The organism is Pseudomonas sp. NPDC089530, assembly GCF_050280705.1.
Lineage (GTDB): Bacteria > Pseudomonadota > Gammaproteobacteria > Pseudomonadales > Pseudomonadaceae > Aquipseudomonas.
In genome coordinates, this window is record NZ_JBNNVU010000018.1 from 1 (window position 1) to 57,388 (window position 57,388).

Here is a 57,388-nt window from a genome sequence, read left to right on the forward strand (position 1 = left end):
GGTGAGCAAGATGCTCAGCCTGATGAAGACCAACGTGCGCCGCGCCGGGCTGGGGTGGCACGATGCGCGGGCCGATTTCCTTGTCCTTGACCAACTGCGCGAGGATCCGCACGAAGGCCATGGTGGTGGAGATTTCACGATCGCCGGAACCGTCCAGGATCGCCTTGAGGGTATCCAGTGACGGAGTCGGGACGCTGAAGCTCTGGGCGCGGCGCTGAGGTACGAAGCCGCCCAGTGCGGTGCGACGCTCGCTCAGGTAGCGCGCTTCGGCGCTGTTCGGCTCAGGCTTGAAGAACGGCAGGCTTTCCAGCTCGTCGTCCTTGACCGGGATGTCGAAGCGGTCGCGGAACAACTTCAGGCTGTCGACATCGACTTTCTTGGTGTTGTGCGCGGTGTTCTTCGCTTCGCCGGCGCCGGTGCCATAACCCTTGATGGTCTTGGCCAGGATGACGGTCGGTTGTTCCTTGTGGTTGACCGCCTGGTGGTAGGCCGCGTAGACCTTGTACGGGTCGTGGCCGCCACGGTTGAGTTTCCAGATTTCGTCGTCGGACAGGTCTTCGACCATCGCCTTGAGTTCAGGCGTGTTGAAGAAGTGCTCACGCACGAATGCGCCGTCTTTGGCCTTGTAGTTCTGGTACTCGCCGTCGATGACTTCGTCCATGCGGCGTTGCAGGATGCCGTGGGTGTCCTTGGCCAGCAGTGGGTCCCAGAAACGGCCCCAGATGACTTTGGTGACGTTCCACTGTGCACCGCGGAACACGCCTTCGAGTTCCTGGATGATCTTGCCGTTGCCGCGAACCGGGCCGTCGAGGCGCTGCAGGTTGCAGTTGATGACGAAGATCAGGTTGTCCAGCTTCTCGCGGCCGGCCAGGGAGATCGCGCCCAGGGATTCCGGCTCGTCGCACTCGCCGTCGCCCAGGAAGCACCAGACTTTCTGTTTGCCTGGCTGGATGAAGCCACGGGCTTCCAGGTACTTCATGAAGCGCGCCTGGTAGATCGCCTGGATCGGGCCCAGACCCATGGATACGGTCGGGAACTGCCAGAAGTCAGGCATCAGCCATGGGTGCGGATAGGAGGACAGGCCGTTGCCGTCCACTTCCTGGCGGAAGTTGTTCATCTGCTCTTCGGTGATGCGGCCTTCCATGAACGCACGGGCGTAGACGCCTGGCGAGGTGTGACCCTGGAAGTAGATCAGGTCGCCGCCGTGTTCGTCGGTTGGCGCCTGGAAGAAGTAGTTGAAGCCGATGTCATACAGGGTCGCACTGGAGGCGAAGCTGGAGATGTGACCGCCCAGGTCAGAATCTTTCAGGTTCGTGCGCATTACCATGGCCATCGCGTTCCAGCGCACCAGCGAGCGAATGCGGCGTTCCATGAACAGGTCGCCAGGCATGCGTGCTTCGTGGGTGACGGGAATCGTGTTGCGGTATGGCGTGGTGATGGCGTAGGGCAGTTGCGAGCCGCTGCGGGTCGCGAGTTCGCCCATACGGGTCATCAGATAGTGAGCACGGTCTTCGCCTTCTTTGTCGAGAACCGATTCCAGGGCGTCCAGCCATTCCTGGGTTTCGACGGGATCGAGGTCTTGCATGGCTTGCTCCAGGGCGGAAAGGCTTCCAGAATCGGTTGCCTGAGTTTGCGACTGGCCTTGTGGGCAGACGATAAAATTCTTGGATTGCCGGAGGTTGATACGGCGACGTGTAGTTTTACTACAAATCATCGGCCATTTCAGCTTTTCGAATGTATAGACGAGTAGTAAAACTACAGAAGATTGGCTTGTGGCCTCCTGCTGTGTTGTGAGAATAATCGTTACTGTTGGTCGATTTACAACGCCAATGGGTAAGAAATTGATGCTGGCTGCCAAAATAATAAAAACTTCAGCTATTTCTAACTTTTGTTCGACAGTCCTTCAGGGGCTGCGCCCGCAGTATTTGCCCTGGCCACCCCTTTCCACGCCGATCAAGGATAGCCCATGAGCCTGCCCGCGCTTGTCGAAGTCCCAGCGATTCTCCTGCCTTTTGTCAGTCGTGCGGAGCAGTCGTTCCGTAGCGCCGTGGCGGCTCTCGAGGACGATCACGGGCTCGCTGCCTGGACCGCCGAGCGCTGGGCCGAATTTGCCCGGGTGAGTGCCGCCAGCGACTTTTTCATTGAACAGAGCCTGCGTGACCCTTTGATGTTGCTGGCGCTAGTGCGCGGCGGCGAACTCGACCGCGGCTTCGGGCCGGGCGAGCTATGCGCGCAGATCGCCGCGGCCGTGCAGCAGGCCGCCAGCGACGACGAACTGGCCCGAGTGCTGCGCCGCCAGCGCAATCGTCATCAGGTGCGGATCATCTGGCGCGACCTGACGCGCCAGGCGGACCTGATGCAGACCTGTCGCGACCTGTCGGACCTGGCCGACGCCTGCATCGACCAGGCTTACCAATGGTTGTACCAGCGCCACTGCGAGCAGTTCGGCGTCCCCACCGGGCGGCGCAGCGGCGAGCCGCAACCCATGGTCATCCTCGGCATGGGCAAGCTGGGGGCCATCGAACTCAACCTGTCGTCCGACATCGACCTGATCTTCGCCTACCCCGAGGGCGGGGAGACGGTGGGCGTGAAGCGGGCGCTGGATAACCAGGAGTTCTTCATTCGCTTGGGGCAGCGCCTGATCAAGGCCCTGGACCCGATGACCGTCGACGGTTTCGTGTTCCGCGTCGACATGCGCCTGCGGCCCTACGGCTCGGCGGGCGCCCTGGTGCTCAGCTTCAATGCGCTGGAGCAGTACTATCAGGATCAGGGCCGCGACTGGGAACGGTACGCGATGATCAAGGCGCGGGTGGTGGCCGGGGATCAGGTCAGCGGCGCGCAGTTGCTCGACATGCTGCGGCCTTTTGTCTACCGGCGTTACCTGGACTTCTCGGCGATCGAAGCGCTGCGCACCATGAAGCAGCTGATCCAGCAGGAAGTGCGACGCAAGGGCATGGCCGACAATATCAAGCTGGGTTCCGGCGGGATCCGCGAAGTCGAGTTCATCGCCCAGGCTTTCCAGCTGATCCACGGCGGGCGCGACCTGAGCCTGCAGCAGCGTCCTTTATTAAAGGTGCTGACCACCCTGGAAGGGCAGGGTTATCTGCCGCCGGCGGTGATCGCCGAGCTGCGCGAAGGCTACGAATTCCTGCGTTACACCGAGCATGCGATCCAGGCGATCGCCGACCGGCAGACGCAGATGCTGCCCGACAACCCACAGGACCAGGCGCGTATCGCCTTCATGCTCGGTTTCGCCGATTGGGCGGCGTTCCATGAACGGCTGATGTATTGGCGCGGCCGGGTGGAATGGCACTTCCGCCAGGTGATCGCCGACCCGGACGAGGACGAAGGCCACGAGTGCGAAGCGGTGGTCGGCGGCGAATGGCTGCCGCTGTGGGAAGAGGCCCAGGACGAGGAAGCGGCTTGCCGGCAGTTGCAGGAGGCCGGCTTCAATGACGCGCCCAAGGCACTCAGGACGCTGGCCGGCCTGCGTAGCAGCCCGCAGTTGCGTGCCATGCAACGTCTGGGGCGCGAGCGCCTCGATGCCTTTATTCCGCGCCTGCTGGCCCAGACGGTGGAACACGCCAACCCGGACCTGGTGCTCGAGCGTGTGCTGCCGCTGGTGGAGGCGGTGGCGCGACGCTCGGCCTATCTGGTGCTGCTCACCGAGAATCCCGGGGCCTTGCGCCGCCTGTTGACCCTGTGTGCCGCCAGCCCGTGGATCGCCGAACAGATCACCCGTTTTCCGCTGTTGCTCGACGAATTGCTCAACGAGGGCCGGCTGTTCAAGCCGCCGCTGGCGCCGGAGCTGGCCGCCGAGCTGCGCGAGCGCCTGACGCGCATCCCCGAGGACGATCTGGAGCAGCAGATGGAGGCGCTGCGTCACTTCAAGCTGGCGCACCGCTTGCGGGTGGCCGCTTCGGAAATCGCCGGCAGCCTGCCATTGATGAAGGTCAGCGACTACCTGACCTGGCTGGCCGAGGCGATCCTCGAGCAGGTCCTGGCCCTGGCCTGGCGCCAGACCGTGGCGAAATACGGCGCGCCGCAGCGCAACGACGGCACCTTGTGCGATCCGGGTTTCATCATTGTCGGTTATGGGAAAGTCGGCGGCCTGGAGTTCGGGCATGGTTCCGACCTGGACCTGGTGTTCATCCATGACGGCGATCCGCAGGCGGAAACCGATGGCCCGAAACCGATCGACGGTGCGCAGTTCTTCACCCGCCTGGGGCAGCGGATCATTCACCTGCTGACCACCCAGACCAACTCCGGCCAGCTGTATGAAGTGGACATGCGCCTGCGGCCGTCCGGGGCGTCGGGGTTGCTGGTGAGCTCCCTGGGGGCCTTTGCCCGTTACCAGGAGCACGAAGCCTGGACCTGGGAGCACCAGGCGCTGGTGCGCGCACGGGTGCTGGTGGGCAGCCAGGATGTGGGGCAGGCCTTCGAGCAAGTCCGGGCGACGGTGCTGGGGCGTGCCCGCGACCTGCCCAAGCTGCGGCAGGAGGTCAGCGAGATGCGGGCCAAGATGCGTGACAACCTGGGGACCAAGGCGACAGCCGCCGGAACCGCGGCAAATGCCTTCGAGGCCACGGCGCCGTTCGACCTCAAGCAGGACGCCGGAGGTATCGTCGACATCGAATTTATGGTGCAATACGCGGCCCTGGCGTGGTCGCAGGAGCACCCGTCATTGCTGCGCTACACCGACAATATCCGCATTCTGGAAGGTCTGGAGGAAGTCGGGCTGATGCCCGCCACCGACGCCAGTCTGCTGCGCGAGGTCTACAAGGCCTACCGCTCCGCCGCGCACCGCCAGGCCTTGCAGAACGAGGCCGGGGTCATCACCGGCGATCAGTTCGCCAGCGAGCGACGAGAGGTATTGCGGATCTGGCGCGAGCTGGGGCTAAGTTAGGCAATGTTGCCGCAAATGTACCTGGCGAGCCGTGCGCGGTTCGCCCACAAAGAGCAGGCGGTGAATACCGCAGGGCTGGATTCTTGAGGCGGGGAGGCGTAAGCCTCCCCGGTTCGTTTTTGGAAACCACATGAATATTCTGATCGTTGGGCCCAGTTGGGTCGGTGACATGGTGATGGCGCAGACACTCTTCCAGTGCCTGAAACAGCGCCATCCTCAATGCGAGATCGACGTGCTGGCTCCCGAGTGGAGCCGGCCGATCCTGGAGCGCATGCCGCAAGTGCGGCGGGCCTTGAGCTTTCCGCTCGGCCACGGCGTACTGGAACTGGCGACCCGCCGCCGCATCGGCAAGTCCCTGGCCGGTCAGTACGACCAGGCCATCCTGCTGCCCAACTCGCTGAAATCGGCGCTGGTGCCGTTCTTTGCCGGTATCCCGAAACGTACCGGCTGGCGCGGCGAGCTGCGCTACGGCCTGCTCAACGACGTGCGCACGCTCGACAAAGAGCGCTACCCGTTGATGATCGAGCGTTTCATGGCCCTGGCCTACGAGCCGGGCGCCCAACTGCCCGAGGCCTATCCGCGTCCGGACCTGCAGATCGACCCGGTCAGTCGCGAAGCGGCGCTGGCCAAGTTCGGCCTGGTCCTGGATCGCCCGGTGCTGGCGCTGTGCCCCGGGGCTGAGTTCGGCGAGGCCAAGCGTTGGCCATCCGAGCATTACGCCAGGGTCGCCGAGCTGAAGATCCGCGAGGGCTGGCAAGTCTGGCTGTTTGGCTCGAAGAACGATCATGTGGTCGGCGAAGACATTCGCGCCCGTTTGATTCCGGGGCTGCGCGAGGAGTCGGTCAACCTCTGCGGCGGCACCTCCCTGGCCGAGGCCATCGACCTGCTGTCCTGCGCCGATGTGGTGGTGTCCAACGATTCCGGGCTGATGCACGTGGCGGCGGCGCTGAATCGGTCGCTGGTTGCGGTGTACGGCTCGACGTCGCCAGGCTTCACGCCGCCGCTGGCCGACCAGGTCGAAGTGGTGCGCTTAGGTCTCGAGTGCAGCCCGTGCTTCGACCGTACCTGCCGCTTCGGCCATTACAACTGCCTGCGTCAACTGCCGCCCGAGTCGGTGGAGCAGGCCTTGCAGCGGTTGCAGGTCACCGCGGTCGAGGTTCGGTAAGTGCGGGTACTGTTGATCAAGACCTCCTCCCTGGGTGACGTGATCCACGCGCTGCCGGCGCTGACCGATGCGGCGCGGGCGATCCCCGGGATCAAGTTCGACTGGGTGGTGGAAGAGGGTTTCGCCGAGATCCCGACCTGGCACCCGGCCGTCGATAAAGTGATTCCGGTCGCGATCCGGCGCTGGCGCAAGAACATCTGGCAGACCATCAAGAGTGGCGAGTGGCGGCGCTTCAAACAGAGCGTGCGCGCTACCCAATACGACCTGGTGATCGATGCCCAGGGGCTGCTGAAAAGCGCCTGGCTGACGCGTTACGTCAAGGCACCGGTGGCGGGCCTGGACAAGCAGTCGGCGCGCGAGCCCATGGCGGCGAGCTTCTATTCGCGGCGTCTGGCTGTCGCCCGTGGCCAGCACGCAGTGGAGCGTGTGCGCCAGCTGTTTGCCCTGGCGCTGGGTTACGACTTGCCTTCGGGGCTGGGCGATTACGGCCTGAACGTCGAGAAATTGGTGGAGTTACCGCGGCCCAAGCCTTTCGTGGTGTTCCTGCACGGGACCACCTGGGACACCAAGCACTGGCCGGAAGCCTACTGGCGCGAACTGGCCGAGCGCATGGGGCAATTGGGCGTCGAGGTCCGGTTGCCGTGGGGCAACCCGGCGGAGAAGGCCCGGGCCGAACGTATCGCCAAGGGCCTGGCCAATGCCGCGGTGCTGCCGAAGTTGAACCTGGCGGGTGTGGCCAAGGTGCTGGCGCAAGCTCAGGCCTGCGTCGCGGTGGACACCGGGCTCGGCCATCTCGCCGCCGCGCTGGATGTGCCGACCATTTCCCTGTTCGGCCCGACCAACCCGGGCCTGACCGGTGCCTACGGCAAGTCCCAGATCCACCTGGGCAGCGACTTCCCCTGTGCGCCGTGCCTGCAGAAAAAATGCACCTATCAACCGACCGCCGAAGACCAGCGGCGGTTCGACCTGAAACGCGAGTGGCCGTTGTGCTTCACGCGTCTGAATCCCGAGCGTGTCATAAGCCGACTGAGCACGTTGTTATTGGCTGAGGAGCGGCGCTGATGCAATTGGCTTTTGTCCTTTACAAGTACTTCCCGTTCGGCGGCCTGCAGCGGGACTTCATGCGTATCGCCCTGGAGTGCCAGCAGCGCGGGCACCGGATCCGCGTCTACACCCTGATCTGGGAAGGCGAGGTGCCGCCGGGCTTCGAGGTGCTGGTGGCGCCGGTCAAGGCGTTCTTCAACCACCACCGCAACGAGAAACTCAGCGCCTGGATGGAGGCCGACCTGGCCAAGCGTCCGGTGGACCGCCTGATCGGTTTCAACAAGATGCCCGGGCTGGACGTGTACTACGCCGCCGACGGCTGCTTCGAAGACAAGGCGCAGAACCTGCGTCACTCGCTGTACCGCCGCTGGGGCCGCTACCGCCACTTCGCCGAGTATGAGCGGGCGGTGTTCGCCCGGGAGGCGAAGACCCAGGTGCTGATGATTTCCGAGGTCCAGCAGCCGCTGTTCATCAAGCATTACGACACCCCGCTGGAGCGCTTCCATCTGCTGCCGCCAGGCATCGCCCAGGACCGTCGCGCACCGGCCAACGCGGCCGAGATCCGTGCCGATTTCCGTCGCGAGTTCGCCCTGAAGGATGACGAACTGCTGCTGGTGCAGATCGGTTCCGGGTTCAAGACCAAGGGTGTGGACCGCAGCCTCAAGGCCGTGGCCGCGCTGCCGGCGGAACTGCGCAAACGCACCCGGCTGTTTGTAATTGGCCAGGACGACCCCAAAGTATTCCAACTGCAGAGCGCGGCGCTGGGGCTTGGGGAGAACGTGCAGTTCCTCAAGGGACGCAGCGATATCCCGCGTTTCCTGCTGGGCGCCGACCTGCTGATTCACCCGGCATACAACGAAAACACCGGCACCGTGCTGCTGGAGGCGCTGGTGGCGGGGCTGCCGGTGCTGGTCAGCGCGGTCTGCGGTTATGCCCATTACATCGCCGAGGCCGACAGCGGCCTGGTACTGGACGAGCCATTGGAGCAAGGACAGCTCAATCAATACCTGCACACCATGTTGACCGACGACGCTGCACGCGCGACCTGGAGCCGTAACGGCCTGGCGTTCGCCGAGACGGCCGACCTCTATAGCATGCCGCAGCACGCTGCGGATGTGATTCTGGCGGAGCAACACTGATGAAGCTGATCCTTGCCGAACCGTTCAAGACCCTTTGGGCCGGACGCGATGCGTTCGCCGAAGTCGAGCGTCTGGACGGCCAGGTCTACCGTGAGCTGGAAGCACGCCGTACCTTGCGTACGGAGGTGGCCGGCGATGGGTTCTTTGTAAAGATTCACCGTGGTATCGGTTGGGGCGAGATCTTCAAGAACCTGCTCACCGCCAAGCTGCCGGTGCTCGGCGCGGGCCAGGAGTGGCAGGCTATCCAGCGTCTGCAGCAAGCCGGCGTGCCGACCATGACCGCCGTGGCCTATGGCGAGCGCGGCAGCAACCCGGCCAACCAGCATTCGTTCATCGTCACCGAAGAGCTGGCGCCGACCGTCAGCCTCGAAGATTTCAGCATCGACTGGGTCAAGCAGCCGCCACAGCCCCGGCTCAAGCGCGCCCTGATCGCCGAAGTGGCGCGGATGACCGGCACTATGCATCGCGCCGGGGTCAACCACCGTGACTGCTACATCTGCCACTTCCTGCTGCACACCGACAAGCCGGTGACCGCCGATGACTTCAAGCTCTCGGTGATCGACCTGCACCGCGCCCAGACCCGTCCGGCCATCACCCGGCGCTGGCGCGACAAGGACCTGGCGGCGCTGTATTTCTCCGCTCTGGATATCGGCCTGACCCGGCGTGACAAACTGCGCTTCCTCAAAGGCTATTTCCAGCAGCCGCTGCGGCGGATCCTCAGTGAGGAAGCGAAGCTGCTGGCCTGGCTGGAGGGCAAGGCCAACAAGCTGTACGCCCGCAAGCAGCGATACGGAGATGCGCTCTGATGGCGGGTTGGAACCTTGAGCCTGGATATCGGGAGCTGGCACAGGATTTCGGCAGTCTGGATGCGGTCTTTGCCCTCAAGGGCGAGCACCTGACCCGCGACCCGCTGTCGGAGGTCATCCGCGTCGAACGCAACGGCATCAACTATTACGTCAAGCGCTACACCGGCGCTGGCAAGAACCTGCGGCGCTACCTGGGCAAGCCGCGGGTCAAGTCCGAGTGGCAGAACCTCAAGCGTTTCGCCAAGTGGGGCATTCCCACGGCGGAGGTGGTGGCCTGGGGGCTGGAGCGCCGTGGCCTGGCTTATGCCCGTGGGGCGATGATCACTCGTGAGCTGCCCTGCACCGAAGACCTGTCGGTCCTGGCCGAGCGCAACGATCCGCTGCTGGCCGACCGGGCCTGGGTGGGCCGGGTCAGCGAGCAACTGGCGCGCTGTACGCGGATCATGCATGACCACCGCTTCACCCATAACGACCTGAAGTGGCGCAACCTGCTGATCGATGACGAGACCCGGCTGTACCTGATCGATTGCCCCAATGGCGATTTCTGGCGCGGTTTCTGGCTCAAGTACCGGATCACCAAGGACCTGGCGTGCCTGGACAAGGTGGCCAAGTATCATCTGTCGGCCACCCAGCGCCTGCGCTTCTATCTGCAGTACCGCCAGCGCAACCGCTTGAATGCCGCGGACAAGCAGCGCATTCGGCATGTGGTGAGATTTTTCGAGGGACGCGAATGACCGATTTCCTGGCAGCACAGGACCGTGCGCTGCTGGAGCGCCATGGCCTCGACAGCTTCGACGCCTTGTGGGCCAAGCAGCTCGACGCAGTGGACGAGCCCAACACCGATGGCGGTGGCTGGAGCAGCGTGTACCGCCTCGACCTGGAAGGCCACGGCTACTACCTCAAGCGGCAGAGCAATTACCTGACACGCACCCTGCACCGGCCTTTTGGCGAGCCGACCTTCGCCCGCGAATTCCGCAATATCAGCCGCTACCAGCAGCTGGGCATCCCGGCGCTGCAGGCGGCCTTCTTCGGCGAGCGCAAGGTGGCCGGCGAAACCCGGGCGATCCTGCTGACCCGGGCGCTGGACGGCTGGAACGACCTGGATTCGCTGCTGCTGCAGTGGGAGCAGCTCAGCCCCGAGCAGCACGCGGCGATCCTGCGGGCCTGTGGCCAGCTGGCGCGCCATCTGCACGGGGTGCGTCAGGTGCACGGCTGTTTTTATCCCAAGCATATTTTCCTGCGGGCCACCGGCGACGGTTACCAGGCGCAGTTGATCGACCTGGAAAAGACCCGGCCGCTGCTGTTCGGTCAGCGTGACCGGGTCAAGGACCTGGAGCCGTTGCTGCGTCGTGCGCCGATCTGGGAAGAGGGCGACGTGCGGGCCTTGCTCGCGACCTATTTGGACCAGCCGCAGGACAGTTCGCTGGTCGATGCCTGGCTGGGTCGTCTGAGCACACGCCGCAGCCACAAGGAGTCCCGCTGATGCGCTTGTCCGAACTCGAACGGGCCGGCCGCACGCCGAGCCTGCCACTGAGCCTGGAGCTGGCCGACGCGGCTGGCCCGGCCACTCTGCAATTGCTCAGTCTGTTGCGGGTGCTGCCGGGGCAGCGTTATGTTGGCGCCGGTGTCTGGCGCGGGCGCCCGGTGCTGGCCAAGTTGCTGGTGGGCGCCAAGGCGGCGCGGCATTTCCAGCGCGAGCTGCAAGGCGTGCGCCTGCTTGAAGCACAATCCATGACCACGCCGCTGTTGCTGGCCGACGGCCTGAAGGAAGGCGAGGGTGGCTGGTTGCTGTTCGAGTTCCTGGAAGGCGCCGAGAGCCTGGGGGATGCCTGGAAGCAGGTCGAACCGCTGCCGGTGCTGGCCGATGAGCAGCAGGCAGTGCTCGCCGAGGCGCTGGCGGCCATCGCCGAATTGCACAGCAAGGGCTTGTGGCAGGAAGACCTGCACCTGGACAACCTGTTGCGCCACGCAGGCAAGTTGTACTTGATCGATGGTGCCGGGATCTGCGTGGAGGAGGCGGGCAAGCCGCTGTCCCGACAGAAGGTGCTGGAGAATCTCGGGGTGTTTTTCGCCCAGTTGCCCAAGAGCCTGGAGCCTTTCACCGAAGAGTTGCTGGTGCACTACCTGCTGAGCAATGCCGAACACGCCTTGCCGCTGGAAGCCCTGCAGAAGCAGGTGGACAAGGTGCGCAGCTGGCGCCTGAAGGATTTTCTCAACAAGGTCGGTCGCGAGTGCACCCTGTTCAGCGTGCTGCGCGGCCCCTTCGCCTTGCGCGCGATCCGCCGTGAAGAAGAGGCGACGATGCTGCCGGTGCTGGAGCAGGCCGATGCGCTGCTCGACCAGGGGCACCTGTACAAGACCGGTGGCGCCGCCAGCGTCGGCCGGGTCGAGGTGGCGGGCCGCACCCTGGTGGTCAAGCGCTACAACATCAAGGGCTTTGCCCATTGGCTCAAGCGCTTCTGGCGCCCCAGTCGGGCATGGCACTCGTGGCAGGAGGGCAATCGCCTGGCCTTCCTCGGTATCGCCACGCCCAAGCCGCTGGCCTTGCTGGAGAAGCGCTTTCTCTGGTTGCGCAGCCGGGCTTACCTGGTGACCGAATACCTGGCCGGCCCGGACATCATCGAGCGCTTCGCGCCCTATATCGACAGCGGCGCGGCGCCGGAGGTCGAGCTCAAAGCGCTGGACCAGCTGTTCGCCGAACTGATCCGCGAACGCATCAGCCATGGCGATTTCAAGGGGCACAACCTGTTCTGGCAACAGGACCGCTGGGCGCTGATCGACCTGGATTCGATGTGCCAGCACTCTAGCCTCGGCAGCTTCGCCCCGGCCTACGCCCGCGACCGCGCGCGCTTCATGCGCAACTGGCCGCAAGACAGCGCCTTGTATCAGGTGATCGACCAGCGCCTGCCCAAAACCGCCGAGCCTGCCACGGACTGACACCTGTAGCCGCTGCCGCAGGCTGCGATCGAGCGCGAAGCGCTCGCTACCTGCGGCATCGGCGACAAATCCCGGGGGATCATCCCGCGGCAGGTTTACGCTATAATCCCGCCCTTTAGCTGTTTCTCGCCCCTGGCGGGGAGCACATTAATTCCAGGCGCCTGGCGCCTGCATGCAGACTTATAGAGGCTAGACCCCTGTGGCATTGACGATTCTTGGCCTGTCCGGCGCCCTTAGCCATGATCCTTCCGCAGCGCTGTATATCGACGGCAAGCTGGTGGCGGCTGCCGAAGAAGAGCGTTTCGTACGCGATAAACATGCAAAGAACCGCATGCCCTACGAATCGGCGAAGTTCTGTCTGGAACAGGCCGGCATCAAGCCTTCCGACGTTGACGTGGTAGCGATTCCGTTCGCCCCGATCAGCCTGTTCGGCAAAGCCCGCTGGCACTACGCCAAGCGTTACTGGTACGCCCCGGACCGCGCCTTCGACGCGATCCTGATGGGCAACCGCCGCTACAAGCGCTATCGCAAGAAGATCGTCTGGTGCCTGGAGCAACTGGGCTTCGACCCGAAGAAGATCAAGATCGAGCCGGTCGAGCACCACCTGGCCCACGCCTCCAGCGCCTACCACTGCTCCGGCTTCAAGGAGAAAACCGCGATCCTGGGGATCGACGGCAAGGGCGAATACGCCACGACCTTCTTCGGCTACGGCGAAAACGGCAAGATCCACAAGATCAAGGAATTCTACGACCCGGACTCCCTGGGCGGCCTGTACGGCGCGATCACCGAGTTCCTCGGCTTCGAAATGCTCGACGGCGAGTTCAAGGTCATGGGCATGGCGCCGTACGGCGACGCCAGCAAATACGATTTCTCCCGCCTGGCCAGCTTTGAGAACGGCGAACTGGTGATCAACACCGACTACGCCAACGTCATCGGCCTGCGTCGTTACAAAGAGAAGGGCAAGGGTTTCTACTTCTCGCCGAAGCTGATCGAGTGGCTGGGTCCGAAGCGCGAAGGCGACATCGCCGACGAGCCGTACATTCACTACGCGGCCAGCATGCAGGCGCTGTTCGAGAAGCTGGCGCTGCAGATGATCGACCACTACCTGGGCGACATCCTCAAGGAAACCGGCAAGCTGGCCTTCGCCGGCGGCTGTGCGCTGAACGTCAAGCTGAACCAGAAGATCATCGCCCGTCCGGAGGTCAAAGAGCTGTTCGTGCAGCCGGCGTCCGGCGACGCCGGGACCGCGGTCGGTGCCGCGGCCTATGTTTCCCACGCTCGTGGCGTGCCGGTGGAGAAGATGGAACACGTCTATCTCGGCCCGTCCTACAGCAACGAAGACGTGATCGCCGCCTGTGCCCGGCACCCGAACAAGCCGGCCTGGCGCCAGATCGACAACACGCCCGAGCGCATCGCCAAGATCATGGTCGACGGCAACCCGGTGGCCTGGTTCCAGGGCCGCATGGAGTTCGGTCCGCGGGCCCTGGGCGGCCGCTCGATCATCGGTTGCCCGAGCGCTACCGGCGTGGCCGACCGCATCAACGAGCAGATCAAGTTCCGCGAGCGCTGGAGGCCTTTCTGCCCGTCGATGCTCGACACCGTCGGCCCGCAGATGATCAAGGTCGATCACCCGGCGCCGTTCATGACCTTCACCTTCGAAGTGGCGGAAGAGTGGAAGACCCGCGTACCGGAAGTGGTCCATGAGGACGGTACGTCCCGGGCCCAGGTGCTCAAGCGCGAATACAACCCGCGCTACTACGACATGATGAAGGCCCTGGAAGTCCTGACCGGTAACGGCGTGTCCCTGAACACTTCGCTCAACCGTCGTGGCGAGCCGATGATCTGCTCGCCGACCGACGCCCTGAACATGTTCTTCGGCTCCGACCTGCAGTACCTGATCATGGAAGACATCCTGGTAGTCAAAGACGGCGTGGACCCTTATGACACGCTCGGCTGAGCGCCGCGTCCTGCAGTTCTGCCACGGCTATGACGGGCCGTTCCTGGACTGTGCCCGGCAATACGCCAGCCTGTTCGCCGGCAGCGGCTATCGTGTGACCACGGTGTTCCTCACCGGGGCCGCCGATGCCGAGGTGGCGCAGGCCTGTGCCAGCGACGAAGTGCTGTTCATGGAATACAGCTCCAAGGCCATTCGTGGCCTGAAGCTGGGGGCGATCCGCGACTTGCGCAAGATCGCCGCGTCGCGCAACTTCAGCTTCTGCATCGCCCACCGGTTCAAGCCGATCTACATCGCCCTGCTGGGCACCTCGCTGCCGGTGATCGGCGTGCACCATGCTTTTGGCGATTACCAGCGCGGCAGTCGGCGGCTGTTCGCCAACCTGTTCCGCAAGCGCCTGAGCCTGCTCGGCGTGTCCGATGCGGTGCGCGACGACATGCGCGGTTGCCTGGCGCAATGGCCGGCGGCGCGGATCCAGACGCTGTACAACCGCATCGACGTCGAAGCCTTGCAGGCCACCCAGCTGCCAAAGGCCGAAGCGCGCCAGGAACTGGGGCTTTCGGCTTCCGCCTGGATCGTTGGCAATGTCGGGCGTCTGCACCCGGACAAGGACCAGGCCACCCTGCTGCGCGGCTTTGCCGCCGCGTTGCCGGGGCTGCCTCGGGAGAGCCAGCTGGCGATCCTGGGCAGCGGGCGCCTGGAGCAGAAGCTCAAGGATCTCTCCCGCGAGCTGGGCATTGCCGACCGCGTGCTGTTCCTGGGCCAGGTGGCGCAGGCCCGGCGTTATTTCAGCGCCTTCGATGCCTTTGCCCTGAGTTCCGACCACGAGCCGTTCGGCATGGTGCTGCTGGAGGCCATGGCTGCCGGCGTGCCGCTGTTGGCGACCGCTTGTGGCGGGGCCAAGGAAGTGGTCGAGGGGGTCGGTATCCTGTTCCCGCTGGGCGATGCCGAGCATATGGCCCAGGGCCTGCAACACCTGGCCGGAATGGATGAGAACCAGCGCCGGCTGTGCGCCGAGCTGATGTTCGAACGCCTGCGCGAACGTTTCTCCGACCGTGCTGTACGCGACGCCTTCTGGCGTCTGCCGCAAGTCACCGACCTGACCGCGAGGCCCTGATGCTCAATCGATTCCAAGGCTGGCGCGAGCGTGGCTGGTCGGTCGTCGACGCCTCGACTTATGCTGCTGCCTGGCAGCGTTTTGGCGGCAGTGTCGCCACCCATCCTCTGGTGGTGGAGCGGCTGGCGGACCTGGCGGGGATCCCGGTGCGTTACCTGGCCTGGGAACAGGCCGGCGAGCTGCAGGCGGCGATCCCGACCTGGGGGCGCGATCTGGCCCTGTCCAAGGACGTGCTCAAGCGCCGGGGCAAGAAAGGCCTGTTCGACCTGGGCAATGCCGAGCTGATCCTGCCGGCCGCGCCTGAAGCCCGTGCCCCCCTGCGTCATCGCGGGCGTTATCTGTCGGCCTTGAGCGAGGGGCGTTTCAGCACCCTCAAGCCCCAGGCCGAACAATTGGCCATGGCCCGTACGCCTGAAGAACTGTCGAAGAAGTTCCGCTACAACCAGCGCCGTGAACTGCGTCTGCTGGAAGAGGCGGGCGGCGTGGTGCGCCCGGTCAGCGAGTTCTCCAGCCAGGAGCTGGCGACCATCTACTGCGATCTGTTCCAGCGCCGCTGGGGCTTCGCGGCCACGGGTGCCGAGCGCATGGCCGAGGTCCTCGAACGGTTGCGCGAGCTGCTGATCGGCTCGGTGATTTTCCTCAACGATGCACCCATTGCCATTCAGCTGGTCTACCGGGTCGAAGCGCCAGAGTGGATCAGCGTCGAATACATCAACGGTGGTGTCGATCCCGAGACCCGCGAGTTCAGCCCCGGCAGCGTGTTGAGTTTCCTCAATACGCAAAGTGCCTGGGAACAGGCGCGGGCCATCGACAAGCCGTTGCGTTTCTCCTTCGGTCGCGCCGATCGCGAATACAAGGATCGCTGGTGCAACCCCGTTCCGGTGTTCACGGTATGAATCAGCCGCCGAGCCGCAAGCAACAGCTGCTCAAGCGTCATCGCCGGCGCAAGCGCCTTGGCTTGCTGATCGGCCTGCTGGTGCTGGTGGCCGTCGGCGTGCTGGTGGCCTGGTGGCTGCCGCTGCTGCTCGCGGTGCTGGCCTGGGTAGCCCACGAAGCCTGGTTTGCCGACCACCTGTTTTACTCGCCCCGCGACGATTATCAGTACAGCTTCCCGTTCGGCACCGAGCAGCCCAAGGTCCGCCTGGACCAGCAGCGCCTGGTGCTGGATCAGGCGATCGACCTGGCGGGAGACGAAACCCTGATCCTGGCCGTCCAGGTCAAAGGCTCCTGGCTGGGGCGCTTTTTCGACCCGTCGATCGCTTTGGCGGGGCAGGATCGGCAGACGTTCGAGCGTGGTGTGAACGGTCTGCGTTATCTCAACCTCAGCGGGCTGGCCCGGCCTCTGGCGAGCGGCGAGCTGCAATTGCGCGGGCGTTTCTGCCGGGTGCAGGGCGAGCCGCTGTTGTCGGTGTTCCGCGAGCCGGACTATCGCCGCCAGCGGGTGATGGTGATCGCCCCCCACGCCGACGATGCCGAACTGGCTGCTTTCGGCCTGTACAGCCAAGCCGACGAGGCCTGGATCGTCACCCTGACCGCGGGCGAGATCGAGGCCGAGCATTACCGGCAGATGGGCATGAGCCCCGCGGAGGCTGCGCGGATCAAGGGTCGCCTGCGGGCCTGGGACAGCATTGCGGTACCACGTTGGGCCGGGGTCGCCGAAGCGCGTTGTGTGCAACTGGGGTATTTCTGCCTGCAACTGCCGGCCATGCAGGCTGCACCGAACCGGTCCGTGGCATCCCGTGAGGCCGAGTTGTCGGATATCCGTCTGTTCCGCCAGTTCAATCCGTTCCCCTTGCCGGCGGATGCCGATGGCGCGCCGACCTGGAACAATCTGCTGGCCGACCTGCGGGCGTTGTTGCTCGAGGCGCGTCCCGAGGTGATCGTATTGCCGCACCCGACGCTCGACCCGCACCCTGACCATATCTGCGCCAGCCAGGCGGTGATGGAGGCCTTGCAGGGGCTGGAGTGGCAGCCGACCACCTTGCTCGGTTATGCCAACCACCTGCACGACAACGACCGCTGGCCGATGGGCGATTCGGGGGCGGGCATCGCCCTGCCGCCGGTGTTCGACGCGGCCCAGGTTCTCAGGCCCTGCAGCCTGCCGTTGTCGCTCGAGCAGCAGCGCGACAAGGCGATGGCCCTGGGCATGATGCACGACCTGCAGCCGCGTGCGCCGTTCAAGCGCCGCCTGCGCCGGGGCCTGCAGCGAGTGTTGGCCGGCCGCGCCGGTTCGCCCTATGGCGAGAACGAGTTTTTCCGCAAGGCGGTACGCCGGCACGAGTTGTTCTGGCGTTTGTAAATTGATAGTGCCTGACACCCTTTCGCCTGTCGGCCAGGGTCGTTTCGGTCTTTTGACGGGTTGCTCACGGCTGCAAGGAAGATGATGAAGGTTCTATTTCTGGTGCAGAAAGAACAGCGGGCCATTCTGGACCGCCTGTACGAAGGCGTTGCCGCCCATTGCGAATGCGATCTGCGGTGGTTGAGCAGCGACGAGCAGCGCAACCTGCGCGGCTATTTCCGCCGTGAGGTGGATGTGTCGCGTTATGACCGCATCGTGTTCTTTCTGCGCTTCAAGCAGGAAATCCGCCAGGCGAGCTTCATCCGCAGCATTCCCAACCTGGTGATCCTCGAGCACGACGCCTACCAGAACTACATCCCCTGCAAGTACACCGGCAAGTTCAGCGCGCATTACCGCCGCCTGCCGTGGGCGCGGGTGATCAGTTCTGGGTTCATGGTCAGCGAGCGCCTGCGCCAGGAAGGTTTCGACGCGGTCTTCGTGCCCAAGGGCTACGACCAGACCCTGCTGCAGGATCAGGGGGGCGAGCGGGATATCGAGCTGGCCTTCGTCGGCAGCACCAACAGCGTGGCGTACAGCGGTCGCAAGGCGTTGCTCGATGAGCTGGGCCGGGTCGAACCGCTGGTGGTAACGCGGACCAAGTCGGGCGAGGAGTATTGCGCCACGCTCAACCGCATCCGCTTCTTCGTCAGTGCCGACGTCGGTATGGGCGAGTACATGATCAAGAACTTCGAAGCCATGGCCTGCGGTTGCGTATTGCTGGCATTCGACCAGGGCGAGGCGGAAAATCGCGCGCTGGGCTTGCAGGACATGCATAACGTGGTCTTTTATCGTGATATCCCACAATTGCAGGAGAAGCTCGCCCTGTTGCGCGCCGATCCGGCATTGGCGCAGAACATTGCGCGCAATGGGCGCGACCTGGCGGTTTCCCAGTTCAGTTTCGCCCGTATCGGCCAGCGTATTGTCGAAGAGCTTCAGCCAGTGTTGCGACCTCGCGCACCACTGAGTTTTATCGAGCGCCTGCGTTCAAGGCTGGGTGTTTGACAGCGGTTGTCCAGCCATTGATAGTTGGCGCACTTTTGCATGGATGAGAATCAAGTGCAGTTTAGTCAAGAGAGTGACATCACCCTGGTGGTCACCAGTTGCGGTCGTCTGGACCTGCTCAAGCTCACGCTGGAGAGTTTCGATCGCTTCAACACGGCGCCGATCCGTGAAGTCTTCATTACCGAGGACTCCGGCGACGAGCGGGTGCGTACGGCAGTGCCCGCCCACTGGAAAGATCACTGCACCTTCTTCGTCAATCGGCCGAAGCTCGGGCAACTGGCATCGATCGATCTTGCCTACGGGCAGGTCAAGACTCCTTATATCTTCCATTGCGAAGACGACTGGGAGTTCTACCGTCCGGGTTTTGTCGAGGATTCGAAGACGATCCTCGAGCAGCGCCCGGATATCCTGCAGGTCTGGTTGCGCAGTTATGCCCATGACTTGCGCATCCACAGCCCGTATATCCATTTGGGCGCGCGCGAACTGATCGGTGACGTGCCCTGCTATCCGCTGATCTCCGACAAGCCCGAATGGCAGAGTTTTTCCCTGAACCCGGGGCTGCGCCGGCTGGAGCAATATCGGCTATGCGCGCCCTATGCCGGGCATGGCGGCGAGAAAGCCCTGTCCAAGCGCTATGCTGAATTGAATCTGTCGGCCGTCAGCCTCGAAGGCGACGCCGTGCTGCACACCGGTTTCGGCCTGCATGTGGAGACGTCCCCGGAGCGGCAGCGCAAGGCCCGTCGCAGCCGTCGTGAGCAAATCAAGCTTGTTCTGGTCCTGTTGCTTGGAGTCGGTATTGGCTGGTTTATCAATTAGTTGTACCGGTTTCGCTGTCCTGGGTATTGCGAAAGGGCTGTGGGCCCAATGAGCATCCTCAACGTCATGTGGGCGGGAGGCAGCGCATTTGCCTCCGTTCACAAGGTGCACCAGCAGATACTTTCCCAGTCCGAGCCCGGCACTGTGGTCAGGACCTGGCTGTTGCAAGGTCCATCCACCGGATGTGTCACGGAAGTGGGGGAGTGCCGGGAGTGGAACCTGTCATCGGCGCGACTGAAGGGCAAGCATGCCTGGCGCCTGCTCAAGCCCTGGCTGCGAGCCCGCTTGCGCAAGGCGTTGCAGGAAACTGATACCCAAGTGCTATTGCTCGATGGCCTGGGTGTGGCCCGCGTCCTGCTACCGGCTCTCAAGTCACTGCCGCACATGCGGGCGGTGGTGGTGATCCACGGCTCCACGCGTTTGCATCGCAAGGATCGACAGCTGTTCCGGCAGTTCCCCGCCTCGCAACTGACCCTTGCAGCCGTGTCGCAGACCCTGGCCTCATGCCTTGAATACGATTTGCAGGTACCGGTGACGGCCTTGCGCAGCGCGTTCGATCCGCACGCATTCAGCGCCAGGCTGCTGCCGCGTGCCGAGGCCCGGGCGGCCCTTGGCCTGCCGGCGAACGACGCACCGGTATTCGGCGCGGTTGGCCGTCTGGTGGACGACAAGGGATTTGCCTGCCTGCTGGAGGCTTTCGCCAAGGCTTTGGTGAGCCGACCGGAGATGCGCCTGGTGATTGTTGGCGAAGGTCAGAATCGCGCGGCGCTCGAAGCGCGCATCAATCTGCTGGGCCTGGGGGGCAAGGTTCTGTTGCCCGGGCATCTGAAGCACGCCGCGACGCTGTACAAGGCGTTCGACTGGGTGGCCATACCGTCCCTGGACGAGGGGCTGGGGTTGATCCTGCAAGAAGCGGTGATGTCCGGCGTGCCGGTGTTGACCAGCGACTTGCCGGTGTTCCGCGAGCAGTTGGCCGATACCGGGCGTTATGCACCGGTCAATGACATCGATGCCTGGCAAGAGGCCATTCTTCAGGCCATCGACCTGCCTACCGGGAGCATTGCGGCGGAGCAATACGCTGCGCTGGCCCCCGACCTGGCCTGGCAGCGTTTCAGCCAGGCTGCCGCCGGCCTGCTGTCATGCCGAAAGTAGGGCCTGCTCCAGCGCTTGCATCGGAAAGCTGCCGTTCAGCTTCTCGCGGGCAATATAGCGGGCGAAGTGCTGCAGGTTGCGTTTGACCAGATGGCGCGGTAATGGCCCACGGAAAAAGCGCATGTCAGCCACGTCGATCAGGCCGAAGCGGTTGTCCGGGGTAATGACGATATTGCCCAGGTGCAGCGAGCGGAAGTAGATCCCGGAACCGTGCAGGCTTCGAATCAGCGCGATCAGCGCTGGCAGGGCCTGTGGCCATTCGAAGCCTTCCTTGCCGGCTACCTGGCGCAGGGTTTCGCCCGGCAGCGGTTGATAGAGCACCGCGGTCATGCCGGGTTGTTCCAGGCGGTAGAACTTCAAGACCTGCAGCGTTGGAACGCCGAGTTGTTCCAGGCGCGCGGCGTTGTCGATAAAACGTTTCGAATAAGGCCGAAACAGTGCGGACGAAAAAAGACGCTTGCGTCGGAACAGTTTCAGAATATTCCCGTCCTGCAACAGGTAGACTTTCGGGCCGTAGCTGTCGGCCTCGAGAATTCTGGCGCCTTCAATCATCTGATTCAAAGTGGCTTGGGGAAGCCGGGAGCATTGCATCGTAGGAGGCCTTGTCGAAGTGGCGGGTACAGTGGCGGGCAATGATGCCGAAAAGTTGTTGTTTTAACCATGCCGGGTTGGCTGGTGAATCATTTAGGAGCGAGTAGATGCAAGCCACACGCTGGGCGCAAGTATGGATGACAATCGGGTTGCTATGGTTTTTGCTGGCCATCGCACTGGCGCCCACCAACAAGCTCTATCAGCAGGGACTGGTTGCCTTCCTGTGGTTGCCAGCGATGGTTCTGGCCTGGTCCGCGCGTGAGCGCCTGGTGGAATGGTGGCGCGCTCAGCGCTGGCTTGGCCTGGCCTTGCTTGGATTGGCCGCATGGGGGCTGATCAGCCTGCTATGGGGCCATGCGGAGGACCCGTCACGGGAAGCCAAGCGCCTGCTGTACATTGCGGTGTTCCTGCTGTTTTTCCCGATTTTCGCCAATGCCCGGCCCGAGCGGGTGATCCGCGTCATGCAGTGGGGCGGGTTGGGGCTGGCGGTGACAGCGCTGCTGGCCATCATCCAGTTCTACGGGATCAAGGGCAATGTCTGGTGGGCGCGCGTCGAGGGGCTGGGTGAGCTGGCTCATCCAATCCTGGGTGGATATGTCATTGGTCTGGCTGCCATCTGGCTGCTCCACTGGGCGCCGCGTACTCGCGCTCTCCAGGCGGCATGGCTGGTGGCACTGGCGTTGCTTGGAGGATTCGTCCTGCTGTCCCAGAGTCGCGGTGCGGCGTTGGCCCTGTTCCTGACAGTGCTGGCGATGCCGATCTGGTGTCGCGACCGGCGCAGCCGGATCTTTGCCGCGGGGGCGTTGCTGGTGGCGATGCTGGCGTTCTGGTTTCTCGAGCCCCTGGTCCTTGCGCGCGGCGTTTCCTATCGCCCGCAGATCCTGGTGGCCAGCCTGCAGATGATCGCCGAGCATCCATGGACAGGTCTTGGCCTGGGTTCGAGCTATAACGTATTTGCCGAAGGGCAGATGTTCGATCACGCCCATAACCTGTTCACTCACATTACCATCGAACTGGGGATTCCCGGACTGCTGCTGTGGGGCGCGGTCTGGTTGTTGGTCTTGCGCGAAGCCTGGCGCGCCCGGGAAACGCTCTATGGCCAGGGCGTCATGGGCATCTGGATGTTTTCCTTCCTGGCCATGCAGTTCGATGCCGCCAGCCTGACCGGGACTCCTCGCGCCGAATGGTTCATCAGCTGGCTGCCGGTCGGCCTGGCGACTGTTTTGGTCTGGGCGCGGGGCAGTCACACAGGCTGTGATAAAATCCCGCGTTCTTCCTAACCAGTGAGCTCTACGATGAGTGAAGCACCGCCCAAAGCGGAACAGGATTCCAGCCTGAAAATCTATTTTCGGCTGTTGGGGTATGTAAAACCCTATATAGGCATTTTCCTGCTGAGTATCGTGGGCTTCGTGATATTTGCTTCCACCCAGCCGATGCTGGCGGGCATTCTCAAATATTTCGTCGACGGCTTGAGCAACCCCGAAGCGGTGCTCTTCCCCAACGTGCCTTATCTGCGCGATTTGCAGCTATTGATGGCAGTGCCGCTGCTGATCATCCTGATCGCGGCCTGGCAGGGGCTGGGCTCCTTCCTGGGCAACTACTATCTGGCGAAGGTGTCCCTGGGGCTGGTACATGACCTGCGGGTCGAGCTGTTCAACAAACTGCTGGTCCTGCCCAACCGCTATTTCGATACCCACAACTCCGGGCATCTGATTTCCCGCATTACCTTCAACGTCACCATGGTCACCGGTGCCGCCACCGACGCCATCAAGGTGGTGATCCGCGAAGGCCTGACCGTGGTGTTCCTGTTCGTCTACCTGCTGTGGATGAACTGGAAGTTGACCCTGGTGATGCTGGCGATCCTGCCGTTGATCGCGCTGATGGTCGGCAACACCAGCAAGAAATTCCGCAAGCAGAGCAAGAAGATCCAGGTGGCGATGGGCGATGTGACTCACGTTGCCTCCGAGACTATCCAGGGTTATCGCGTGGTGCGCAGCTTCGGTGGCGAAAGCTACGAGCAGCAGCGTTTTGTCGACGCCAGCCAGAGCAACACCGACAAGCAGCTGCGCATGACCAAGACCGGTGCGGTCTATACGCCGATGCTGCAACTGGTGATCTACTCCGCCATGGCGGTGCTGATGTTCCTGGTGCTGTTCCTGCGGGGCGATGCCACCGCGGGCGATCTGGTGGCCTACATCACCGCTGCCGGCTTGCTGCCCAAGCCGATTCGCCAGCTCTCGGAAGTCAGTTCGACCATCCAGAAGGGCGTGGCGGGTGCGGAAAGCATTTTCGAACAGTTGGATGTCGAGCCCGAAATCGATCGGGGCCAGGTCGAGCGTGAGCGTATCGACGGTCGCCTCGACGTGCGTAACCTGAGCTTCACCTATCCGGGCACGGATCGCGAAGTGCTGAAGGACATCAGCTTCACCGCGGCTCCCGGGCAGATGATCGCGTTGGTCGGTCGCTCCGGCAGCGGCAAGTCGACCCTGGCCAGCCTGATTCCACGCTTCTATCACCATGAAACGGGGCAGATTCTCCTCGATGACGTGGAGATCGAGGATTACCGTCTGCGCAACCTGCGCCGGCACGTGGCCCAGGTGACCCAGCATGTGACGCTGTTCAACGACAGCGTGGCGAATAACATCGCCTACGGCGACCTGGCCGGTGCGCCGCGGGAGGATATCGAGAAGGCAGCGGCGGATGCCTATGCCATGGACTTCATCTCGCAACTGCCCGAAGGCCTGGATACCCAGGTTGGCGAGAACGGCGTGCTGCTCTCCGGCGGCCAGCGCCAGCGCCTGGCGATTGCCCGGGCCTTGTTGAAGAATGCTCCGCTGCTGATTCTCGACGAAGCCACCTCGGCCCTGGATACCGAGTCCGAGCGGCATATCCAGGCGGCCCTGGACAAGGTCATGAAGGGCCGTACCACCCTGGTGATCGCGCACCGCCTGTCGACCATCGAGAAGGCCGATCTGATCCTGGTCATGGATCAGGGGCGGATCGTCGAGCGCGGTACCCATGTCGATCTGCTGGCGCAGAATGGCTACTACGCACGCCTGCATGCCATGGGCCTGGACGAGCCCGCCTCCGAAGGCATCGCCTGAGTCCTGCGTCAGGGTGGGCCCGGCTCACCCTGACGCGGTCCTGCTGGCGCGCAATGCGCCGGACAGCCTTTGTATCCCGCCCCTTACAGTCTTGACCAAACCTAAATAATCCAGCGCTTCGGGCTTGTTATGGTTCCAGCCTCAATCGTCGACTGAGTCGCGGGGGCAACCCCGGCGGGCGGGTGCTGGAATGCTGCAACGTTATCTGTGGAAGTTGTTGCCCAAGTCGCAACGGGCATTTCTGCTCGGGCGCCTGTCGGTGGTGGACCGGCAGGCGGTGAACAAGTCGATGTCCGCCAATGTCCGTTTCCCCGCACCGTTCCGGCAGCACGGTTGCGTGTTCATTCATGTGCCCAAGTGCGCGGGCAGCAGCCTGTGTTCGGCATTGTTCGACGGCTGGACGCCGGGGCACCTGCCGCTGTACTGGTACGAGCAGCAGTTTCCCCGGCAATTCGTCCGCAGTTTCAAGTTCGCCGTGGTCCGCGATCCCCTGGAGCGGGCCTATTCGGCCTATGCCTTCCTGCGTGGCAATGAACTCAGTCGTCGCGACCAGGCCGCCCAGCGGTTGGTCAGCCACTACCGTGATTTCGACGATTTTGTCAGTCGCTGGTTGCACCCGGACAACATCCACAAGCAGCTGCATTTCGCCCCGCAGACCGACTTCCTGGTGGACTCCATGGGCCGCATGAGCATGGACTTCATCGGTTATCAGGAGCATTTGCAGCGGGACTATCAGTTGCTCAGCGAACACCTGGGCGTGAGCCGAGCCTTGCCACGCCTCAATGAGTCGCGACAACGGCATGAGTCACCCGCCCGGGACTTCTGCTCGGTGCGCACCCGGCGGCTGGTGCGGCGGGTGTACCAGCGTGACTACGAGATGCTCGGCTATGAATGAATCCCTGTCGTTGCCAGGGCGGCCGGACATCCGTCCCTGCAGCTTGTCCCTGACCGCGGTCGAGCGAGCGGCGCTCAAGCATCAGCGTCCGTGTTGTATCTGGCTGACCGGTTTGTCCGGCGCCGGCAAATCGACTTTGGCCAATCTGCTGGAGCTGCGCCTGAACGGGCAGGGCCTGCATACCTTCGTGCTTGACGGCGATAACGTGCGCGCTGGGCTGTGCCGTGACCTGGGCATGGGTGCTGAGGCACGCAAGGAGAACATGCGGCGCCTGGCCGAGGTGGCGAGGTTGATGGTGGAAGCGGGGCTGATCGTGATCGTGTCGGCGATCGCCCCGTTTCGCGCGGAGCGTGCCGCCGCCCGGGCTCTGTTCGCGGAGGGTGAATTTCTTGAGGTGTACGTCAGTACATCGCTCGCCGTCTGCGCCCAGCGTGACCCCAAGGGCCTGTATCAGGCCGCGCGCGAAGGGCGTATCCGCGACTTCACCGGGCTCGACAGCCCTTATGAAGCCCCGCTGAATCCCGACTGCGAGATCGACACCGAAACCCTCGGGCTGGCCTGCGCGACGGACCGGCTCATGGCGCTTTTGCTCAATAAGTGAACAGTCTGCGGCGATCGCGAATACTCGTGCAGCGGTAGAACTAGGCAGCGTTCACCCTGTGTTAATATCGCGCCCCTGTTCATTTTGTATGTGGGATGCTCCATGAAGTTGTCCATGCCGCGATTCGATCAAGCCCCAGTCTTGGTGGTCGGCGATGTCATGCTCGACCGTTACTGGCATGGTGGTACCTCACGGATTTCCCCTGAGGCGCCGGTACCGGTAGTCAAGGTCGAGCAGATCGAGGACCGCCCGGGCGGTGCCGCGAACGTTGCCTTGAACATTGCCGCGCTCGGCGCACCGGCCTCGCTGGTCGGCGTCACCGGCGACGACGAGGCTGCCGACAGCCTCTCCAACAGTCTGCAAGGCGCCGGTGTGCGGGCCTTGTTCCAGCGCATCGCCCACCAGCCGACCATCGTCAAGCTGCGGGTCATGAGCCGGCACCAGCAATTGCTGCGTATCGATTTCGAAGAACCTTTCGCCACCGACGCCCTGGCGTTGGGCGCCGAAGTCGACCAGTTGCTGGACGGCATCAAGGTGCTGGTGTTGTCCGACTACGGCAAGGGCGCACTGAAGAACCATCAGGCGCTGATTCAGGCGGCACGCGCGCGCGGCATTCCGGTGCTGGCGGACCCGAAAGGCAAGGACTTTTCGATCTATCGCGGCGCCAGCCTGATCACCCCGAACCTCAGCGAGTTCGAAACCATTGTCGGCGGTTGCATCGACGAGCATGACCTGGTCAGCAAAGGCGCGAAGCTGATGCACGACCTGGAACTGGGCGCCCTGCTGGTGACCCGTGGCGAACACGGCATGACCCTGTTGCGCCCCGAGCACCCGGCGCTGCACCTGCCGGCCCGCGCCCGTGAAGTGTTCGACGTCACCGGTGCCGGCGATACCGTGATCTCGACCCTGGCGGCGGCGATCGCTGCGGGCGAAGAGCTGCCGCACGCGGTGGCCCTGGCCAACCTGGCGGCCGGCATCGTGGTCGGCAAGCTGGGTACCGCGGCCATCAGCGCACCGGAACTGCGTCGCGCGATCCAGCGTGAAGAAGGTTCCGAGCGTGGTGTGCTGAGCCTCGACCAGTTATTGCTGGCGATCGACGACGCCCGGGCGCACAAAGAAAAGATCGTGTTCACCAACGGCTGCTTCGACATCCTCCACGCCGGCCATGTGACCTACCTGGAACAGGCGCGGGCGCAAGGCGATCGCCTGATCGTGGCGATCAACGACGATGCGTCGGTCAGCCGCTTGAAAGGGCCGGGACGTCCGATCAACAGCGTGGACCGGCGCATGGCGGTCCTGGCCGGCCTGGGCGCGGTGGATTGGGTCATCAGCTTCCCCGAAGGCACCCCGGAAAACCTGCTGACCCAGGTGCGGCCGGACGTGCTGGTCAAGGGCGGGGACTACTCGGTCGACCAGGTGGTCGGTGCCGATATCGTCAAGGCTTATGGCGGTACGGTGAAGGTGCTGGGCCTGGTGGAAAACAGCTCCACCACCGCCATCGTCGAGAAGATCCGCAAGACCGAATAAGGTGTGTCGCCCACCCGACCGCTCCAGGGCAACCTGCAGCGGCCGGGCTGGCGTTCAGCGCTGCCGGCTGGCCTTGGCCGGCACGATCTTGCGCAATATCTGCCGCGCCTTGCCGGTCAAGCGCGTGAGCTTCGAGTCCTTTTCCGGCGCGCTCAGCCCCTGCTGCTTCAACCAGTCCTTCCAGCGAATCCGCTCGTCGCGCACCAGCCAACCCTGCTGCTGGGCGAAGCTTTCGGCCAGGTACAGGCCGCGGGTACTCGCCGGCTGCAACTGATCCTTCTTCAACGTATAGAGCTCGGCGCAGGGCTGACCGTCCTTGAGGGGCATCAGGTACAGGTCCGGACGCTTGCGGTCCAGGCGCGCCACCAGTTGATCGCCCTCCAGGCGTTCGTCGACATGGAACAGGCTCAGGGACTTGGCTTCCTTCGGCACGTCCAGGCGCAGGTCATAAATCAGTTGCAGCGAAGCGGTGGGCAGGTGCACGTAGGCCCGTGGCCGTTCGAGCAACTGCAGGTTGGCGCAGCGCACCGGCCGGGCCGCTCCCGACTGCGGCGTCAGGCGAAAGGGCAGGGCCTCGCGATAATGCAGGGCCGCGGCATAGGGCGCCGGTAGCCAGGTGTCGTTGAAGCGCCCGCCGAGCCAGCCTTCCGGAGTTTCCAGCAGGCACTCCTCGGCGATTTCCTGGATGGCGGTATGCAGCGGGAGGTTCAGCTCATGGGCCGGGACGTAGCCGGAAATCAGCTTGAGCACCACATCGCCGCGATCCTGCCGGCGCTGGCGGACCAGCACCCAGTAGTCGCGATTCTGCCAATGCAGGGTCAGGCGCACCGAGACGCCGAGGTTGGCCAGTTCCAGGGCGAAGCGCTCGGCGTCGGGCACCGTGACCGGGCGCCGGCGCTGCAGGGTCTGGGCGAAATTCAGCGGCCTGCCGACGCTCTGATAGCTGAGGCCTTCGGGCGTCGCTTCGACGAACAGCGGCAGCGTCTTGAAGTTGCTGGGGTTCTTTCTTATGAGCGTACGCGGCATGTCGGCTCCTTCTTGCGTCGGGGTCGGCCGCGTGGGCGGCATCAGTTCTTGCGCAGTACTTGCGCGACAGTGGCGACATTATGAGCCAGGTGCAGCGGGTTGATGGTCCCGACGATAGCACTGGCGACGCCCGGCTGGTCGAACAGCAGTTCGAAGCTGGCGCGGACCGGGTCGACCCCGGGGCTCAGGCACACATGGCCGCTGGCCAGGGCTTTTTTCACCAGGATGCCTTTGCCATGGGCGACGGCGTAATCGATGACGGCCCTCTCGTTCTGCTCGTTCAGATTGTAGGTGACCATGGCGCAGTCGCCCTGTTCCAGGGCCCTGAGGCCGCCTTCGACGGTTTTCCCGGAGAAGCCGAAGCCGCGAATCTTGCCCTCCTGCTTGAGCTCGGCCAGGGTCTGGTACACCTCGCACTGGTCGAGAATCTGCAGGTCGTTGCCGTCGGAATGCACCAGCACCAGGTCGATGAAGTCGGTTTCCAGGCGTTGCAGGCTGCGTTCCACCGACAGGCGGGTGTGGCGGGCGCTGAAATCGTGGCGCGACTGGCCGTTTTCGAATTCTTCGCCGACCTTGCTGACGATCACCCAGTCCTGGCGCTGACCGCGCAGCAGCGGGCCCAGGCGCTCCTCGCTACGGCCGTAGGCTGGCGCGGTGTCGATCAGGTTGATGCCCAGGTCGCGGGTCAGTTTGAGCAGCGCTCGGGCTTCGGCGTCGTCCGGAATCTGGAAGCCGTTGGGGTACTTCACCCCCTGGTCGCGCCCGAGTTTCACGGTACCCAGGCCCAGCGGGGACACCAGCAGTCCGGTGCTGCCGAGGGGGCGGTGCAGGTCGTGCAGGGTGGTTTGGCTCATGGCAGCAGTTGCTCCCAGGCCGGTTGCGCGATGGCGGGTTTCGGCAGCGCCGGCAGGGCGGCGACGGGGCCGGGCTTGATCCCGTCGCGCTCCAGGGCGGCGAACACCCGGTCGGCGAAGTCCGGGGCCAGGGCCAGTTTGGTCGGCCAGCCGACCAGCAGGCGCTCCTGTTCGGCGAGGAAGGCATTGTCCGGGCGGGTCAGGCCCGATTGCGCGGGCTCGGCCCGATCCACTCGCAGGGTGGCCCATTGCGCCTGGCTGAGATCGATCCAGGGCAGCAGGTTGCCGAGTTCTTTCTGCGCGGCGGCAATCTGCGCCGCCGGCTCGCGGGCCACGCCTTCGGCCTCGGCGATGTCGCCGCCGAGGTACCAGACCCATTGGCCGTCGGCGGCCGGGTGAGTGGTCACGGTGATGCGCGGTTTCGGTCCGCCGCCCAGGCAGTGGGCATACAGCGGTTTCAGGCTTGGGCCCTTGACGATCACCATGTGCAGCGGCCGGCGCTGCATGGCCGGCTGGCTCAGGCCGAGGCTGCTCAGCAGGTCGGCGTTGCCGGCCCCCGCGCTGAGCACGATGCGTTGTGCACGGATATCCCGATCGTCGACTCGCAGGCCTGCCAATTGCCCGTTTTCCAGCAGGGGCTCGATCTTCTGGCCGGCCAGCAGGCTGTCGCCGCCCAGTTCGGCCAGGCGCTCGATCAGGCTCGGCACGTCCACCACCAGCTCGGCCAGGCGATAGACCTTGCCCTTGAAGCGGCGGTCCTGCAGGGCCGGCGGCAACTGCTCGCCCTTGACCTGATCGACACGGCCGCGCACTGCCTTGCTGGCGAAAAAGCTGGTGAGGTTGCCGGCCAGGGTGCCGGGGGACCACAGGTAATGGGCTTCGGACAGCAGGCGTACGCCGGACAGGTCCAGCTCGCCGTTGCCGGCCAGGGCCTCGCGCCAGCGGCGCGGCATGTCGGCGATGGCTTCCGAGGCACCGGTCAGGGCGCCGTGCAGGGCGTATTTGGCGCCACCGTGAATGATTCCCTGGGACTTGACGCTTTGCCCGCCGCCGAGGCTGGCGCTCTCCACCAGCACGGTGGAAAAGCCCTGGCGACGCAGGCGGGCGTTCAGCCAGAGGCCGGCGACTCCGGCGCCGACAATCAGCACGTCGGTGGAAATAACGGATGGCATGCAGCGACCTCAGAGAACAAATCGAAGCCGCAAGTTTCAAGCCTCAAGCCTCAAGCTGCAAGCGTGATGCTCATCCTTGCCGCTTGAAGCTTGTCGCTTGCCGCTGCTTTTTCTAGTGCCCGGCGGTCTTCGAGAACACCTGGATCACCACCACGCCAAGGACGATCAGGGCCATGCCGAGCATCGCCGGGATATCCAGTTTCTGCCCATAGAGGATCAGGGCGGCGACGCTGACCATGACGATGCCCATGCCGGACCAGACGGCGTAGGCCACGCCCACGGGCACGGAGCGGACCACCAGCGTCAGCATCCAGAAGGCCACCCCGTAACCGACGATCATCAGCAGCAAGGGCAGAGGGGTACTCAAGCCCTTGACCGCTTTCATCGAAACGGTGGCGATCACTTCGGCGCAGATGGCGATGGCCAGGTAGGAGTAAGCGTTCATGGGGGAGTCCTCGTGTTGGAGCGTGCTTGATGAGGTCGGCATTCTAGAGATTGTTCAGATGGGGTAAAGTCATTACCTATCTGAATCAGAGATAGGTTGCGCCATGAACACGCAGTGGAATCTGGAGCAGTTACGCCTGTTTGTCAGCGTCGCGCAGCAGTGTTCGTTTTCCGCGGTGGCACGGGAGCGGCGCAAGGCGCAGTCGGCGATCAGTGGCGCCATCGCCTTGCTGGAGGCCGACCTGGGGCTGACGCTGTTCGAGCGTAGCAGCGGCCGCCAGCCGAAGCTGACCGAGGCTGGCACTGCCCTGCTCGAGGAGGCGCGGGAGGTGCTGCGTCAGTGCGAGCGCCTCAATGGCCGGGCGCTGGCCTTGATCCGCGGTGAGGAAGCGAGCCTGCGCCTGGCGCAAGATGAAGCGATGCCCTATCAGCCGGTCATCGACAGCCTTGAAGCCCTGGCCGAGTGCTTTCCCAGCCTGGAAGTGCAGTTGACCAGCTCCGCCCAAGGAGACGTGGCGCGCAAACTGGTGGAGCGGCGGGCCGACCTTGGCCTGCTGTTCTATCACGACCTGATTCCCGAGGCCCTGGAGCGGCGGGTGCTGGGGAGTATCGAAATGGTCACGGTGTGCGGTGTCGGCCATCCCCTGGCTAGCGAGCGCACGGTGGATTGCCAGCAGCTGGCGCAACACCGGCAGCTGTTGATGGCGACCCAATCGAGCGTCTACCCCGGCAGCGAGCCGGCCAGCCCGCAAGTCTGGCGCGCCGACAGCTTCTATGTGATGGCCGAATGGCTGACCCGGGGCCTGGGTTGGGCCTGGTTGCCACGGCACGTGGTGCAGTACCCGACTTACCAGGGGCAGATGGTCGAGCTGGCCAGCGAATGGACCCCGCCGGCGCTGGTGGTGGAGCTGGTCTGGCGCCGCGACGAACCCCTGGGGCCGGCGGCGCGTTGGCTGGCGGAGCGTTTTGCCGTGCACTTGCGGGCGATTGGCTGAAAAAGCCGATAAACTCCGCCGCCATGAATAGAACTCTGTATACCGCGCTGTTTTACCTGGGGCTGCCATTGGTGGCGATTCGTCTATGGCTGCGGGCGCGCAAGGCGCCGGCGTATGCCCGGCGGATTGGCGAACGTTTTGCCTGGGGCCTGCCGGCGATGCAGCCAGGCGGGATCTGGGTGCACGCGGTGTCGGTGGGGGAAAGCATCGCTGCGGCGCCGATGATCCGGGCCTTGCTGGCGCGTTATCCACAGCTGCCGATCACCGTCACCTGCATGACGCCCACGGGTTCGGAACGTATCCAGGCGTTGTTCGCCAACGAGCCGCGCATCCAGCATTGCTACCTGCCCTATGACTTGCCGTGCGCCGCTGCGCGTTTCCTCGACCGGGTGCGGCCGAAGCTGGCGGTGATCATGGAAACCGAGCTGTGGCCCAACCATATTCACCAGTGCGCCAAGCGCGGGATTCCCGTGGCGCTGGCCAACGGGCGGCTGTCGGAGCGTTCGGCCAGGGGCTATGGACGTTTTGCCAGGCTCACCGCGCCCATGCTCGCCGAGATGAGCCTGTTCGCGGTGCAGACCACTGCCGAGGCCGAGCGTTTTCGCCAGTTGGGCGCACGCCCCGAAACGGTCGAGGTGACGGGATCGATCAAGTTCGACCTGAGCATCGACCCGCAACTGTTGGCCCGCGCCAGCGAGCTGCGCCGGCAGTGGCAAGCCGGCGAGCGTCCGGTGTGGATCGCCGCCAGCACCCATGACGGTGAAGACGCCGTGGTGCTGGAGGCCCATCGCCAGTTGCTGGCCAGCTACCCGAATGCCTTGCTGATCCTGGTGCCCCGTCACCCGGAGCGTTTCAATGCGGTGTTCGAGCTGTGCCGGCAGCAAGGCTTCGCCACCGTTCGCCGTTCCAGCGCCGAGCCGGTCGGCGCCGATACTTCGGTGCTGCTGGGCGATACCATGGGTGAGTTGCTGTTCCTCTATGCCCTGGCGGACAGCGCCTTTGTCGGCGGCAGCCTGGTGCCCAACGGCGGTCACAACCTGCTGGAGCCGGCGGCACTGGCCAAGCCGGTGCTGAGCGGGCCACACCTGTTCAACTTCCTGGAGATCGCGGCCATGCTGCGCGAGGCGGGCGCCTTGCAGGAAGTCGACGATGCCCAGGGCCTGGCGGTGGCCGTGCAGCGTCTGTTCGAGTTGCCCCGGGATGCGCAGAAGATGGCCGACGCCGGGCTACAGGTAATGCGCAGCAATCAGGGCGCCTTGCAGCGTTTGCTCGATGGGCTGGGGCGCTTGCTCAAGGCTTGATCGATAAGCTGCTACCCTGTCTACGGCGCAGACAAAAAGGCCACCGCGATTCGATTGAATGGCGGTGGCCTTTTTTATGGCCGCCTGTGGCGCGGCTGGCGGTTTACTGGGTCGGCCGGGCCTTGAGCTGCTCGGCCGCGGCCTTGGCCAGGTCCGGCGGCAGGAAGTCGCGGTCCGGGTTGTAGTCGGCCTTCAGGTAGCGCGTCAGGTCCTGCAGGTCGCCCGGGTTGAGGGTGCCGGCGGCTTGCTTGAGGCGCAGGTTGTCGAGGATGTAGTCGTAGCGGCTGTTGTTGTAGTTGCGCACCGAGGTGTACAGCTGGCGCTGGGCGTCGAGCACGTCGACGATATTGCGCGTGCCGACCTGGTAGCCGATTTCCGTGGCTTCCACGGCGCTCTGGTTGGAGATGATCGACTGGCGCCGGGCCTGGACCTGCTCGACATCGGTGTTCACCGCCCGGTGCAGGTTGCGGGTGTTTTCCACCACCTGCCGGCGCAGGGCTTCGCGCTGCTGCTCGCTCTGGCTCAGGCGCGAGTAGGACTCGCGGACCTGGGAGCTGGTCAGGCCGCCGCTGTAGATCGGGATGTTCAGTTGCAGGCCGACGGTGCGTTGTTCGACGTCGCTGCCATAACGCTGGCCCAGCGGGCCGGGGTTGCTGAAGCCGAGGGCGTCGTTGTCGCCTTTCTTGTACTGCGCCACCGCGTCGAGGGTCGGGGCGTGGCCGGCCTTGCGCTGTTTGAGGGTTTCCTCGGCGGCGCTGACCGCGTAGTTGCTGGCCAGCAGGTTGAGGTTCTGCTTGGCCGCGGTGTCGACCCAGGCCTTGGCATCGTTCGGGGTGGGCGCCAGCACCGGCAGGCTGTGGACGATGCCCTGGATCGAGTTGTACTGACGGTTGGTCAGGGTGATCAGGGCTTCGAACGCATCTTCCACCTGGCGCTGGGCGAGGATCCGGTTGGCCCGCGCGGTGTCGTAGCTGGCCTGGGATTGCAGGACGTCGGTCTTGTCCGACAGGCCGACGTCGAAGCGCTCGTTGGACTGGTCCAGCTGGCGCTTGAAGGCGGCTTCTTCGGCCTTGGTCGAGGCCAGGTTGTCCTGGGCGCGCAGGACCGAGAAGTAATTCTCGGCGCTTTGCAGGATCAGGTTCTGTTCGGTGGCTGAAAGTTCGAGCGCGGCTTGTTCGTTGACATCCTTGGCCGCCTGCAGCTGGAACCAGCGGTCGGCGCGGAAAATCGGCTGGGCCAGGGTCGCCTGATACACGTTGCCGCTGCGGGTGGCGGTCATCGACGGTTCGTCGAATTTGGTCCGGGTGTTGCTCATATCGGCGCCGGCCGAAAGGTTGGGCAGCAGGCCGGCACGGGCCTGGGGCACCACTTCCTTGCGGGCGTCATAGTTGGCGCGGGCAGCGGCGAGGTCGGCGTTGTTGTCGACGGCCTCCTGATAGACGCTGACCAGGTCGGTTTTGCTGGTCATGGGCGCTTCTGCTGCCCAGGCCATTCCATTGGACGCACAAGACACGGCGATGGCCAGTGAGAGTTTGCGCAGCATTCGGCGATCCCTAGAGTTGATATTACGAGGATAATTCTGGCGCCAAGGCTAAGTCTCGGGCCTCCGCAGCGTCAAGACTAGACGCTGCCCAGCGAGTGTAGATGCGCCTGCGAAGGGCAACAATCCTGCATTTACGCCATTCATCACGCTGTTTGCCGTGGGGTTGGCGTTCTGTGCCGGCTTTGTCTAGACTTGCCGGGTTCTTGTCGGGGTGCCTTGCTATGAGGCTGAGATCGGATAATCCGGATCCCGTTGAACCTGATCAGGTTAGCGCCTGCGTAGGGAACAAGATTTCTCGTCACCCGGCGAGTCCTCTTGTGCTTCGTCCGGGATGTTGTTCGACAATCGAACAACCCTTGAGCACCAAGCACTGCACCAGCTGGTATTGGCCCCTGGCCCCAGCCTTGGCTGCGTCCGTTCGTGACAGGTTCGCTCCGACAAAAATCCACTGCCTGGATGCCGTCTGGAGAGCCCGTGATGACCATAAAAGCAAAAAACGCGATCAACCTGAGTGACTCGGCCAAGGTCGATGAGCAGTCGGTTCAGCCCTTTACCCGCTCGCAAAAAATCTACGTCCAGGGTTCGCGCCCGGACATCCGCGTGCCGATGCGCGAGATCAGCCTCGACGTGACCCCGACCGACTTCGGCGGCGAGATCAACGCCCCGGTCACCGTCTACGACACCTCCGGCCCCTACACCGACCCCAACGTGGTGATCGACGTGCGCCAAGGCCTGGGCGATGTGCGTTCGGCCTGGATCGACGACCGTGGCGACACCGAGCGCCTGGCCGGCCTGAGCTCCAACTTCGGCCAGGAGCGCCTCGCCGATCCCGAACTGACCAAGCTGCGTTTCGCCCACGTCAACAACCCGCGCCGCGCCAAGGCCGGGGCCAACGTCAGCCAGATGCACTACGCGCGCAAGGGCATCATCACCGCCGAGATGGAATACGTCGCCATCCGCGAAAACATGAAGCTGCAAGAAGCCCGCGCCACTGGCCTGCTCGATCAGCAGCACGCCGGCCACAGCTTCGGCGCCAGCATCCCGAAAGAAATCACCCCGGAGTTCGTCCGTGAGGAAATCGCCCGCGGTCGCGCGATCATTCCGGCCAACATCAACCACGTCGAACTGGAACCGATGATCATCGGCCGCAACTTCCTGGTGAAGATCAACGGCAACATCGGCAACAGTGCCCTGGGTTCGTCCATCGAAGAAGAAGTGGCGAAGCTGACCTGGGGCATCCGCTGGGGGTCGGACACCGTGATGGACCTGTCCACCGGCAAGCACATTCATGAAACCCGCGAGTGGATCATCCGCAACTCGCCGGTGCCGATCGGTACCGTGCCGATCTACCAGGCGCTGGAGAAGGTCAACGGCGTGGCCGAAGACCTGACCTGGGAGCTGTTCCGCGACACCCTGATCGAGCAGGCGGAGCAGGGCGTCGACTACTTCACCATCCACGCCGGTGTGCTGCTGCGTTATGTGCCGCTGACCGCCAAGCGAGTGACCGGCATCGTGTCCCGCGGTGGTTCGATCATGGCCAAGTGGTGCCTGGCGCACCACAAGGAAAACTTCCTCTACACCCACTTCGAAGAAATCTGCGAAATCATGAAGGCCTACGACGTCAGCTTCTCGCTGGGCGACGGCCTGCGTCCGGGCTCGATCGCCGACGCCAACGACGAAGCGCAGTTCGGCGAACTGGAGACCCTCGGCGAACTGACCAAGATCGCCTGGAAGCATGACGTGCAGTGCATGATCGAGGGCCCGGGCCACGTGCCGATGCAGCTGATCAAGGAGAACATGGACAAGCAGCTGGAATGCTGCGACGAGGCGCCGTTCTACACCCTCGGCCCGCTGACCACCGACATCGCTCCGGGCTACGACCACATCACTTCCGGTATCGGTGCGGCGATGATCGGCTGGTTCGGCTGCGCCATGCTCTGCTACGTGACGCCGAAGGAACACCTGGGCCTGCCGAACAAGGATGACGTGAAGACCGGGATCATCACCTACAAGATCGCCGCGCATGCTGCTGATCTTGCAAAAGGTCACCCGGGGGCGCAGATCCGTGACAACGCCCTGTCCAAGGCGCGTTTCGAGTTCCGCTGGGAAGACCAGTTCAACCTCGGCCTCGACCCGGACACCGCGCGTGCCTACCACGACGAAACCCTGCCCAAGGATTCGGCCAAGGTCGCGCATTTCTGCTCCATGTGCGGGCCGAAGTTCTGCTCGATGAAGATCACCCAGGAGGTCCGCGAGTACGCTGCCAACCAGCGCATCGAAGCGGTGGATGTGGACGTTGCCCAGGGCATGGCGGAGCAGGCCGAGCGCTTCAAGCAGGAAGGCAGCCAACTGTACAAGAAGGTCTGATCCTGCGCTGCCGATCGCCTCGCAAGGGGCGATCTTTCACCGTCCGTAGGAGCGAGGCTTGCCCGCGATAGCGTCGTGTCAGGCACAACGTCATCGCGGGCAAGTCGGATCGCCGCCCGCTCGCTCCTACAGGTGGGTGGTTCCCCAACCCTGTCCCTTCGAGATAGCTCCCCTTGAACACAACCAGCAGTACCTATTCTCCCGGTCTCGCGGTCCCTGCCGAGCGGCGTGTATTCGGCGCGCGCGATCTGTTCTCCCTGTGGTTTTCCCTCGGCATCGGCCTGATGGTGTTGCAGACCGGCGCGCTGCTGGCGCCGGGCCTGGGCCTGGCCGGTGCATTGCTGGCGATCTTTCTCGGTACAGCGGTGGGTGTCCTGCTGCTCGCGGCCGTGGGCGTGATCGGCAGCGATACCGGCCTGTCGTCCATGGCAGCTCTCAAGCTCAGCCTCGGTCATCGCGGCGCGAGCCTGCCGGCCTTGCTCAACCTGCTGCAACTGGTGGGTTGGGGGTCGTTCGAAATAATCGTCATGCGCGATGCCGCCAGCCTCTTGGGCAGCCGCGCATTCAACGAAGGCAGCCTGCTGGCCAACCCGCTGCTGTGGACGCTGTTCTTCGGTGCCCTGGCGACCCTGCTCGCGGTCAGCGGGCCGCTGACCTTCGTGCGTAAAATCTTGCGCAAGTGGGGCATCTGGCTGCTGTTGGCGGCGTGCCTGTGGCTGACCTGGAACCTGTTCGCCAAAGCCGATCTTGCCGCGCTCTGGGCCCAGGCCGGCGACGGTTCGATGCCGCTCGGCGTGGGCTTCGACATCGCTATCGCCATGCCGCTGTCGTGGCTGCCGCTGATCGCCGACTACTCGAGATTCGGCAAGCGCGCCCGCAACGTCTTCGGCGGTACGGCCCTGGGGTTTTTTATCGGCAACCTGTGGCTGATGAGCCTGGGCGTGGCCTACACCCTGGCCTTCGCGCCGAGCGGCGAAGTCAATGCATTGCTGCTGGCGCTGGCCGGCGCGGGCCTGGGGATTCCGCTGCTGCTGATCCTGCTGGACGAGTCGGAAAACGCCTTTGCCGATATCCACTCGGCGGCGGTTTCCAGCGGCATTCTGCTGCGTCTGAAAGTCGAGCATCTGGCCCTGGCCATTGGCGTGCTCTGCACCCTGATCGCCTGCCTGGCACCGCTGGCCCAGTACCAGAATTTCCTGCTGCTGATCGGCTCGGTGTTCGCCCCGCTGTTCGGCGTGGTGCTGGTGGATCACTTCATCCTGCGCCGGCGTAGCGCGCAGGTACCGGCCGTGGGCTTGCGCTGGCCGGCATTGCTGGCGTGGCTGGGTGGGGTCAGCGCTTACCACCTGCTGGCCAACTTCTATCCGGAGGTTGGCGCGACCCTGCCGTCACTGGTGCTGGCAGGGCTGCTGCAAGGGCTACTGGGGCGGGCCTTCAGTTACGGCCGGGAAACAGCTCGGACTTGAGGATGCCGTCCAGGCGGTTGTAAGGGATCTTCAGTTCGATGTGGCCCAGGGCGTAAGGCGCGATCACCGAGACGTTGTACTTGAGGATCACGCCGCCGTAGGTCAGGGCCACGTTCGGGGTTTTCTGGAAGGGCCAGGTCTTGATGAACTCGGGCTCCTGGTCCAGCTTGGTGCTGATCAGCCAGCTGTTGTGGGCCACCTGGGCGGCCTTCCAGAATGCGGCTTCCTGGCCCGGGCGCAGCATGTCGCTCAGCGTCAGTTCCTTGTGCTGCTCGCGGGAGTAGTTGATGAAGCCGCGGCCGGGCGTGCCGTGAGCGCCGCCGGTGTCCAGGTAGCTGGCCAGTTCGATGATCACCAGGCCGTCATGCTGTTCCCGTACCTTGGCTTGCAGGTACATGCTGTTGCGGCTCGGGGCCTCGCGCAGGAACTGCTCCCGATAGGCGCCCAGTGTGGCGGGAACGGCCTGGTCCGGCGCGGTGCGGGTCATCTGCAGCAGGCGCTTTTCAATCAGTGCATCCAGCTGCGGTTCGTCGGCGAAGTGCACGGTGTCGATGTTGACCAGCGGGCAGTCCTGGTTGCCGCAGCCGGGCTTGATCTGTTCCGACTTGTCGCTGGTGCTTTGCAGGGGCTTTTGATGGCTGGGTTGGAACAGGCTTTGGCAGGCGCCCAGGGTCAGGGCCAGGCAAGCCACGGAAGCGATTTTAAGAAGCGACATGTGCGTCCTTGATAAACCAGAGGTAGGCAAAAGTTACCGGCTTCGACTGCCTGCGGGGCAATCAGTTCGCCACTAAGCTCAATAGAGACAATTAGATTCGCTTTGCCCCCTTGCCGTCTATCCCGCTGATGGCAAAGGGGCTGCATCGGCGGCCGCCAGCGCGTTAGGATGGCGCGAAGTCGAGGGGGAGCCTCGGATCGGACAGCAGGATACGAGGAGTGTTATGACGGACTTTGCCAACGCCACGCCGACCGCCATCGAGATCGTTCGGCGCGAAAAGTGCTACCAGGGTTTTTATCAGCTCGACCGCGTGCACCTGCGCCACGAACTGTTCGCCGGGGGCATGGGGCGCGAGATCAGTCGTGAAATATTTGTGCGTCACGATGCTGTCTGCGTACTGCCGTACGATCCGCAACGCGACGAGGTGGTGCTGATCGAGCAGTTTCGCGTCGGCGCCATGGGGAAAACCGCGAACCCTTGGCTGATCGAACTGGTCGCCGGTCTGATCGACAAGGAGGAGCAACCGGAAGAAGTTGCTCACCGCGAGGCGCAGGAGGAAGCTGGACTGACCTTCTCCGCGCTGTGGCCGATGCTCCAGTATTTCCCGTCGCCGGGGGGCAGTACCGAATTCGTGCATCTGTACCTGGGGCGCTGCGACAGCAGCGGTGCCGGTGGCCTGCACGGGTTGGCGGAGGAGGCGGAAGATATTCGCGTGTCGGTCTGGGCTTTCGAGGACGCACTGCAGGCGGTAAGGGATGGGCGGATTTCCAACGCGGCGAGCATTATTGCCTTGCAATGGCTGGCTTTGAACCGCGTTGAAGTGAGGGGGTTATGGTCGTAGTGAACAAAGCGCGCGATCGCTACCGGGTCGACCTCGTGGGGCTGCAAGCGTCCTGCGAGGCCAACTATGCCCGGCTGATGCGCCTGTTGCCCGACATGCGCAACCAGCCGGTGGCGCGGCGGATCGCGGTGACCCAGGGCGAGCAGATGCTCGGCGTGCTGGCGCTGGAGGTGCTGCAGGCCTGTCCTTACACCACCACCCTGCAGGTGCGCCAGGAACACAGCCTGCCCTGGTTGCCGGTGCCGCAACTGGAAGTGCAGGTCTACCATGACGCGCGCATGGCCGAGGTCATCAGTGCCGAGCATGCCCGGCGCTTTCGGGGCATCTACCCCTATCCGAATGCCTTCATGCACCAACCGGACGAGAAGGCCCAGCTCAATGTGTTCCTCGGTGAGTGGCTGAGCCACTGCCTGGCTTGCGGTCATGAATTCGAGGCCGTGCGTTAGATGTGAACTGCGTCCGGTTCGGCGGTTTCCTCTTTTGAAATTCCCCCAGCATAATTGCCCCCATTCCTCACTTCCCGTGACACGCCCTGGGAGGCCGTCTTGCCGAGCGTATCCACTCTGACCCCCAACGATTCCGTGTTGCTGGTGCAGCTATCCGACAGCCACCTGTTCGCCGAAGCGGACGGCACGCTGCTGGGCATGAAGACCCGCGACAGCCTGCAGCGGGTGATCGACCTGGTGCTGGAACAGCAACCGCGGATCGACCTGATGCTGGCCACGGGCGATCTGTCCCAGGACGGTACGCTGGAGTCCTACCAGCGGTTTCGCGACATGACCCGGCAGATCCCGGCGCCGGCGCGCTGGATTCCCGGCAACCACGACGAGCCGCAGGTCATGGCCCAGGCGGCGCTCCAGAGTGCGTTGCTGGCGCCGGTGGTGGACATCGGCAATTGGCGGATCACCTTGCTCGACTCGGCCGTGCCGGGTTCGGTGCCGGGGTATCTGCAGGACGAACAACTGGAGTTGCTCGCCCGTGCCCTGAGCGAGGCCCCCGAGCGCCATCATCTGGTGTGTCTGCACCATCATCCGGTGTCCATCGGCTGTGCCTGGATGGAACCCATCGGCCTGCGCAACTCGCAAGCGCTGTTCGCCGTGCTGGAGCGTTTTCCCCAGGCGCGCGCGGTGCTCTGGGGCCACGTGCATCAGGAGATCGACCGCCGGCAGGGGCCTCTGCGCCTCCTGGCATCGCCTTCGACCTGCATTCAGTTCGAGCCGGGCAGTGAGGACTTCAAGGTCGGCGACACCGCGCCGGGATACCGCTGGTTGCGCCTGCTGCCCGACGGCGGCCTGGAGACCGGTGTCGAGCGGGTCACCGGCTTCGACTTCCAGATCGATTACGGCAGCAACGGCTACTGATTGCGCGCCCTGGTCGCGGCCCGCGGCAGCAGGACAAAGGGATACACCTGAACACAAGTCAAGCGGCGATACACCCTGTAAACTGCGCCTTTTTGCACGGGGCAAAGGGAGTGCGCATGTCCGGTTCGATCCTGTATATCCATGGCTTCAACAGCGCACCGGCGTCGAAGAAGGCCAGCCAACTGATCAGCGTCATGGCGGCGCTCGGCCGCGGCGAACAGCTGCGGGTGCCGGCCCTGCATCACCATCCGCGCGAGGCCATTGGCCAGCTGGAACAGGCGATCGCCGAACTCGGGCGGCCACTGCTGGTCGGCAGCTCGCTCGGCGGCTACTATGCGACTCACCTTGCCGAGCGCCATGGCCTGAAAGCCCTGCTGATCAACCCCGCGGTCAGTCCGCACCGGATGTTCGACGGTTTTCTGGGCACGCAGACCAACCTCTACACCGGGGAAACCTGGGAACTGACCCATGACCATGTGACGGCCCTGGCCGAGCTGGAAGTGTCGGCGCCCCAGGATCCGCAGCGGTTCCAGGTCTGGCTGCAGACAGGTGACGAGACGCTGGACTATCGCAGTGCCCAGCTGTATTACCGAGCCTGTGCCTTGCGCATCCAGGCCGGCGGCGACCATAGTTTCCAGGGCTTCGCCGGACAAATGCCGGCGTTGTTGAACTTTGCCGGCATCGGTCCGGATCAGTACCAGGCGATCGATTTCACCTCGCTGTGAACCCTCGCTTCTATTTCATTGAACGACTAACGACGAGACCCCATGGCCACTCCCAGCGCTAGCTCTTATAACGCAGACGCCATCGAAGTCCTCTCGGGCCTCGACCCGGTGCGCAAACGCCCGGGCATGTACACCGACACCACCCGGCCGAACCACCTCGCCCAGGAAGTCATCGACAACAGCGTCGACGAAGCCCTGGCGGGGCACGCGAAGTCGATCCAGGTCATCCTGCATGCCGACCACTCCCTGGAAGTGTCCGACGACGGCCGTGGCATGCCGGTGGACATCCACCCCGAAGAAGGCGTGTCCGGCGTCGAGCTGATCCTCACCAAGCTCCATGCGGGTGGCAAGTTTTCCAACAAGAACTACCAGTTCTCCGGCGGTCTGCACGGGGTGGGTATTTCCGTGGTCAACGCCCTGTCGACCCAGGTGCGGGTGCGGGTCAAGCGCGACGGCAACGAATACCAGATGACCTTCGCCGACGGTTTCAAGGCCACCGAACTGGAAGTGGTCGGCAGCGTCGGCAAGCGCAACACCGGGACCAGCGTGTACTTCGCCCCGGACCCGAAATACTTCGATTCGCCGAAATTCTCCGTCAGCCGCCTCAAGCACGTGCTCAAGGCCAAGGCCGTGCTGTGCCCGGGGCTGCTGGTCAGCTTCGAAGACAAAGGCACCGGCGAGAAGGTCGAGTGGCATTACGAAGACGGCCTGCGCTCCTATCTGGTAGACGCGGTCAGCGAATTCGAACGCCTGCCGGCCGAGCCTTTCTGCGGCAGCCTGGCGGGTAACAAGGAAGCGGTGGACTGGGCGCTGCTGTGGTTGCCGGAAGGCGGCGACAGCGTGCAGGAAAGCTACGTCAACCTGATCCCGACCGCCCAGGGCGGTACCCACGTCAACGGTTTGCGCCAGGGTCTGCTGGACGCCATGCGCGAGTTCTGCGAGTTCCGCAACCTGTTGCCGCGGGGCCTGAAACTGGCGCCGGAAGACGTCTGGGAGCGTATCGCTTTCGTCCTGTCGATGAAGATGCAGGATGCGCAGTTCTCCGGCCAGACCAAGGAACGCCTGTCGTCCCGGGAAGCCGCCGCTTTCGTCTCGGGTGTGGTCAAGGATGCGTTCAGCCTGTGGCTCAACGCCAACCCCGAGCAGGGCATGCAGCTGGCGGAGCTGGCCATCAGCAACGCCGGTCGTCGCTTGAAGGCCAGCAAGAAGGTCGAGCGCAAGCGCATCACCCAGGGCCCGGCGCTGCCCGGCAAGCTGGCGGACTGCGCCGGCCAGGACCCGATGCGTTCCGAGCTGTTCCTGGTGGAAGGCGATTCCGCCGGCGGTTCGGCCAAGCAGGCGCGGGACAAGGAATTCCAGGCGATCCTGCCGTTGCGCGGCAAGATCCTCAACACCTGGGAAGTCGATGGCAGCGAAGTCCTGGCCAGCCAGGAAGTGCACAACATCGCCGTGGCCATCGGGGTCGACCCGGGCGCCGAGGACATGAGCCAGCTGCGCTACGGCAAGATCTGCATCCTCGCCGACGCCGACTCCGACGGCCTGCACATCGCCACCTTGCTGTGTGCCTTGTTCGTCCAGCATTTCCGCCCACTGGTGGATGCCGGCCACGTCTACGTGGCGATGCCGCCGCTGTACCGCATCGACCTGGGCAAGGAAATCTACTACGCCCTCGACGAAGCCGAGCGCGATGGCATTCTCGACCGCCTGGTGGCCGAGAAGAAGCGTGGCAAGCCGCAAGTCACCCGATTCAAGGGCCTGGGCGAAATGAACCCGCCGCAGTTGCGCGAAACCACCATGGACCCCAACACCCGGCGCCTGGTGCAGTTGACCCTCGGCGACGACTACGCCGCGACGTCGGAAATCATGGACATGCTGCTGGCGAAGAAGCGCGCCGGCGACCGCAAGACCTGGCTCGAATCCAAGGGCAACCTGGCCGGGGTTCAGGTCTGATGCGCAGAGGCCTGGCCCTGGCGTTACTGCTGTTGGCAGGCTCGGCGATGGCCGATGCCGTGCCCGAGTTGAAGTTGCTGGCCGAGCATCCGGTGGACGGCATGCGCGGCGGCAACCTGTCGGGGCTGGCGCAGTGCGGCAAGGAGCTGTGGACGGTCTCCGACCGGGACGACGATCAGATCTATCGGCTCGATACCGGCGACCGCGTCTGGCAGGCCGAAACCGTGCGCATCGACGTCCCGCCGGTGCCGGACAGCGGCTTGCCCTGGGGCCTGAGTTCGCGCACCTGGGCGGCTTCGTTCGTGCGCGGCGGCGACCTGGATTTCGAAGGTATCAGCTGCGACAGCGCTGGTAACAAGTATGTGGTCAGCGAGTCCCACGCGACGGTGTTGCAGCTGCCGCCGACGGGGCCGGCCGCCTGGCTGAAGATCTCGCCGATCATGGTGCGCGAGGCGCGGGCCAGCGGCATGTTGCTGCACTTCAACGCGCTGTTCGAAGGCCTGGCGGTCAACCCGGCCGGCGACAGGATCTGGCTGGCCGCCGAGCGCGAGCGTCGCGGGCTGCTGCTGATCAAGCGCCAGCAGAGTGTCTGGGACTGCGACGGCGGCTGTGTACTGCTCAGCGAAGCCGGGCTGGAAATGCAGCCGCCGCAAATGCCCAAGGCCAAGGCGGTGTCCCGGGATTTCGCCGACCTGTCGTTGTTCGACGGCAAGTTGTTCACCCTTGAGCGCAACGCGTTTCAGCTGTGTCGTCGGGATCCCTTGACCGCCAAGGTCGAGCGTTGCTGGTCGTTTGCCGCCGAGGCCTTGCAGGAACACCGGCGTTATCCACAGGCCTATGGCCTGACCGAGGCCCTGGTGGTGGATGCCGAAGGCGCCTGGATCGGTGTGGATAACAACGACGGGGCCCGGGCCGACGGCGAAAAACGCCCGATCGTCTGGCGCTTCGCCGCGCCCGAGGGCGGTTGGAGTGCCAAGCTCTGAGCCAGCAGCTACCGGGTAAACGTGCCGGACGCGTGCTGCTGGTGCTGGCCTGGGGCGCCGGGCTGTTCCTGGCGACACGGTTTTTCAGCGAGTGGGAACAGCGTCAGGAAAACCCCAACGCTGTCGTCACTTCGCAACAGCACGAGGGTTACATCGAAGTGAAACTGGTCGGCAACGGCCAGGGGCATTTCGTCGCCAGCGGCCGGATCAACGGCCAGCCGGTGGAGTTCATGCTCGATACCGGAGCGACCGATGTGTCGATCCCGTCCGGACTGGCCAAGCGTCTTGGCCTGGAGAAGGGCGCGCCCGTGACCCTGAGTACCGCCAATGGTCGCAGCGAGGGTTATCGAACCCGCCTCGACCGCCTGCAACTGGGCGATATCGTCCTGCGGGATGTCCGCGCGCTGGTCGCGCCGGGCCTGGGTGGCGAGCAGGTGTTACTGGGCATGAGCGCCTTGAAAAAACTTGAGTTTACCCAGCGTGGCGGCACCTTGCTGCTGCGCCAGACAACGAAATGATGAGGCCCGCATGAGCGACTCCCTGGATCTCAGCCTGGATGGCGTAGAACGCCGATCACTGGCTGATTTCACCGAAAGTGCCTACCTCCACTACTCCATGTACGTGATCATGGACCGTGCTCTGCCGCATATCGGCGACGGCCTGAAACCGGTACAGCGGCGTATCGTCTACGCCATGAGTGAGCTGGGGCTGGACGCCGATTCCAAGCACAAGAAGTCGGCCCGTACGGTCGGTGACGTGCTCGGTAAGTTCCACCCCCACGGCGACTCGGCCTGCTACGAAGCCATGGTGCTGATGGCGCAGCCGTTCAGCTACCGCTACACCCTGGTGGATGGCCAGGGCAACTGGGGTGCACCGGACGATCCCAAGTCCTTCGCCGCCATGCGTTATACCGAGGCGCGCCTGTCGCGCTACTCCGAAGTCCTGCTCAGCGAGCTGGGCCAGGGCACCGCGGACTGGGGGCCGAACTTCGACGGTACCCTGCAGGAACCTCTGGTATTGCCGGCACGTTTGCCGAATATCCTCCTCAATGGCACCACTGGCATCGCCGTGGGCATGGCCACCGACGTGCCACCGCACAACCTGCGCGAAGTCGCCACGGCCTGCGTCCGCCTGCTGGACGAGCCCAAGGCCACGGTCGAGCAGCTGTGCGAGCACATCCAGGGGCCGGATTATCCGACTGAGGCGGAAATCATCACGCCCCGCGCGGACCTGCTGAAAATCTACGAAACCGGTCGCGGTTCGGTGCGCATGCGTGCCGTTTATCGTGTCGAGGATGGTGATATCGTCGTCACCGCGCTGCCGCACCAGGTGTCCGGGGCCAAGGTGCTGGAACAGATCGCCGCGCAGATGCAGGCCAAGAAACTGCCGATGGTCGCCGACCTGCGGGACGAGTCCGACCACGAGCACCTGTGCCGGATCGTGATCATCCCGCGCTCCAACCGGGTCGACCCCGACGAGCTGATGCAGCATCTGTTCGCCACCACCGAGCTGGAATCCAGCTACCGGGTCAACGTCAACATCATCGGCCTGGACGGCAAGCCGCAGTTGAAGAACCTGCGCGCCCTGCTGGTGGAATGGCTGGAGTTCCGCGTGCTGACCGTGCGCCGCCGCCTGCAGTTCCGCCTGGACAAGGTCGAGCGGCGCCTGCACCTGTTGGACGGCTTGCTGATTGCCTACCTCAACCTGGATGAAGTGATCCACATCATTCGTACCGAGGACCAGCCGCGGGCCAAGCTGATCGAGCGTTTCGCCCTGAGCGAAGTGCAGGCCGACTACATCCTCGATACCCGCCTGCGCCAGTTGGCTCGTCTGGAAGAGATGAAGCTGCGCGCCGAGCAGGATGAACTGCTCAAGGAACAGGCCAAGTTGCAGGCCCTGCTCAACAGCGAAGCCAAGCTGAAGAAGCTGGTGCGTAGCGAGCTGCTGCAGGATGCCGAAACCTACGGCGACGACCGTCGTTCGCCGATCGTCGAGCGCGCCGAGGCCAAGGCGCTGTCGGAAAACGAGCTGATGCCCACCGAGCCGGTCACGGTCGTTCTGTCGGAAAAAGGCTGGGTACGCTGCGCCAAAGGGCATGATATCGACGCCACCGGCCTGTCCTACAAGGCTGGGGACGGTTTCAAGACCTCGGCTATCGGGCGTTCCAACCAGTTCGCGGTGTTTATCGACTCCACCGGGCGCAGCTATTCGGTGGCCGCGCACACCTTGCCATCGGCCCGTGGCCAGGGCGAGCCGCTCACCGGGCGCCTGACGCCACCGCCGGGGGCGAACTTCGAATGCGTACTGTTGCCGGACGACGACGCGCTGTACGTGATCGCGTCAGACGCGGGCTACGGTTTCGTGGTCAAGGGCGAGGACCTGCAAGCCAAGAACAAGGCCGGCAAGGCCTTGTTGAGCCTGCCGAACAACGCCAAGGTGCTGTTGCCTCGGCCCGTGAGCGATCGTGAGCAGAACTGGCTGGCCTCGGTGACCACCGAAGGGCGTTTGCTGGTGTTCAAGATCAGCGACCTGCCGCAGCTGGGCAAAGGCAAGGGCAACAAGATCATCGGTATTCCGGGCGAGCGGGTGGCCAGTCGCGAGGAGTTCGTGACCGATATCGCGGTACTGCCGGAGGGCGCGACGCTGGTGCTGCAGGCCGGGAAACGCACGCTGTCACTCAAGGCCGATGATCTCGAGCACTACAAGGGCGAGCGCGGCCGCCGTGGTAACAAACTGCCACGGGGCTTCCAGCGAGTGGATGCGTTATTGGTAGAAGCTCTCAATTGATACGGGCTAGAGCGTCCGATCTGCGATTTAACCGATAGATCGGCGCTACAACACTGGAGTCATGGCGCATATTCACGGATGATATGCGCTTTCAAGCGCCGGCGTGGCTGAGCGTTATTCAGGGTTGCTTTTGAGTATTTGCACTGTGGCTAGCCTTGTGGCCGCCACTTGGATGGGATGATGACTGTTCTGCGCCTTCCTTTGGTTTTCTTGCTCGCTGGCGTTCTTGGCCTGGCGGGTTGCAGCGTACACCAGCCGGTGTCGCTGTATCAGCTGGACAGCGGAAGTCCGGCGCAACCGGCACAAAGCGCCGGTATGGCAGTATTGCTGGGCCCCGTGCTGGTGGCCGACTATCTGCAACGCGAAACCCTGCTGCAACGTCAGAACGACGGCAGCCTGCAGGCTTCGACTGACGGCCGTTGGGCCGGCAGCCTGTCTTCCGACATCGATCAACTGCTGCTGCGCCAGGTCGCCGGCCAGCTGGACAGCCAGCGGGTCGTGCTGGCGCCGGCCAGCACCGGTTTCACCCCGGATGTCCAGGTACTGCTGTCGATCACTCGCCTGGACTCGGGCGCCTCGCAACCGGCGGTTCTCGATGCCCAATGGCGTTTGATCGATCGCCGTGGCCAGGTTCGCGACAACCGTATTGTTCATCTGCAGGAGCAGCATGCGGGCACCACCGCCTCCCAGGTCCAGGCCCAGGGCGTGCTGCTGCAACGCTTGGCCGAGCAGTTGTCCGGGGCGATCAAGCCGCTGGCCAACCAGCCAGCGGTCGCTGAGGTGCCACGCAAGACGGCCCCTGCGCCGGCGGCAAAACCGGTGGAGCATGAGAAGCAGCCGAAGATTCCGATGGCCACGCCTATCCGCACGGATATGGAAGTGTTCCGCTTCTGAGTGTTTTTTCCCGTTCCAGGACAAAGCCCGCTGACCAGCGGGCTTTGTCGTTTCTGGGGACGGGAGCTTGGTAGGTGGGGTGGTGGCGTTCTGGAGACAGTTATCGCGAGCAAGCTCGCCCCAGCAGGGGAGGGCTGTGTGTTTCTGTAGGAGCGAGCTTGCTTGCGATAGGCTGCGCAGCAGCCACAAAAAGCCCGCATCGCTGCGGGCTTTTTGTTGGGCTGGGGCTCTGGTTCAGAGCTTGGCCCGGGTCTCGTGCATCCGCGCCAGTTGCCGCTCCAGCATCGAAGGATAGGGCTCCATCAGGCGCTCGACGCAGCAGGCGCCTTCCGGGCTGGCGATCGGGCGGATACGGGCGCGCTGACGGATCAGGGCGTCGTCGCTGATCTTGCGCTCGACCAGCAGCAGGTTGCGGCTGTGCTGGGACAGCGCCAGGGCGTCCTGGGCGGTTTCGGTCAGCAGCAGATCGATCTGGCTCAGGCCGAACAGCTCTTCGCCCAGGGTCAGGCCGAGCTGCAGTTGCAGGGTGATACCGCTGTCGGCCACTTCGATCTGCAGGGCGTGGCCCAGGGCGCGCAACAGTTCGCCACAGCAGATGGCGTTGGTCAGGTAGTCATCGCCGCTGTCTTCGCTATGGAACAGCATCAGCGTGCTGCCGTCGTTCAGGGTGTGCAGTTCGCTCTGGTACAGCGAGGCGGCCTGGTCGAGGCAATCGCGATAACGGTCCAGCAATTCCGTCAGGCGGGCGCGAGGCAGGCGACGCAGCTGATCCTGGGCGCCCAGTTGCACGGCCAGGACGGCACTGTGCTGCGGCTGTACCGGCACGACGGGTTTTACCAGCGGCTTGACCGCGGTCGCGGTGGATGAGCTGTCGCGAAGATCGGCGAATGGGTCTTCGTCGTCGGACTGGTCTTCTTCGGCGTTGACCACATGCCGTGGGGCGGGCTTGAGCCCGGTGACGGGAGCGCTTTCATCGAAGCTCGGGTCACGCAGGTTGCGTACCTCGAAGCTCGGTTCCGCGTCCTCGGTATCGTCGTAGTCGGTGTCGTCGATCTCGGTTTGCGGTTCCGGCTCGACCTTCTCCGGGGCGAAGCTGGCGTGCAGCTGGCGCGCCAGGTCGCCGATTTCGTCCTGGCGCTGGGTGGCCGGGGTGTGCTCGTCGATGTCCCGCAGCCAGACCCGCAGTTGCAGCAGCGGCGTGGAGATGTGCCGCCCCAGGCGCAGGCTCAAGGCCAGGGCCAAGGCCAGCAGGATGGCGCTGAGAATGCCCATGCTCTGCAGGCTGATGGTCATCGGCTGCTGGAATTGCTCCATGTCCAGGCTGATGCGCAGGTTGCCCGCGGTCACGTCCTGGAAGGTGATCTTGGTCTGGTAGACGCCCTCGGTCTCACCCAGCAGGCTGCTTTTCGGGCGCTGGCCGGCTTCGGCGAGGATGCGGTTGTCCACGCTGTAGATCGCCGCGTGGGCCACCAGCGGGTTCTTGGTCAGGTTGTTCAGCAGCACATTGAGGCTGAGGATGTCGTTGGACACCAACAACTCGGTGGCCGAGGTCGCGGTCTGGGTGGTCAGGCTCTGGCCCAGGGCGTCGGCTTGTTCGTGCATGGCCTGCTTGAATTGCAGGCCCATCACGCAGGCATAGATCACCAGGGCCAGGGCGACCAGGATCACGTTATGGCTGGCGATGCGCAATGCAATCGGTACACGGCGGTGGCGCAGTGCACGGAAGATCAGCAGGAAGAAGTTATCGGTTTTAACTGGCGTGGGCCGGTTCACTGAGCTCGGCTCTTTTGTCCGTGAAGTTGAGGCGCAGTATAGCGACAGGCCCTAGACCGGCAAAGCGCTGGCTGTGCCCGATGGTCACCGAAAGTGGTTAGAATGCGGTTTTTTTCCACCTGCGGGGGTGCGCCTTGCGCGAAATCGTCCTGATAAACATCACTGGTGAAGACCGTCCGGGTCTCACTGCGGCCATTACCGGCGTTCTGGCACAGAGTGGTGTGAACATTCTCGACATCGGTCAGGCGGTGATTCACGACACGCTGTCGTTTGGCATCCTGGTTGAAATTCCGGACAACGAGCAAAGCTCGTCGGTGCTCAAGGACATCCTGTTCACTGCCTATGAGCTGGACCAGCAGGTCCGTTTCACGCCGGTTTCCGAAGAGGACTACCAGCAATGGGTCGGCGGCCAGGGCAAGAAGCGCCATATCGTCACCTTGCTGACCCGCAAGGTCACCGCCGAGCAGCTGCAGCGCGTCAGTTCGATCACCGCCAAGTACGGCCTGAACATCGACCACATCGATCGCCTCTCCGGGCGCATGCCGCTGGACACCCCGGCCGACAAGGGCAAGGGCTGCATCGAGTTTTCCGTGCGTGGCGAAGCGGCCGATCCGCAGGCGCTGCGGGCCGAGTTCCTGAGCGTTGCCCAGGAGCTGAACGTCGATATCGCCTTCCAGGAAGACTCGCTGTTCCGCCGTAACCGCCGCCTGGCGGTGTTCGACATGGATTCGACGCTGATCGAGGCCGAAGTCATCGACGAGCTGGCCAAGGCGGCGGGCGTGGGCGATCGGGTCGCGGAAATCACCGAGCGGGCCATGGCCGGCGAGCTGGATTTCCGCGCCAGCTTCAAGGAGCGCCTGGCCTTGCTCAAGGGCCTGGACATCAAGGTGCTGGACTCCATCGGCGCCTCGCTGCGTCTGACCGAAGGTGCCGAGACGCTGTTCGCCGAACTCAAGCGCCTGGGCTACAAGACCGCGATCCTCTCGGGCGGCTTCACCTACTTCGCCAAGCAGTTGCAGGCCAAGCTGGGGATCGACTACGTATTCGCCAACGAGCTGGAAGTGGTCGACGGCAAGGTGACCGGTGTCGCGGTCGAGCCGATCGTCGATGCTCAACGCAAGGCCGACCTGCTGCGCGAGCTGGCGGCCAAGGAAGGTTTGCGCCTGGAGCAGACCATTGCCGTGGGCGATGGCGCCAACGACTTGCCGATGCTGGCGATTGCCGGTCTGGGCGTGGCTTTCCGTGCCAAGCCGCTGGTCAAGCAGTCCGCCAAGCAGGCGATCTCCACCCTGGGGCTGGATGGCGTGCTTTATCTGCTGGGCTTGCGCGATCGCGACGGCCAGCTCTGAGCCGAACCGCAAGCAAAAAAAACGCCGCGATCCGCGGCGTTTTTTATGTCCAGGTTTTATGCCCGGATATCAGGCCTTGGGCAGGCCCATGCCTTGACCCATCTGGACCGGCGAGCCGGCGGCCAGTGTCTCGGCCCACTGTATCTGGTCCGGACCGAACAGCACGATCGCGGTGGAACCCAGCTTGAAGCGCCCCAGTTCGGCGCCTTTTTCCAGGTGGATCGGCGCGCGGGCAGCTTCGTCGTAGCGCACGGTCTTCAGTTCGCGCTTCGGCGGCGTCACCAGGCCGGCCCAGACGGTTTCGATCGAAGCCACGATCATCGCACCCACCAGCACCACGGCCATCGGGCCGCGCTCGGTATCGAAAACGCACACCACGCGCTCGTTGCGGGCGAACAGTTCCGGCACGTTTTCCGCCGTGGTCTGGTTGACCGAGAAGATCCGCCCCGGCACGTAGACCATTTCCCGCAGGGTGCCGGCCAGCGGCATGTGCACGCGGTGGTAATCCTTCGGCGACAGGTAAACGGTGGCGAAATCGCCGCCCATGAACGGCGCGGCTAGCGCCGAATCGCCACCCAGCAGCTCGAGCACGCTGAAGCTGTGGCCCTTGGCCTGGAATACCCGTCCATGTTCGATCGGGCCAAGCTGGCTGATCGCGCCATCGGCCGGGCTGAGAATCGCGCCCGGTGTCTGGTCCAGCGGCCGGGCGCCGTCTTTCAGGGCGCGGGTGAAGAAGGCGTTGAAGTGCTCATAGGCGGTCAGGTCTTCCACCAGCGCTTGCGACATGTCCACCTGGTAACGCTTGGCGAACCAGGTGGTGAAGGCGTTCTTGAACCAGCGCACGCGGCATTCGGCGATGCAGCCGGCCAGGCGCGACAGCAAGTGGTGGGGCAGCAGGTACTGGCTGAGGATAAACAAACGCTTTTTCATTAACTGTCCTTAAAACCTTAAATCTCTACGGGCGTATCGGGGTGATTGCCCCATTCGCCCCAGGAACCGGCATAGCCTTTGACTCGCGGATAACCGAGCGCCTTGGCCACCAGGTAGGTGAAGCCAGAGCGGTGGTGAGTCTGGCAGTGGGTAATCACTTCTTTGTCTTTGCTGATGCCGAGCTGCTCGAGGATCTGCGGCATATCGCTGCGGATCCGCAGGTGGCGCGCCGGGTCCATGCCCGCGGTCCACTCGAAGTTGATCGCGCCGGGGATGTGCCCACCCTTGGCGGCGAGGACTTTCTCCCCCGAGTACTCCAGCGGGCCGCGGGCATCCCAGATGGCCAGGTCGGCGGCGCCGAGACGGCTTTGCAGGTATTCGCGGGTGGCGGTCGGTTCGTCGTGCAGGGTCAGGGCAACGGGGCCGCCGACAGGTGCCGGCACTTCGCTCGAGACCGGCAGGCCGTCAGCCAGCCAGGCCAGCAGCCCGCCATCCAGGTAGTGGTAGCGCGAGTGCCCGATCACATCCAGCAACCAGATGAAGCGCCCGGCCCAGCCGCCGCCTTCGTCGTCGTAGACCACGTAGACCGCATCCGGGTTATGCCCCAGTTCGCCGAACAGCGCTTCGAGGGTTGTCTGCGACGGCATCAGTCCAGGCGCCGGCGCCTGGCCGAGCTGGGTACGCTTGGGATCGACGAAATGCGCACCGGGAATATGCCCCGCGGCATAGCGGGCGGAACTGGTCAGGTCCACCAGAATCAGTTCGCGGGCGTCGAGGCGAGGGAGCAAGTCGCTCGGTTCGATCACCAGCGGCAAGCCAGAGAAGTCAGACATGTGAGGTCTCCAGGGCACAAAGGGGAGAATTGTAGCGCAAGCGTCAGCGGCTGCGGTTGGTAAAGCTGTGCAGGGCCCTTTCGATGCACTTCGCGGTCTTGCCGAAAGCCTGTACGGAGATGTCCGAGAAGGGTTGGCCACCCTGGTCGGCGACGATCAGCATGATCACCCGGCCGTTGCTGGGGACCGAGCGCAGCAGCAGGTGTTCGCCACGAAACAGCGTGCGCAGGCTATCGGGCAGGCGGGCGGAGAACTGGGCGTTGTTGGCCGGTGTCAGGCGCACTTGCGCCGGGGCTTCCAGCAAGCGCTGCAATACGCTGCTCTGATTGACCGCCAGTGTCAGGCTGGTGGCTGGCGCGGGTAGTCCGGCCACCTGATGCACCCGCAACTGGGTCCGCGTGCGGTCGACCATCAGCAGCATCACCCGGCGCATGCCGCAGGCCACCAGGGCATCGCGGGCCTGGGTGGTCAGGTGCATGGCGTTGCTGAAGCGGCTGGGCTCCTCCAGCAGTTCGCTGCACTGCTTGCGCCATTTGGCCAGGTCTTCGGCACTGAGGCCGGGGACCGGAAGCTCGCCACGATGCGCGCGACGGCAGTCCCAGGGCCAGAGCAGGGCCTCGGCCGGGTGCCACAGGTCGGGCATGCTGTGATGCCGGGCACTCTGCGCGGCTTGCTGGTGCAACTGCTGTTGCAGCTCGTCCAGCGGCATCTGCAGGTACAGGCTGGTGAGGTACTGCCAGCGCATGCAGTGCGGACCGGTCCAGGACTCTTGCGCCGAGAGCGCCAGGGCGTTGGCCAGCAAGACGCTGTTGGCCGGCTGGTTCAGCCAGCGCTGCAAGGTCGGATCGGCATCCAGGCATTGTTGCTGGTGCAGCGGATGGGCGTTGTCGCGGGCGATATGCAGGGCCTTGACCAGGTGGTCCTGCTCGTCGATCAGCAGGCGGTAGCCTTGCTGCACCCAGATCGGCAGATGCCAGATCTCCACCAGCACCTGGCACAGGGCAAGCAGGCTGACGCCGAACAGTTCCTGCTCGACCTGCTGCAGCGGTTCGCCCTTGTGCACGACCCGTAGTTCCCATTCTTCGAGCAGCTTCGGATAGGCCAGTGCCATGGGCCACAGCGGCGAGAGAAACAGCAGGCTGCCCCAGTGAATGTCCTGCCAGAGCCTGGCCAGGCGTCCGGCAAAAAAACCGTTGGCTTGTTGGGTCGCGTGCTGGCTGACCAGTTGCAACTGGCGCAGTCCGGCGGGGATCTGCTGCTCGGGCTGGGCGGGCAGGCGCTCGAGCAACTCTTCGGTACGGGTGAGGCCCAGACGGTTGAGGGCGACTTCCAGGTTCTCGGCCGGCTCGCTCATGCTGCCGTGGGTGTGGCGATTGGCTTCGCGGATCACGCTCAGGGCCAGCGCGGGGCTGTCCTGCATCAGGTCGGCAATGTCGCGCAACGAGCTGCGATTGTCCCGGATGGCCTTGCAAACCCGGTCGTGGCTGGCTTGCGGCACCGGCAGGCGGACCGCATCGAGCAGCTTTACCCAGGCTTCGAGGGAGTTGGGTGCGGTAGTTGGGACTGTCGTTTCATTAGACATGGCTGGGCGCAATTATCGTCTGCTGTGAACACGCCCAGAGCGGGCCAAACTGGCTTTTCGCCTTAACGGCCTATAGTCTGGCGCAGTTTTGCCGATAAGTAGAAGAAGAGTTTTAAGAACTTCCGAATATGACCTTGAACCCGACTCAATAAGTACTTTCCTATCTATGGCTAAAATTATCGGCATCATCGTCGTGTTCGCGAGCGTGCTCGGCGGATACGTGCTTTCTCACGGCAAGATTGCCGCCTTGATCCAGCCTTTCGAGGTCATGATTATCGGCGGCGCCGCGCTGGGGGCGTTCCTGCAGGCGAACCCTGGGCACATGACCATGCACGTGCTCAAGAAGTCCCTGGGGATGTTCGGTTCGCGCTTCTCCAAGACCTTCTACCTGGAAGTCCTGGGGCTGATCTACGAGATCCTCAACAAGAGCCGCCGCGAAGGCATGATGGCGATCGAGGGCGATATCGAAGACGCCGCGGCCAGCCCGATCTTCGCCAAGTACCCGGCAGTGCTCAAGGATGAACGCATGACCGCGTTCGTCTGTGACTACCTGCGCATCATGTCCTCCGGCAACATGGCTCCCCACGAGCTGGAAGGCCTGTTCGACATGGAGCTGTTCAGCCTCAAGGAAGAACTCGAGCACCCGTCCCACGCGGTCAACGGCATCGCCGACGGCATGCCGGGTTTCGGTATCGTCGCGGCGGTACTGGGTATCGTGGTGACCATGGCGTCCCTGGGCGATGGCGACCAGAAGTCCATCGGCCTGCACGTAGGTGCGGCGCTGGTCGGTACCTTCTTCGGTATTCTCGCGGCCTACGGTTTCTTCGGTCCGTTGGCCCACTCCCTGGCCCACGATGCCAAGGAAGAGCTGAACGTCTACGAAGCCATCAAGGCCTCCCTGGTGGCTTCGGCTTCCGGCATGCCGCCATCGCTGGCGGTGGAGTTCGGGCGCAAGGTTCTGTACCCGGCGCACCGTCCGAGCTTCGCCGATCTGGAACAAGCGGTTCGCGGTCGCTAAGCCATGGAAAACAATCAGCCGATTATCATCAAGCGCGTCAAGCGCTTTGCCGGCGGGCATCACGGCGGGGCGTGGAAGATCGCCTTCGCCGACTTCGCCACAGCGATGATGGCGTTCTTCCTGGTGCTGTGGCTGTTGTCCACCGCGACCCCGGAACAGAAGATCGCCATTGCCGGTTACTTCAAGGACCCGATCGGCTTCTCGGAAAGCGGCACGCCCTACATCATCGACCTGGGCGGTTCTCCCGAGCTGGCCCCGGACAACACGCTCAATCCCGAGATCAAGTCGCAGCCGCAGCCAGACAAGGTCACGGTGGACACCGATCAGGTCGAGAACATGGCCGAGCAGGTTGAAAGAGAGCGTCTGGAACTGTTGCTCCAGGAGCTGCAGAACAAGGTCGAAGAAAACCCGCAGTTGCAGAAGTTCAAGGACCAGATCCTGTTCGAGATCACCCCGGACGGCCTGCGTATCCAGATCATCGACTCGGAAAACCGGCCGATGTTCGACTCCGGCAGTGCGCGCCTGAAGCCGTACTTCGAGGACATCCTGCTGGCCATGGCCGACACCATCAAGGCGGTGCCGAACAAGATCAGCATCAGCGGTCACACCGATGCCAAACCTTATGCGGGGACTGGCGATTTCGGTAACTGGGAGCTTTCGGCCAACCGCGCCAACGCCGCGCGTCGCGCGCTGGTGGCGGGCAGTTATCCGGACGCCCAGGTGGCGCGTGTGGTGGGTTATGCCTCGTCGTCGCTGTTCGATCGCAAGGATCCGTTCAACCCGGTCAACCGGCGTATCGACATCGTGGTGCTGACCAAGAAGGCCCAGCGTGCGATCGAGGGTGAAGGTGCTCCCGAGGCTCCAGCACCGACCCAGGGCCAGGGGGCTCCGGGTGAAGTGCCAGCCGATCCGAACGCCTTGCCGCCAGAGCAGGAGCCATTGCCGGCCCATGAATTGCGCGAGCGTTTGAATCTCTTCGAGGATGTTGCGCCGAAGACCGAAGGGGCAGGCGCGGCGGTGCCTGCACCTGCACCTGCACCTGCACCTGCCGCCGCACCTCCAGCGGCACGCTGACCCACAAGCAACAGTGCTGCATAAAAAAGGCCGCGATCATCGCGGCCTTTTTGTTTGTGCGGGGTGCTGCCTATTAATAGCTGTTGTCCGGCAGGCTGGCGATGATCGAGCGGTAGCTGTTCATCCGTTGTTGCTGGATCCGGCCGTCTTCCAGGGCCTTGAGCAGGGCGCAGCCCGGTTCGCGGTCATGTTTGCAGTCGCGGAAGCGGCAGGTGCCCAGCAGGTCGTTGAACTCGATGAAGCCCGCTTCGACATCGGCGCGGCTGACGTGGCCCAGGCCGAATTCGCGAATCCCCGGGGAGTCGATCAGC

General features: G+C 64.0%; 48 protein-coding genes, 1 pseudogene and 1 riboswitch (1 of these 50 cut by a window edge). Of the genes and pseudogenes, 36 read left to right on the forward strand and 13 right to left on the reverse strand.

Annotation, left to right across the window (positions count from 1 at the left end; all coding sequences use genetic code 11):
* Positions 1-1,585: pseudogene (gene aceE, locus ACQKQA_RS09805) on the reverse strand (pyruvate dehydrogenase (acetyl-transferring), homodimeric type); the annotation flags it as partial.
* A 381-nt stretch (positions 1,586-1,966) separates the two neighbouring features.
* Between aceE and glnE the strand changes: the two are divergent.
* From glnE to ACQKQA_RS09880, 15 genes are all read left to right on the forward strand, one after another.
* The gene (gene glnE, locus ACQKQA_RS09810; RefSeq protein ID WP_427556121.1) at positions 1,967-4,906 is read left to right on the forward strand and encodes a bifunctional [glutamate--ammonia ligase]-adenylyl-L-tyrosine phosphorylase/[glutamate--ammonia-ligase] adenylyltransferase; all 2,940 of its coding nucleotides are present in this window, start codon (positions 1,967-1,969) and stop codon (positions 4,904-4,906) included.
* A 130-nt stretch (positions 4,907-5,036) separates the two neighbouring features.
* Positions 5,037-6,071 (forward strand): lipopolysaccharide heptosyltransferase II, encoded by a 1,035-nt coding sequence (waaF, locus tag ACQKQA_RS09815; RefSeq protein ID WP_427556123.1) that lies wholly within the window; start codon positions 5,037-5,039, stop codon positions 6,069-6,071.
* Positions 6,072-7,133 (forward strand): lipopolysaccharide heptosyltransferase I, encoded by a 1,062-nt coding sequence (gene waaC / locus ACQKQA_RS09820; protein ID WP_427556126.1) that lies wholly within the window; start codon positions 6,072-6,074, stop codon positions 7,131-7,133.
* A complete protein-coding gene (locus ACQKQA_RS09825; protein WP_427556129.1) occupies positions 7,133-8,254 on the forward strand; it encodes a glycosyltransferase family 4 protein in 1,122 nt (373 codons plus the stop codon). The genes waaC and ACQKQA_RS09825 overlap by 1 nt, the downstream gene beginning before the upstream one ends.
* Positions 8,254-9,060, forward strand: a complete 807-nt coding sequence (rfaP, locus tag ACQKQA_RS09830) for a lipopolysaccharide core heptose(I) kinase RfaP (protein ID WP_427556131.1) — start codon at positions 8,254-8,256, stop codon at positions 9,058-9,060. Before ACQKQA_RS09825 ends, rfaP begins: the two co-directional genes overlap by 1 nt.
* Positions 9,060-9,794: a lipopolysaccharide kinase InaA family protein gene (locus ACQKQA_RS09835; RefSeq protein WP_427556134.1), complete on the forward strand. Its 735-nt coding sequence runs from the start codon at positions 9,060-9,062 to the stop codon at positions 9,792-9,794. Before rfaP ends, ACQKQA_RS09835 begins: the two co-directional genes overlap by 1 nt.
* Positions 9,791-10,543 (forward strand): lipopolysaccharide kinase InaA family protein, encoded by a 753-nt coding sequence (locus tag ACQKQA_RS09840; RefSeq protein ID WP_427556135.1) that lies wholly within the window; start codon positions 9,791-9,793, stop codon positions 10,541-10,543. Before ACQKQA_RS09835 ends, ACQKQA_RS09840 begins: the two co-directional genes overlap by 4 nt.
* Positions 10,543-11,997: a lipopolysaccharide kinase InaA family protein gene (locus tag ACQKQA_RS09845; protein WP_427556138.1), complete on the forward strand. Its 1,455-nt coding sequence runs from the start codon at positions 10,543-10,545 to the stop codon at positions 11,995-11,997. Before ACQKQA_RS09840 ends, ACQKQA_RS09845 begins: the two co-directional genes overlap by 1 nt.
* Positions 11,998-12,196: 199 nt before the next feature.
* Positions 12,197-13,954, forward strand: coding sequence for a carbamoyltransferase family protein (locus ACQKQA_RS09850; protein WP_044460831.1), 1,758 nt, complete (start codon positions 12,197-12,199; stop codon positions 13,952-13,954).
* Positions 13,938-15,068 (forward strand): glycosyltransferase, encoded by a 1,131-nt coding sequence (locus ACQKQA_RS09855; RefSeq protein WP_427556142.1) that lies wholly within the window; start codon positions 13,938-13,940, stop codon positions 15,066-15,068. The genes ACQKQA_RS09850 and ACQKQA_RS09855 overlap by 17 nt, the downstream gene beginning before the upstream one ends.
* A complete protein-coding gene (locus ACQKQA_RS09860) occupies positions 15,068-15,964 on the forward strand; it encodes an antimicrobial resistance protein Mig-14 (protein WP_427556145.1) in 897 nt (298 codons plus the stop codon). Before ACQKQA_RS09855 ends, ACQKQA_RS09860 begins: the two co-directional genes overlap by 1 nt.
* Positions 15,961-17,367, forward strand: a complete 1,407-nt coding sequence (locus tag ACQKQA_RS09865; RefSeq protein WP_427556148.1) for a PIG-L deacetylase family protein — start codon at positions 15,961-15,963, stop codon at positions 17,365-17,367. Before ACQKQA_RS09860 ends, ACQKQA_RS09865 begins: the two co-directional genes overlap by 4 nt.
* 84 nt (positions 17,368-17,451) lie before the next feature.
* Positions 17,452-18,408, forward strand: a complete 957-nt coding sequence (locus ACQKQA_RS09870; RefSeq protein WP_427556150.1) for a glycosyltransferase family protein — start codon at positions 17,452-17,454, stop codon at positions 18,406-18,408.
* Positions 18,409-18,462: 54 nt separating this feature from the next.
* Positions 18,463-19,224 (forward strand): glycosyltransferase family 2 protein, encoded by a 762-nt coding sequence (locus tag ACQKQA_RS09875; protein WP_427556153.1) that lies wholly within the window; start codon positions 18,463-18,465, stop codon positions 19,222-19,224.
* A gap of 48 nt (positions 19,225-19,272) precedes the next feature.
* Positions 19,273-20,376 (forward strand): glycosyltransferase family 4 protein, encoded by a 1,104-nt coding sequence (locus tag ACQKQA_RS09880; protein ID WP_427556156.1) that lies wholly within the window; start codon positions 19,273-19,275, stop codon positions 20,374-20,376.
* Here the strand turns inward: ACQKQA_RS09880 and ACQKQA_RS09885 are convergent.
* Positions 20,362-20,967, reverse strand: a complete 606-nt coding sequence (locus ACQKQA_RS09885; protein WP_427556159.1) for a toluene tolerance protein — start codon at positions 20,965-20,967, stop codon at positions 20,362-20,364. The genes ACQKQA_RS09880 and ACQKQA_RS09885 overlap by 15 nt on opposite strands.
* Positions 20,968-21,074: 107 nt before the next feature.
* On the opposite strand from ACQKQA_RS09885, the gene ACQKQA_RS09890 reads away from it, so the two are divergent.
* The 5 genes from ACQKQA_RS09890 to hldE all read left to right on the forward strand — a co-directional run bounded on the left by ACQKQA_RS09890 (position 21,075) and on the right by hldE (position 27,094).
* Positions 21,075-22,247: an O-antigen ligase family protein gene (locus tag ACQKQA_RS09890; RefSeq protein WP_427556162.1), complete on the forward strand. Its 1,173-nt coding sequence runs from the start codon at positions 21,075-21,077 to the stop codon at positions 22,245-22,247.
* A 15-nt stretch (positions 22,248-22,262) separates the two neighbouring features.
* Entirely contained in the window at positions 22,263-24,071 is a 1,809-nt protein-coding gene (msbA, locus tag ACQKQA_RS09895; RefSeq protein WP_427556164.1) for a lipid A export permease/ATP-binding protein MsbA, read from the forward strand.
* A gap of 190 nt (positions 24,072-24,261) precedes the next feature.
* Positions 24,262-24,966: a sulfotransferase family 2 domain-containing protein gene (locus tag ACQKQA_RS09900; RefSeq protein WP_427556167.1), complete on the forward strand. Its 705-nt coding sequence runs from the start codon at positions 24,262-24,264 to the stop codon at positions 24,964-24,966.
* Positions 24,959-25,567 (forward strand): adenylyl-sulfate kinase, encoded by a 609-nt coding sequence (cysC, locus tag ACQKQA_RS09905; RefSeq protein WP_427556170.1) that lies wholly within the window; start codon positions 24,959-24,961, stop codon positions 25,565-25,567. The genes ACQKQA_RS09900 and cysC overlap by 8 nt, the downstream gene beginning before the upstream one ends.
* Positions 25,568-25,669: 102 nt before the next feature.
* Entirely contained in the window at positions 25,670-27,094 is a 1,425-nt protein-coding gene (gene hldE / locus ACQKQA_RS09910) for a bifunctional D-glycero-beta-D-manno-heptose-7-phosphate kinase/D-glycero-beta-D-manno-heptose 1-phosphate adenylyltransferase HldE (RefSeq protein WP_427556173.1), read from the forward strand.
* A gap of 54 nt (positions 27,095-27,148) precedes the next feature.
* Here hldE and ACQKQA_RS09915 read toward each other — a convergent pair whose 3' ends face one another.
* The 4 genes from ACQKQA_RS09915 to ACQKQA_RS09930 all read right to left on the reverse strand — a co-directional run bounded on the left by ACQKQA_RS09915 (position 27,149) and on the right by ACQKQA_RS09930 (position 30,591).
* On the reverse strand, positions 27,149-28,120 hold the full coding sequence (locus ACQKQA_RS09915) for a metal ABC transporter ATPase (protein WP_427556175.1): 972 nt from the start codon (positions 28,118-28,120) through the stop codon (positions 27,149-27,151).
* A gap of 41 nt (positions 28,121-28,161) precedes the next feature.
* Positions 28,162-28,974, reverse strand: coding sequence for an aldo/keto reductase (locus tag ACQKQA_RS09920; protein WP_427556178.1), 813 nt, complete (start codon positions 28,972-28,974; stop codon positions 28,162-28,164).
* Positions 28,971-30,146 (reverse strand): NAD(P)/FAD-dependent oxidoreductase, encoded by a 1,176-nt coding sequence (locus tag ACQKQA_RS09925; protein WP_427556181.1) that lies wholly within the window; start codon positions 30,144-30,146, stop codon positions 28,971-28,973. Before ACQKQA_RS09925 ends, ACQKQA_RS09920 begins: the two co-directional genes overlap by 4 nt.
* 112 nt (positions 30,147-30,258) lie before the next feature.
* On the reverse strand, positions 30,259-30,591 hold the full coding sequence (locus tag ACQKQA_RS09930; protein WP_427556184.1) for a DMT family transporter: 333 nt from the start codon (positions 30,589-30,591) through the stop codon (positions 30,259-30,261).
* A gap of 103 nt (positions 30,592-30,694) precedes the next feature.
* Between ACQKQA_RS09930 and ACQKQA_RS09935 the strand changes: the two genes are divergently transcribed.
* Both ACQKQA_RS09935 and waaA read left to right on the forward strand, forming a co-directional pair.
* Entirely contained in the window at positions 30,695-31,585 is an 891-nt protein-coding gene (locus tag ACQKQA_RS09935) for a LysR family transcriptional regulator (protein WP_427556187.1), read from the forward strand.
* Between the two features lie 23 nt (positions 31,586-31,608).
* Positions 31,609-32,886 (forward strand): lipid IV(A) 3-deoxy-D-manno-octulosonic acid transferase, encoded by a 1,278-nt coding sequence (gene waaA, locus ACQKQA_RS09940; RefSeq protein WP_427556190.1) that lies wholly within the window; start codon positions 31,609-31,611, stop codon positions 32,884-32,886.
* 103 nt (positions 32,887-32,989) lie between these two features.
* On the opposite strand, the gene ACQKQA_RS09945 is transcribed toward waaA, so the two are convergent.
* The gene (locus tag ACQKQA_RS09945) at positions 32,990-34,429 is read right to left on the reverse strand and encodes a TolC family outer membrane protein (protein ID WP_427556193.1); all 1,440 of its coding nucleotides are present in this window, start codon (positions 34,427-34,429) and stop codon (positions 32,990-32,992) included.
* Positions 34,430-34,626: 197 nt separating this feature from the next.
* Positions 34,627-34,731, forward strand: a riboswitch (TPP riboswitch).
* Positions 34,732-34,906: 175 nt separating this feature from the next.
* Here ACQKQA_RS09945 and thiC point away from each other — a divergent pair.
* On the forward strand, positions 34,907-36,796 hold the full coding sequence (thiC, locus tag ACQKQA_RS09950) for a phosphomethylpyrimidine synthase ThiC (protein ID WP_427556195.1): 1,890 nt from the start codon (positions 34,907-34,909) through the stop codon (positions 36,794-36,796).
* 173 nt (positions 36,797-36,969) lie between these two features.
* Positions 36,970-38,262 (forward strand): putative hydroxymethylpyrimidine transporter CytX, encoded by a 1,293-nt coding sequence (gene cytX, locus ACQKQA_RS09955; RefSeq protein WP_427556198.1) that lies wholly within the window; start codon positions 36,970-36,972, stop codon positions 38,260-38,262.
* Here the strand turns inward: cytX and ACQKQA_RS09960 are convergent.
* On the reverse strand, positions 38,231-38,977 hold the full coding sequence (locus ACQKQA_RS09960; protein ID WP_427556201.1) for an RsiV family protein: 747 nt from the start codon (positions 38,975-38,977) through the stop codon (positions 38,231-38,233). The genes cytX and ACQKQA_RS09960 overlap by 32 nt on opposite strands.
* 223 nt (positions 38,978-39,200) lie before the next feature.
* Between ACQKQA_RS09960 and ACQKQA_RS09965 the strand changes: the two genes are divergently transcribed.
* The 9 genes from ACQKQA_RS09965 (at position 39,201) to ACQKQA_RS10005 (ending at position 48,518) form a co-directional block, all read left to right on the forward strand.
* On the forward strand, positions 39,201-39,818 hold the full coding sequence (locus ACQKQA_RS09965) for an NUDIX domain-containing protein (protein WP_427556204.1): 618 nt from the start codon (positions 39,201-39,203) through the stop codon (positions 39,816-39,818).
* Entirely contained in the window at positions 39,809-40,264 is a 456-nt protein-coding gene (locus tag ACQKQA_RS09970) for a DUF1249 domain-containing protein (protein WP_427556206.1), read from the forward strand. Before ACQKQA_RS09965 ends, ACQKQA_RS09970 begins: the two co-directional genes overlap by 10 nt.
* A 99-nt stretch (positions 40,265-40,363) precedes the next feature.
* The gene (cpdA, locus tag ACQKQA_RS09975) at positions 40,364-41,179 is read left to right on the forward strand and encodes a 3',5'-cyclic-AMP phosphodiesterase (protein ID WP_427556209.1); all 816 of its coding nucleotides are present in this window, start codon (positions 40,364-40,366) and stop codon (positions 41,177-41,179) included.
* Positions 41,180-41,295: 116 nt separating this feature from the next.
* Positions 41,296-41,904, forward strand: a complete 609-nt coding sequence (locus ACQKQA_RS09980; protein WP_427556211.1) for a YqiA/YcfP family alpha/beta fold hydrolase — start codon at positions 41,296-41,298, stop codon at positions 41,902-41,904.
* 42 nt (positions 41,905-41,946) lie between these two features.
* Positions 41,947-43,854, forward strand: a complete 1,908-nt coding sequence (gene parE / locus ACQKQA_RS09985; protein WP_427556213.1) for a DNA topoisomerase IV subunit B — start codon at positions 41,947-41,949, stop codon at positions 43,852-43,854.
* Complete coding sequence (locus ACQKQA_RS09990) at positions 43,854-44,837, forward strand: esterase-like activity of phytase family protein (RefSeq protein WP_427556216.1); 984 nt, start codon at positions 43,854-43,856, stop codon at positions 44,835-44,837. Before parE ends, ACQKQA_RS09990 begins: the two co-directional genes overlap by 1 nt.
* On the forward strand, positions 44,834-45,355 hold the full coding sequence (locus tag ACQKQA_RS09995; protein ID WP_427556285.1) for a retropepsin-like aspartic protease family protein: 522 nt from the start codon (positions 44,834-44,836) through the stop codon (positions 45,353-45,355). Before ACQKQA_RS09990 ends, ACQKQA_RS09995 begins: the two co-directional genes overlap by 4 nt.
* Before the next feature lie 10 nt (positions 45,356-45,365).
* The gene (gene parC / locus ACQKQA_RS10000; RefSeq protein ID WP_427556219.1) at positions 45,366-47,624 is read left to right on the forward strand and encodes a DNA topoisomerase IV subunit A; all 2,259 of its coding nucleotides are present in this window, start codon (positions 45,366-45,368) and stop codon (positions 47,622-47,624) included.
* 180 nt (positions 47,625-47,804) lie between these two features.
* The gene (locus ACQKQA_RS10005) at positions 47,805-48,518 is read left to right on the forward strand and encodes a PqiC family protein (protein WP_427556222.1); all 714 of its coding nucleotides are present in this window, start codon (positions 47,805-47,807) and stop codon (positions 48,516-48,518) included.
* A 234-nt stretch (positions 48,519-48,752) separates the two neighbouring features.
* On the opposite strand, the gene ACQKQA_RS10010 is transcribed toward ACQKQA_RS10005, so the two are convergent.
* Positions 48,753-50,291, reverse strand: a complete 1,539-nt coding sequence (locus ACQKQA_RS10010; protein WP_427556225.1) for an AhpA/YtjB family protein — start codon at positions 50,289-50,291, stop codon at positions 48,753-48,755.
* Between the two features lie 134 nt (positions 50,292-50,425).
* Here ACQKQA_RS10010 and serB point away from each other — a divergent pair, with 134 nt between their 5' ends.
* Positions 50,426-51,640: a phosphoserine phosphatase SerB gene (gene serB, locus ACQKQA_RS10015; RefSeq protein ID WP_427556228.1), complete on the forward strand. Its 1,215-nt coding sequence runs from the start codon at positions 50,426-50,428 to the stop codon at positions 51,638-51,640.
* Positions 51,641-51,709: 69 nt separating this feature from the next.
* On the opposite strand, the gene asd is transcribed toward serB, so the two are convergent.
* The 3 genes from asd to ACQKQA_RS10030 are packed head-to-tail and all read right to left on the reverse strand — an operon-like array spanning position 51,710 to position 54,985.
* Positions 51,710-52,570 (reverse strand): archaetidylserine decarboxylase, encoded by an 861-nt coding sequence (asd, locus tag ACQKQA_RS10020; protein ID WP_427556231.1) that lies wholly within the window; start codon positions 52,568-52,570, stop codon positions 51,710-51,712.
* Positions 52,571-52,587: 17 nt separating this feature from the next.
* Complete coding sequence (gene rhdA / locus ACQKQA_RS10025; RefSeq protein WP_427556233.1) at positions 52,588-53,403, reverse strand: thiosulfate sulfurtransferase; 816 nt, start codon at positions 53,401-53,403, stop codon at positions 52,588-52,590.
* 43 nt (positions 53,404-53,446) lie between these two features.
* A complete protein-coding gene (locus tag ACQKQA_RS10030) occupies positions 53,447-54,985 on the reverse strand; it encodes an HDOD domain-containing protein (RefSeq protein WP_427556236.1) in 1,539 nt (512 codons plus the stop codon).
* Positions 54,986-55,151: 166 nt separating this feature from the next.
* Here ACQKQA_RS10030 and motA point away from each other — a divergent pair, with 166 nt between their 5' ends.
* Positions 55,152-56,003 carry a flagellar motor stator protein MotA gene (gene motA, locus ACQKQA_RS10035; RefSeq protein ID WP_427556239.1) on the forward strand — a complete coding sequence of 284 codons (852 nt, stop codon included), beginning with the start codon at positions 55,152-55,154 and terminating at the stop codon, positions 56,001-56,003.
* Between the two features lie 3 nt (positions 56,004-56,006).
* Positions 56,007-57,077 (forward strand): flagellar motor protein MotB, encoded by a 1,071-nt coding sequence (motB, locus tag ACQKQA_RS10040; protein ID WP_427556242.1) that lies wholly within the window; start codon positions 56,007-56,009, stop codon positions 57,075-57,077.
* 73 nt (positions 57,078-57,150) lie between these two features.
* Here motB and rsgA read toward each other — a convergent pair whose 3' ends face one another.
* Positions 57,151-57,388, reverse strand: partial view of a small ribosomal subunit biogenesis GTPase RsgA gene (rsgA, locus tag ACQKQA_RS10045; protein WP_427556244.1) — the end only. The gene runs 794 nt beyond the window's last position; only the last 238 of its 1,032 coding nucleotides appear in the window; the start codon falls outside the window, past its right edge — the gene reads right to left on this strand; its stop codon occupies positions 57,151-57,153.

Coding starts and splice junctions, on each gene's coding strand:
- cysC (WP_427556170.1), top strand. CDS start 24,959: ATGAATGAATCCCTGTCGTTGCCAGGGCGGCCGGACATCCGTCCCTGC.
- motB (WP_427556242.1), top strand. CDS start 56,007: ATGGAAAACAATCAGCCGATTATCATCAAGCGCGTCAAGCGCTTTGCC.
- ACQKQA_RS09865 (WP_427556148.1), top strand. CDS start 15,961: ATGAATCAGCCGCCGAGCCGCAAGCAACAGCTGCTCAAGCGTCATCGC.
- ACQKQA_RS09885 (WP_427556159.1), bottom strand. CDS start 20,967: ATGCAATGCTCCCGGCTTCCCCAAGCCACTTTGAATCAGATGATTGAA.
- waaF (WP_427556123.1), top strand. CDS start 5,037: ATGAATATTCTGATCGTTGGGCCCAGTTGGGTCGGTGACATGGTGATG.
- ACQKQA_RS09925 (WP_427556181.1), bottom strand. CDS start 30,146: ATGCCATCCGTTATTTCCACCGACGTGCTGATTGTCGGCGCCGGAGTC.
- ACQKQA_RS09880 (WP_427556156.1), top strand. CDS start 19,273: ATGAGCATCCTCAACGTCATGTGGGCGGGAGGCAGCGCATTTGCCTCC.
- motA (WP_427556239.1), top strand. CDS start 55,152: ATGGCTAAAATTATCGGCATCATCGTCGTGTTCGCGAGCGTGCTCGGC.
- ACQKQA_RS09945 (WP_427556193.1), bottom strand. CDS start 34,429: ATGCTGCGCAAACTCTCACTGGCCATCGCCGTGTCTTGTGCGTCCAAT.
- ACQKQA_RS09845 (WP_427556138.1), top strand. CDS start 10,543: ATGCGCTTGTCCGAACTCGAACGGGCCGGCCGCACGCCGAGCCTGCCA.
- parC (WP_427556219.1), top strand. CDS start 45,366: ATGAGCGACTCCCTGGATCTCAGCCTGGATGGCGTAGAACGCCGATCA.
- ACQKQA_RS09970 (WP_427556206.1), top strand. CDS start 39,809: ATGGTCGTAGTGAACAAAGCGCGCGATCGCTACCGGGTCGACCTCGTG.
- ACQKQA_RS09870 (WP_427556150.1), top strand. CDS start 17,452: ATGAAGGTTCTATTTCTGGTGCAGAAAGAACAGCGGGCCATTCTGGAC.
- ACQKQA_RS09930 (WP_427556184.1), bottom strand. CDS start 30,591: ATGAACGCTTACTCCTACCTGGCCATCGCCATCTGCGCCGAAGTGATC.
- ACQKQA_RS10005 (WP_427556222.1), top strand. CDS start 47,805: ATGACTGTTCTGCGCCTTCCTTTGGTTTTCTTGCTCGCTGGCGTTCTT.
- ACQKQA_RS09935 (WP_427556187.1), top strand. CDS start 30,695: ATGAACACGCAGTGGAATCTGGAGCAGTTACGCCTGTTTGTCAGCGTC.
- ACQKQA_RS09915 (WP_427556175.1), bottom strand. CDS start 28,120: ATGCCGCGTACGCTCATAAGAAAGAACCCCAGCAACTTCAAGACGCTG.
- hldE (WP_427556173.1), top strand. CDS start 25,670: ATGAAGTTGTCCATGCCGCGATTCGATCAAGCCCCAGTCTTGGTGGTC.
- msbA (WP_427556164.1), top strand. CDS start 22,263: ATGAGTGAAGCACCGCCCAAAGCGGAACAGGATTCCAGCCTGAAAATC.
- ACQKQA_RS09900 (WP_427556167.1), top strand. CDS start 24,262: ATGCTGCAACGTTATCTGTGGAAGTTGTTGCCCAAGTCGCAACGGGCA.
- ACQKQA_RS09835 (WP_427556134.1), top strand. CDS start 9,060: ATGGCGGGTTGGAACCTTGAGCCTGGATATCGGGAGCTGGCACAGGAT.
- ACQKQA_RS09855 (WP_427556142.1), top strand. CDS start 13,938: ATGACACGCTCGGCTGAGCGCCGCGTCCTGCAGTTCTGCCACGGCTAT.
- ACQKQA_RS09860 (WP_427556145.1), top strand. CDS start 15,068: ATGCTCAATCGATTCCAAGGCTGGCGCGAGCGTGGCTGGTCGGTCGTC.
- ACQKQA_RS09825 (WP_427556129.1), top strand. CDS start 7,133: ATGCAATTGGCTTTTGTCCTTTACAAGTACTTCCCGTTCGGCGGCCTG.
- rfaP (WP_427556131.1), top strand. CDS start 8,254: ATGAAGCTGATCCTTGCCGAACCGTTCAAGACCCTTTGGGCCGGACGC.
- ACQKQA_RS09960 (WP_427556201.1), bottom strand. CDS start 38,977: ATGTCGCTTCTTAAAATCGCTTCCGTGGCTTGCCTGGCCCTGACCCTG.
- ACQKQA_RS09840 (WP_427556135.1), top strand. CDS start 9,791: ATGACCGATTTCCTGGCAGCACAGGACCGTGCGCTGCTGGAGCGCCAT.
- waaA (WP_427556190.1), top strand. CDS start 31,609: ATGAATAGAACTCTGTATACCGCGCTGTTTTACCTGGGGCTGCCATTG.
- ACQKQA_RS09980 (WP_427556211.1), top strand. CDS start 41,296: ATGTCCGGTTCGATCCTGTATATCCATGGCTTCAACAGCGCACCGGCG.
- ACQKQA_RS09890 (WP_427556162.1), top strand. CDS start 21,075: ATGCAAGCCACACGCTGGGCGCAAGTATGGATGACAATCGGGTTGCTA.
- ACQKQA_RS09920 (WP_427556178.1), bottom strand. CDS start 28,974: ATGAGCCAAACCACCCTGCACGACCTGCACCGCCCCCTCGGCAGCACC.
- thiC (WP_427556195.1), top strand. CDS start 34,907: ATGACCATAAAAGCAAAAAACGCGATCAACCTGAGTGACTCGGCCAAG.
- ACQKQA_RS09965 (WP_427556204.1), top strand. CDS start 39,201: ATGACGGACTTTGCCAACGCCACGCCGACCGCCATCGAGATCGTTCGG.
- ACQKQA_RS10030 (WP_427556236.1), bottom strand. CDS start 54,985: ATGTCTAATGAAACGACAGTCCCAACTACCGCACCCAACTCCCTCGAA.
- asd (WP_427556231.1), bottom strand. CDS start 52,570: ATGAAAAAGCGTTTGTTTATCCTCAGCCAGTACCTGCTGCCCCACCAC.
- glnE (WP_427556121.1), top strand. CDS start 1,967: ATGAGCCTGCCCGCGCTTGTCGAAGTCCCAGCGATTCTCCTGCCTTTT.
- parE (WP_427556213.1), top strand. CDS start 41,947: ATGGCCACTCCCAGCGCTAGCTCTTATAACGCAGACGCCATCGAAGTC.
- rhdA (WP_427556233.1), bottom strand. CDS start 53,403: ATGTCTGACTTCTCTGGCTTGCCGCTGGTGATCGAACCGAGCGACTTG.
- ACQKQA_RS09990 (WP_427556216.1), top strand. CDS start 43,854: ATGCGCAGAGGCCTGGCCCTGGCGTTACTGCTGTTGGCAGGCTCGGCG.